A 56,504-nucleotide genomic window follows, 5' to 3' on the forward strand; every position below is an offset into this window, starting at 1 on the left:
CCCGGTAGCGCCGGTCACGCCGCTCCACGGCGCCGACCGCGACGAGCTGGTCGAGCAGCCGGTGCACGGTGCCCTTCGGCACCCCGCAGACCTCCGCCAGTTCGGTCACGCCGGCCCCGTCCCCGTACCGGCGCAGGGAGTCCAGCAGGGCGAAGGCCCCTTCCAGCACCCCACGCCCCCGGCCCGTCGCCGCCTCGCCCGGCGCGACTCCGGTCCCCGCCGCCCCGCCACCGCGGGCGCCGGCTCTCGCGGCGCCCGCGGTCCCGGCGTCGCCGGCGCGCGCCTCGGCTCTTCGCGCGTCCCTGCGGCGCGGTTCCAGCCGTCTCGCGTCGACGCGCCGTGCGTCCCGGTGTGTCACATCCCTGTGTGTGGGATGCACATAGGTCGTGTCCCCGTGTGTCGCGTCCATACGTCCCCCCGGACTCCGTACCCCGGCCGGTCCCCCGATGGCGCGGCCGCGGGCACAGGGGACACCATGCGACAGACCGGACGTGTCGACAAAGCCTTTCGCCGTCCCGAGTTCGGCGCGTCGGCCCCGCGCACCGTCACCGGGTCCGGACGGGGAGCACTTCGGCGCGTCGGCCCGAGTACCGAGTACCGGTCGGGGCGCGCGGGTTCATCGGCCGGCCACGCGCGCCGCCGACGGACGCCGGACGGAGGCCGACCCCGACCACCACGTCACCGCCCGACCACCGCCCGCCGCCGCCCACGTGGTCGGGTGGCGCGGTCAGAGGCGGACGACGACGAGCGCGATGTCGTCGCGCACGCCGGCGGCGGCCCCCAGCTCTGCGAGCAGGGCGTCCGCCAGGCGCTCGGGACCCAGCGTGGTCAGCCCGGCCAGAGCGCCGGTGAGACGGGCCAGGCCCTCGTCGATGTCCTCGTCACGACGCTCGATCAGGCCGTCGGTGTACAGCACCAGGGTGTCGCCGGTGCGGAAGGCCGTGCCGGACTGCGGGCGCGGCACGTGGTCGGGCCGTGCCCCCAGGGGAGGGTCGGTGGCCTGGTCGAGCAGCTCGGCGGAGCCGTCGGCGTGCAGGAGCACGGGCGGCGGATGCCCGGCACTGGAGTAGACGATCAGCTTCGAACGGCTGTCGACCAGGACGTTGACGGCCGTGGCCGCGAGCGCGCCCTCGACGGAGCGGGCGTACATGCCCAGGATCTCCAGGGCCTGGGCGGGCCCGGCGACCGCGCGGCTCGCCGCCGACAGGGCGCTGCGCAGCATCCCCATCACGGTGGCGGCCTCCAGGCCGTGTCCGACGACGTCGCCCACCGCGAGGGTGAAGCGGCCGTCGGGCAGGTCGACGGTGTCGTACCAGTCGCCGCACACGTTGAGCGAGCCGATCGCCGGCAGGTAGCGGACGGCGACGTCCGGGTGGTGCGCCAGGTCCGGCGAGCGGAGCATCGCCTCCTGGAGGGTCACGGCGACCTCCCGCTCCCGGGCGTGCGCGGCGCGCAGTTCCTCGTTCAGGCGCTGGAGTTCCCGGGCCCGGGCGTACAGCTCGGCCTCCATGCCCTCCTCGCGTTCGGTCCACTGCCCGCCCTGGCGCCGGAAGCGGCGGGCCTGCACGAAGGCCGTGACGTCCTCGACCCGGTGGATGATCCAGGCGACGCGCCCGTCACCGTCGAGCACGGGCGTGTTCACCGGCGACCACCAGCGTTCCTCGAACGCTCCGGGCCGGTCGACGACCGGGATGTCGTACTTCTGCACGGCCATCGTGTCCGTGCGACCCGTGGCCAGGACGCGCCCGAGCGAGGCACCGAGGTTGCGCACCCCGTCCGCGTCGGGGTCGGCCGGATTGTCGGGGAAGGCGTCGAAGAGGTACATGCCGAGCAGCTCGTCCCGGCTCCGGTTGGTGGCCCGGAGATAGGCGTGGTTGACGTCGACGATCACCAGGTCCGGCGCCAGCACCAGATACGGGCTCGGCGTCGCGGCGAACAGCGCCCTGTAGTCGATCTCCAGCGTCACGGGCTCACCGGCTCCTCACGTCCGGCCGGGGGACGGCCTCGGGGCTGTCCGGAACGTCCCGCCCGGCCGGCGGCTCCTGCCCGAACAGGTCCTGACGCCAACGTACGCACCCCCCGCGCGGTCCGCTCGTCGTGCGGTCGCGGAGCGTGGGGCCCTCGTCGCCGGCGGGCACGGGTCGGCGGGGAGGGGTGGTACGGGGTGCGCGCCCGGTCAGCCGCCGCCGCGCGCGGCCTCTCCCGCCTCGGCCTCGGCGGCCTCCACGGCACGCGCGGCCTCCTCCGCGGCGCGGCGGGCCGTGTCCGCCGACCGTTCCGCCTCCCGCGCGGCCTTGTCGGCGCTCGTGGCCGCGGTCCGGGCGGTCCGCTGCTCCCGGCGCGCCGCGCGCAGTTCCTCCTCCGCCTCGCTGACCCGCCCCGACGCCTCGTCCGCGGCGCTCCGCGCGTCGTCGCGCGCCCGCCGCGCCGTGTCGAGGGCCGCCGCCCGCTCCCGGGCGGCGGTGTCGGCCTCACGTGCCGCCTTCCGGGCCCGGCGCAGCCGCGCGTCGTCCGGCTGCCCGGTCTTCCCGCGCGGGCCGGTGGCCTTCTTGCGGGGTGACGGGGCCTTGCTCGTCGGGCGCCGCGCGACGGCCTCCGCATCGGCGGCGACGGCGCCGAAGCCGACGACCGGTTCCGGCGCCCGGACGAGCCGGCCCGCCACCCACCGCTCGCCGGCCTCGGGATCCGCGAGCACGGCGTGCAGGATCTCCGTCACCTCGCGCAGGACGGCCTCGCTCACGGGCTGCCCGGCGTCCCGCGCGAGCGCGGCGGCCTCCCGTGCCAGGGCGGCGGTGACCTGGTGCTGCCGGCGCCCCGCCTCCCGCAGCTGCGGGGCGTCGAGGGTGCGGTGGGCCTCCCGCAGGGTGCGGCCCAGGGTCAGCAGCGCTTCGGCCTCCTCCGGCCGCTCCCGTGCGAGGTGGTTCGCGACCCAGGCCGCCAGGGTCGGGCGGCGCAGGCCGGCGATCGCCTTCGCCGCCTTCGTGTCCTTCGCCTCGCGCGCCTCCGCGACGTACGCGTCCCGCGCGGCGACGAACCGCTCCGGCGCGAGGCCGTACAGCTCGGTGGTGATCCGCTCGACGTCCACGCCCCCACTCTGGTCCACCGCGCGGGCCCCCGGCGAGCCGGGCGGGACCCCGGCGACAGGACACCCCTACGCGCAGGAGGGGCAGAGTCCGCGGTACGTGACCTCGACCTCCGAGACGCTGAAGCCGAACCGCTCCCCCGCCGCCAGACCGGCCAGCAGGTCGCCGGTGGGGTGGACGTCACGGATCAGACCGCAGCCGGAGCAGACCAGGTGCTGATGCGGGCTGCGGGCGTTGGGGTCGTACCGCTTCGCCCGGCCGTGGGTGGACACCTCCAGGACCTCGCCGAGCAGAACCAGCTCGCCCAGCGTGTTGTACACGGTCGCCCGGGAGATCTCGGGCAGCCGCGCCGCCGCGCGGGCGTGCACCTCGTCGGCCGTGAGGTGCACGTGGTCGCCGTCGAGTACCTCGGCGACGACGCGGCGCTGCGAGGTCATGCGCCAGCCGCGCCCGCGCAACCGCTCCAGCAAGTCGCTCATATCGGCTCACCCATTCAGGTTCGGCGGAGTTCCCGGCGGACTGGACGTGCGTCCGGACTCCTATCGGGTAGGGCTTTGGCGTGCATCTTGACTTGGATTGAGTCCATCGTAGGATCGGTTCTGTTGAGAGCCAAGGGGACGGAACAATTCCAGTACGGCAGGAGACAGCGACGTGAGGGCCACCGCCGGAACACCGCGCGGCGCCGGCGTGCCGGTGCGGCCCGGCCGCGTCCCGGCGCCCGGCGCCCGCCGCCGTCGACGCCCGCCGCTCGATCCGCGGGACGCCCTGCCCGGCACCGTCCGAGGCCCGGGACTTCTCGGCCCGCGAGGCCGAGGCCGCTCGCCGGGGCTCACGCCCCGAAGGTTCCACCACCACCAGCAGTGCCCGAGCACCGTGAACCGCCTGGTCCGGAGGGATTTACATGTCTGAGAACCACGACGCGATCGTCGCCGACGCGAAGAACGAGGGCGGCGGTGGCTGCCCCGTCGCGCACGGGCGCGCCCCGCACCCCACCCAGAGCGGCGGGAACAGCCAGTGGTGGCCGGAGCGTCTCAACCTGAAGATCCTGGCCAAGAACCCGGCTGTCGCCAATCCCCTGGGCGAGGAGTTCGACTACGGCAAGGCGTTCGAGTCGCTCGACCTCGCCGCGGTGAAGCGCGACATCGCCGAGGTGCTGACCACCTCGCAGGACTGGTGGCCGGCCGACTTCGGCAACTACGGCCCCCTCATGGTCCGGATGGCCTGGCACAGCGCGGGCACCTACCGGATCAGTGACGGCCGCGGCGGCGCCGGTGCCGGGCAGCAGCGTTTCGCTCCGCTCAACAGCTGGCCGGACAACGGCAACCTCGACAAGGCCCGCCGCCTGCTGTGGCCGGTCAAGAAGAAGTACGGCCAGAGCCTGTCCTGGGCCGACCTCATGATCCTCACCGGCAACGTCGCCCTGGAGTCGATGGGCTTCGAGACCTTCGGCTTCGCCGGCGGCCGCGCGGACGTCTGGGAGCCCGACGAGGACGTCTACTGGGGCCCGGAGACGACCTGGCTCGGCGACGAGCGCTACACCGGCGACCGGGAGCTGGAGAACCCGCTCGGCGCCGTCCAGATGGGCCTCATCTACGTCAACCCGGAAGGGCCCAACGGACACCCGGACCCGATCGCCGCGGCCCGCGACATCCGTGAGACCTTCCGCCGGATGGCGATGAACGACGAGGAGACGGTCGCCCTGATCGCCGGCGGCCACACCTTCGGCAAGACCCACGGCGCGGGCCCGGCGGACGCGGTCGGCGCCGACCCCGAGGCCGCCCCGATCGAGCAGCAGGGCCTGGGCTGGAAGAACTCCCACGGCACGGGCAAGGGCGGCGACACGATCACCAGCGGCCTGGAGGGCATCTGGACCGACACGCCGACGCAGTGGGACAACAGCTTCTTCGACATCCTCTTCGGTTACGAGTGGGAGCTGTTCAAGAGCCCGGCGGGCGCCCACCAGTGGCGGCCGAAGGAGGGCGCCGGGTCGGACACCGTGCCGGACGCGCACGACCCGTCGAAGCGGCACGCCCCGACGATGCTGACCACGGACCTGTCGCTGCGCTTCGACCCGGTCTACGAGCCGATCTCGCGCCGCTTCCACGAGGACCCCGCCGCGTTCGCGGACGCCTTCGCCCGCGCCTGGTACAAACTGACGCACCGTGACATGGGCCCGGTCGCGCGCTACCTCGGGCCCGAGGTCCCGTCCGAGGTGCTGCTCTGGCAGGACCCGCTGCCCGAGGCGACGTACGAGCCGCTCGCCGCCGACGACGTGGCCGCGCTCAAGGAGCTGGTCCTCGGCTCCGGCCTGACGGTCTCCCAGCTGGTGTCGACCGCGTGGGCGTCGGCCTCCTCCTTCCGCGGCAGCGACAAGCGCGGCGGTGCCAACGGCGCCCGGATCCGCCTCGAACCGCAGCGGGGCTGGCAGGTCAACGAGCCCGACGAGCTGGCGTCCGTCCTCCGTGTCCTGGAGGGGGTCCGGGAGTCCTTCAACTCCGCCCGGTCCGGCGGTCAGGGCGTCTCGCTGGCCGACCTCATCGTGCTCGCCGGCTCGGCGGCCGTGGAGAAGGCCGCCGAGGCCGCGGGCGTCGCGGTCGAGGTGCCGTTCACCCCGGGCCGCGTGGACGCCGCCCAGGACCAGACGGACGTGGAGTCGTTCGCCGCGCTGGAGCCGTCGGCCGACGGGTTCCGCAACTACCTCGGCAAGGGCAACCGCCTTCCCGCCGAGTACCTGCTGCTCGACCGGGCGAACCTGCTGACGCTCAGCGCCCCGGAACTGACGGTCCTGGTCGGCGGCCTGCGCGTGCTCGGCGCCAACCACCAGCAGTCCTCGCTGGGCGTCTTCACGACGTCCCCCGGGTCGCTGACGAACGACTTCTTCGTCAACCTGCTCGACCTGGGCACCGAGTGGACGGCGACCTCCTCGGACGCGAACACGTTCGAGGGCCGCGACATCGCCACGGGCGAGGTCCGGTGGACCGGCAGCCGGGCCGACCTCGTCTTCGGCTCGAACTCCGAACTGCGCGCGCTGGCCGAGGTCTACGCGAGCGACGACGCGAAGGAGAAGTTCGTGCGGGACTTCGTCGCCGCCTGGAGCAAGGTGATGGACCTGGACCGGTTCGACGTCGCCTGATCCGGTGAGGGGCGTCCCGTCGGCCCGGCCCGGTCCGGTTCGACGGGACACCCACCTTGTCCGGGCGGCCGACGCCCGTAGGGTCCGGGCCGGCCGGCGACGGCGGGCCCGGACTTTCCCGCACCGGAAGCCGTGGGTGCCGCCCCGGGAGCGATCCGTGCCGTTCCGCGACCGGTACGTGCCGGCCGCGGCCCGCCGTCAGCCGGTTGCGGCCGGATCCGGCGGAGCGGGGACGGGGACGGGGTCCGACGGCGCCGCCGCGTGCTCGGGCGGCACGGTGGCCCGGAAGACGGTGCCCTCCCCCGCCACCTCGGCCCGCTCTCCCGCGGGTACGTAGACGGCACGGCCGGGCCCGATCCGCGCCGTGGCCGCCGCGGACGTCAGCAGGGCCTCCCCCTCGGTGCACAGGACGATCTGGGGCGCGTCCCCGCCCAGGGACCGCGGGGCGCCGTCGGCCCTCAGCGTGATCCGGGAGAGCCGGAAGTCGTCGACCGGGGCCGGGTAGACGTACTCGCCCGCGGGCCCCTCCGGCCCCGGTCCGAGGACGCGGGGCGGCGGAGCGGCGAACCGGACGACCCCGAGGAGTTCGTCGGTGTCCACGTGCTTGGTCGTCAGCCCGCACCGCAGGACGTTGTCGGACCCGGCCATGACCTCCACCCCGAGCCCGGACAGGTACGCGTGCGGCACACCCGCCCCGAGGTGGAGCGCCTCGCCCGGGGCGAGCCGCACATGACGCAGCATCAGCGCGGGCAGGAGCCCGGCGTCGCCCGGATGCGCCCGCGCGATCGCCCGGTACGCGGCGAAGTCCACCCGCCGTGCCCCATCCCGCCCGGCCGCGCGCGCGACGGCCTCGGTGACGGCGTCCAGCAGGCCGGGCCCGGGGGCGAGGAACGCGGTGAACACGGCCCTCAGCGCGGACTCCTCCGGAGCCGTCCGCAACGTCACGGCGTACGGACGCAGTGCGGGAACCCCCAGATCGTCGAACAGGTCCGCGCACTGCGCGGGCGACCTGAAGCCGCACAGCCCGTCGAAGGGGGTCAGGGCGACGATCATCTCCGGCTTGTGCTGACCGTCCCGGTAGTTGCGGTGCGGGGCGTCCGGCGGGACGCCCCGCGCGTTCTCCGCCGCGAAGCCCGCGGCCGCCTGCTCCGCGTCCGGGTGGACCTGGAGGGAGAGCGGGGCGTCCGCGGCGAGCAGCTTCAGCAGGAACGGCAGCCGGGGACCGAAGCGGCGCAGCACGGACGCTCCCAGCTCCCTGGCGGGGTCGGCCGTGATGACGCGGTCGAGGGTGATCGTGACACCGCCGCGTTCGACCCGCGACGGCGCCGCCGGGTGGGCGCCCATCCACAGTTCGGCCTGGGGTTCGCCGGTCGGCGGGAGACCCATGAGCCGGGGCAGAGCGGTGGCGGAACCCCACGCGTAGGGCTGAACGATGGTGGAGAGGAGGTCCATGGCGTCTGTTTCCTGGGCGGAGGAGGCGTGCGGGCGAACACGGTTCCGGCGGGAGGCGACCGGTGGGAGAACACCCGTCGGAGCGGGGGGCGATTCCGAGGCTTCGGGGTCACTTTCGGTCGTTCCGGGCAGGCGGAGCCGGCGGTACCGCGGCGGTTCCCGCCCATGGCGTCCCGACGCGTCCCGCTCGTGCGTTCCGCACACTCTGCCTCGCTCTGACAACGTTGTCTAGTGCCGCGCGCACGCCCTGACCACCCCTGGGTCCACCTCCGAGCGATTTGCCCGCCCTGCCGAAGAATGGGGTAATTGATGCGGTACGCGCACTCTCCGCCCGCACGACGGGAGCCAGGCATGACCGACGGACCCGAGCCGCTCAGCGCTGTCGCCCGCGAAGCCCTGGAGCGGGAACTCACCGACCTCCGCGGCGAACGCGCCACGGTCGCCGGCACGCTCGAGGACGAGGACTACGAGGGCGACCGGGCGGACCAGGCCGACGAGTTGCAGCGCGCCACGGAACTCGACCGTCTGGACCGGCGGATCTCCGAGATCCAGGGTCGGCTGAGCGGGGGAGCCGCCGCGGGCCCGCCCCGCACCGACGTGATCGCGGTGGGCAGCACGGCGACCGTACGGTTCGAGGACGGCACGGAGTCCACGGTCCGGATCGGCGAGGTGGCCGAGGCGCTGGACCCGACGCTGGTCACCGCCGACAGCCCTCTGGGCCGCGCGCTGCAGGGCCACCGCGCCGGTGACACCGTCGCCTACCGGACTCCGGAGGGGTCGGGTTCGGTGGTCGTGGTGTCCCTCGGCGACGCGTCGGCGTAGGACCCGTCGTCACGTCCCGCCCGGCCCCTGGCGCTCGGCCCCGGAGCGCGACGCCGTCGCCCCGGCCGGTCAGCCGGTCACGATTCCGGTGACGAGGTTGATCGTGGTGGCGAGAATGCTGGCCCCGAAGACGTAGGACAGCAGACAGTGCCGCAGGGCCACCGCCCGGATCCTCGAACTGGAGACGTCGGTGTCCGAGACCTGGTAGGTCATGCCGAGGTTGTAGCTGAAGTAGAGGAAGTCGCTGTAGGCCGGCGGGCTCTGGGTGTTGAAGTCGATGCCTCCGTCGGACGTCAGGTAGTACAGGTGCGCGTAACGGGTGGCGTACATCAGGTGCAGGGCCGCCCAGGCCATGAAGACGCCGCCGAGCGCGGTCGCCGCGGCGGTGTGGCTGTCGCGGGAGTCGCCGACCAGGAGCAGCATCACGATGCCGGCCAGACCGCACACGGCGGCCGCGACGACGGCGAGCTCCTCGACGAGCGGTCTGAAGTCCTCGCGCCGCGCGTTGCGATGGGTCTCGGCGGCGTCCATGGGCCAGAGCACGATCCAGCCCGTCACGACGAAGAAGGTCTCGGCGGCGAAGATCCCGGCCAGGATCCCGAGGGGTGTCTCGCGCCCCAGACCCACGAGGACGCCGACGACCAGCCCGAAGAGCGACGCGTTCACGAGCCGGGGAACAGCGGAGCGCGGAAGCCAGAGTTGCACGGGCCCTCACAGTGGCGACGGAAGCGGTCCCGCCGCGGAGACGGCGGGACGGACAGGACGACGGGGCGGCGGGGCGGGCGGGACGGGCCGGTGCCTCTCACCGTGAGCCCGGAGGAGGCACCGGTACGGGGCTCACGGTCGTGCAGCGGCGTGCGTGCCCCCGCTGTGCTCGCCCCGCCGGAGCGGCCCGTCAGGCGGCGGGATCGATGGTGACCTTGACGTGCTTCATGATCGGCTGGTCGCTCTGGGTGCTGTAGTCGCCGAGGGCGCACAGGACGTTCATCTCGGGCATGTATCCGGCCGCGCAGCCGCGGGGGATGTCGTAGGGGACGGCGAGGTAGCCGTCGAGGTGACGCCGGCTGCCGTCCTTGGCGGTGCTCGTGATGTCGACCCGGCCGAGTTCGGTGATGCCTCGCTCGCGCATGTCGTCACGGTTCATGAAGACGAGCGTGCGCAGGTTCTTGATGCCGCGGTAGCGGTCGTTGTCGGAGTAGATGGTGGTGTTCCACTGGTCGTGGGACCGCATGGTGCCCAGCGCCAGGGTCCCGGGGGCGGGGACGACGTCGGGCAGGGCGGCGGTGGAGAACTCGGCGCGCCCGGACGGGGTGAGGAAGACCAGTTCCCGGGCCGGCTGCTTGATGCGGAACCCGAGGGGCAGGCGGACGCGGCGGTTGAAGTCCTCGAACCCGTCGAGCGCGCGCGCCATCGTGTCGCGGATGCGGTCGTAGTCCTCGATGTACCACTCCCAGGGGGTCTCGCTGGCAGGCAGCGCGGCGCGCGCCATGCCGGCGACGATGGCCGGCTCGGACAGCAGGTGCGGGGAGGCGGGACGCTTCATGCCGACGGACAGGTGCACCATGCTCATCGAGTCCTCGACGGACGTGCTCTGGACGCCCTTGCGCTGGTGGTCCTTCTCCGTGCGGCCCAGGCAGGGCAGGATCAGCGCCTGCCGTCCGTGCACGACGTGGCTGCGGTTGAGCTTGGTGCTCACCTGGACGGTGAGGTCGCAGGTGCGCAACGCCTCGTAGGTGTACGGGGTGTCGGGGGCCGCGAGGGCGAAGTTGCCGCCCATGCCGACGAACACCTTCACCTCGCCCGCGTGCATGGCCCGGATGGTGCGGACGGTGTCCAGACCGTGCTCGCGCGGCGGGTCGATCTTGCAGACCTCGGCCAGCCGGTCCAGGAACGCGTCGGTGGGCCGGTGGTCGATCCCGCAGGTGCGGTTGCCCTGGACGTTGCTGTGGCCGCGGACGGGCGACGGCCCCGCCCCCTCACGCCCCAGGTTGCCGCGCAGCAGCAGGAGGTTGACGATCTCGCGCACCGTGTCGACGCCGTGCTCGTGCTGGGTGAGGCCCAGGCACCAGCTGACGATGCTGCGGTCCGCTTCCCGGTAGACCCGGGCGGCCTTCAGGATGTCGGCACGGGTGACGCCGGACTGGTGCTCGATCTCGTCCCACGGCGTGGCCTCGCACACGGCGCGGTACGCGTCGAAGCCGGTGGTGTGGCGCTCGACGAATTCCCGGTCCAGCGCCTTGGGGTCGGTCGCGGACTGCTCCAGGATCGCCTTGGCCATGCCGCGCAGCAGCGCCATGTCGCCGCCGATGCGCGGCTGCAGGTTGAGGGTGCTGGTCGGGGTCGTCTTGAACAGCGCCATGTCCGTGAAGTCGTGCGGGACGATGGTGCGGGTGGCGGCCGCCTCGACCAGCGGGTTGACGTGCACGATGTGGGCGCCGCGGTCGTGCGCCTCGGCGAGGGCGGTGAGCATCCGGGGCGCGTTGGAGGCGGCGTTGACGCCCAGGATGAAGAGCGCGTCGGTGACCTCCCAGTCCTTGAGGTCGACGGTGCCCTTGCCGGTGCCGAGGGACGCCTGCAGGGCGCGGCCGCTGGCCTCGTGGCACATGTTCGAGCAGTCCGGCAGGTTGTTGGTGCCCAGCTCGCGGGCCATCAGCTGGTACAGGAAGGTGGCTTCGTTCCCGAGGCGTCCGGACGTGTAGAACGCCGCCTGGTGCGGGGAGTCCAGCTCGCGCAGGGCCCGGCCGACGACCTCGAAGGCGTCCTTCCAGCTGATGGGGACGTAGTGGTCCGTGTCGGGGTCGTAGACCATCGGCCCGGTCAGCCGACCCTGGTTCTCCAGCTCGTAGTCGCTCCACCCCGACAGCTCGGTCACGGAGTGGGCGGCGAAGAACTCCCGCCCTACGCGCTTGCGCGTCATCTCCCAGGTGACGTGCTTGATCCCGTTCTCGCAGATGTCGAGGTGCAGGCCCTTGAGGTCGTCCGGCCAGGCGCAGCCCGGACAGTCGAAGCCCGTGTTCTCGTGGTTCATCCGCATGATGGCCCGGGGGCCGTCCACCAGCGCGCCCTCGCGCACCAGGAAGGTCGTCACGCTCTTGGCGGCCCCCCAGCCGGCGGCGGGATGGTGGTAGGGACGGAACTCCGGGTCCCCCGTGGGCTCGGGCCCCACACCGTGCTCGACCTGTCGCTGTTCCTCGTCGGACGCGCTCAAGACTCTCACCCTTCCGCAGCGCGGATCTGGGCCGGAATGCGGCACTCCTGCCCAGGCTAGGTCGGTGGTCAGGCCGCCGCCATGCGACCGTGCCACCGCCGGCGCACCGGCTCACGTGCGTGGTTCCTGCGGCGGACCGACGGGACACCGGGTACGCCCGACCGGGGGACCCATCGGGATTCCAATGCCGGACATCGGATTCCCCATTGGATATCGATGACCGACCGGCCTACCGTCGAAGACGTCGCCACGCCGACGATCCGTGCACGGAACGTCGGCACGCGGCGGCGCGGACGACGCCACCTCGGGCCGACCGAGCCCCTGGCGAGCACCCGTCCCGCCCTCGCCCCCCGTCCCCTTCCCCTCTTCCTTCCGGAGTGAGCTCAGCATGTCGAAGATCCTTTTCGTGATGACCGGCGCCGACCACTGGACCCTCGCCGACGGCACCAAGCACCCGACCGGCTTCTGGGCCGAGGAGGCCGTCGCCCCGTACGAGGCGTTCACGGCCGCGGGGCACGAGGTCGTCGTGGCCACCCCGGGCGGCGTCGAGCCCACCGTCGACCAGGGCAGCCTGGCCCCCGAGTTCAACGGCGGACCCGAGGGCGCCGAGAAGGTCGCCTCGGCGCTCGCGTCCCTCACCGCCCTGCGGCACCCGGTGCGGCTGGAGGACGTACGGGTCGACGACTACGACGCCGTCTTCTACCCCGGCGGCCACGGCCCCATGGAGGACCTCGCCGTGAACGCCGACTCGGGCCGGCTGCTCGTCGCGGCGCTGAAGTCGGGCAAGCCCCTGGCCGTCGTCTGCCACGGCCCGGCGGCCCTGCTCGCCGCCGTCGACGAGGGCGGCACGAACGCCTTCGCGGGCTACCGGGTCGCCGCCTTCAGCAACGCGGAGGAGACCCAGGCCGGCCTCGCCGAGAAGGCGAAGTGGCTGCTGGAGACCCGCCTGACCGAGGCGGGTGTCGACGTCCGGGTGAGCGAGCCGTGGGCACCGCACGTGGTCGTCGACCGCAACCTCGTCACCGGGCAGAACCCCGCCTCCTCCGCGCCCCTCGCGGCGGAGGTCCTGAAGAAGCTCGCCTGACCGAGGGGTGAGGGCCGGGCTTCACGCCGCCTGCCGGTACGGGGCCCGGCTCACGCGCCCGCCGCCTCCCGGGCGATCCGGTCGAACTGGGCGCCCATCGCCTCCGACAGCGCCTTGGCCGCGGACAGCGGGCGCACCATGACGGTGAAGTCGTCGATCCGGCCCGCCTCGTCGAAGTGGAGGAAGTCGCAGCCCTGGATCTCCCGGCCGTCGACGGTGGCGGTGAAGACGAGGGCGTGGTCGCGGCCGTCCGGGTTCGCGATCTCGCGCACGTAGGTGAAGTCCTCGAAGACCCGCATGACACCGCGGAGGATCGCGGCGGTGATGGCCTTGCCCTCGTACGGCTTGAAGGCGACGGGGCTGGTGAAGACGACGTCCGGCGCGAGCAGCGCCTCCAGGGCTTCGGTGTCCCGGTTCTCGACGGCCTTGCGGAACGGATGCATCGAACCCCACTTACTCAAGTAATTGACTAGGTGCGAGTGAGGCTATTCCGATGGCGCGCCCCTGTCCAGGGCGGCCCCGTACCCCACCCACGGCGCCCCGCACCTGGCGGGGCGCCGGTCGAGCTCTGGCCGCCTTCGGCGCGGAGGGAGCCACCCCGGCGCAGGCTGTTCGGGCCGGCCCCACCGGCCCGAACAGCGCAGACGGTGAGGTCACGTCACGCGACGGCGGTTCCCTCGAGTTCGACCAGCTGGCCGGGGAGCGCCAGTCGCGTCACCCCGAGCATCGTGGTGGTCGGCGCCACCCCGGCGGCGCCCAACCTCGCCGCCAGCAAGCCGTAGTGCCGGAAGAGCAGATCCACGTCGGTCGTGTAGACGTTGAGCCGGACGAGGTCGGCGGGCGACATGCCGGCCTCGCCGAGCACGGCCTCGAGATTGTCGATGCTCAGCGTCAACTGCGCCGCCATGTCACCGTCGTGCTGGGGTTCGCCGTCCTCGCTCATCGCCGTCTGCCCCGAGATGTAGAGGGTCCGGGTGTGCCCGGAGACGACCTCACCCTGGTTGAATCCCCTCTCCACCGACCAGGACACCGGGTTGATCGCGGTTCGTTCCATGGACACGTGAGTTCCCTTCGCTTCATGCGGGATGCGCGCGTCGGACGGCTCCACAGCCGTCTGCTCGACGTCGCGTGAACGAGCCTCGCAACAAATCACGACACCCTTGGTCATGTATGCCGATAGGTTTCCCGCATGCGTGCCGACCGCTTGGTCTCGCTGGTGCTTCTGCTGCGGCAGCGCGGCCGGCTGACCGCCGACACCCTGGCCCGCGAGCTCGACGTCTCCACCCGCACCGTGCTGCGCGATATCGAGGCGCTGTCCGCGGCGGGTGTCCCGGTCTACGCCGAACGCGGCCGGCACGGCGGTTTCGCGTTGCTGCCCGGTTTCCGGACCGAGCTCACCGGACTGAACCACGACGAGGCCCTTGCCCTGCTGGCCGCCGGATCGGGGCGTGGCGAGCAGGTGCTGGGCCTCCGCTCGGCCCTCGCGTCGGCCAGGCGGAAGGTGGTCGACGCGCTGCCCGAGGGTCACCGGGCCGCCGCGAGCGACGCGGCCCAGCGCTTTCTCGTCGACCCCGAGGCCGACCTGCTCTCACGCAAGCCGGTCGCCGAGGAGGTGACCGACAGCACGATGATCGAGATCCGGCGCGCGGTGCTCGCCGGGCACAGGCTCCGCATCCACTACGCCGCCACGGGCCAGGCACCGCGATGGCGCACGGTGGACCCGATCGGTCTGGTGACCGTACGCGACCGGGGCTACCTGCTGGCCACGAGATCGGGCGAGGACCGCACCTACCGGCTGGCGCGGGTGTCCGCCGCCGAGGAACTCCCCGAAGCGGCACAACGACCGGACCGGATCGATCTGGACCTGATCTGGCGGGAGCGCTCCGCGCGGTTCCTCTCCGGCGGCGACCACGTCACCGTGCGGGTGCGGGTCGACCCGGCGCGACGGGAGGAGCTGCTGGACACCGCGCTGGCCGTCCGCGCGGAGGAGCCGGACGCGGACGGCCGGCTGCTCCTGGAGGTGACCTTCCAGGATTCACGACACGCCGAATGGGCGCTGTGGCAGCTCGGCATGGACGCGGAGGCCCTCACCCCGCCCGCGCTGCGCACCGCCCTGCGCGACCGCGCCGCCGCGCTCGCCGCCCGCTACACGGACGCGACCTGAAAGCTTCCCGGTCGGCCACCTGGTGAGGCGGCCGAGGCGGGCTCCAGGTCCTGTCCGGGCGATCTTCGAGGATCGGCCGGCGGCGCCCGGACAGGCCCTAGCCGGCCGGGCGGGTGGCGGCCAGTACGCCGATCTTGTCGATGCGGTGCTCGGGGTTGCCCTGCGCGTCGCGCCAGTAGTTCCCCGCCGCGTTGTCCTCGGGCGTCGCGCAGGTGGAGAGGGTGATCATGGCCTTGGTGGCCTTCTCGCCGGGCTTCCCCGGCACCGCGGCCCGCTGCTCGGCGAGGGAGCGGGCGGAGCGGAAGGACGTGGTCCGGGTCTCGGTGATCCGGTATTCGTACACGGTGTCACCCTGGGTGACGAAGACCGGGTCCCCCACGCGGACCGAGGGCAGCTCCCGCAGCGGTCCACCCGCGGAGAGGCGGTGGGCGGTCACCAGGTAGTTCCCGACCTCGCCGGGTCCGACCCCGCCGCGTTTCCCGTACGGGCTTGCGGCCACGCCACGGTCCTGGATGCGGGTACCGGCGGCGTCGTCGGTCGTTCCCTCGTAGGGAACGACACGCAGGCCGGTGAGGCCGATCGCGGGAATCGCCAGCTCGGCCGTCCGGGTCCGCGCGACCGGCTCGGGATCGGGGGCCGGCGCCGCCACGGGGATCCGCGTCGCGGACGGCACGGGGGCGGAAGACGACGACGCGGGGGCGGCGGCCGGCGCGGGTCCGCTCGTGGCCACGGCGGAAGGGGCCGCGTCACGCGGGCTCGGCGAGGCACCGGCCGCGGCGCCCGCACCCGTCTGGGCGGAGCAGCCGACGAGCAGGCCGGCGGTCATCGCGGCTATGACGGGGAGAACGACTCGGGGACTCGGCATGGCATTCCGGAGGGGTTCGTCACTCTCGGTCGCTGTCGGGTCATCACACGGCGCCCGCAAAGACCGCTTCAACCAGGACAACGACCGGAATCGCCCGCACATTCCCCTGGATGCACGTACGGACCGTAGCGAGCGCCGCACACCTCAGAAAGACCACCGGTCACTCGCGTATCGACTTCGGCGATTCGGCCATCTCCGCTCCACCCCGCGCTCCGGGCGGCACAAGGGTCCGTGGCCTCTGCATGCCGCGGCGGACGCGCCACCCCACGGATCCGTCCTCGGCTCACATACGTGTGCTCGACTCCCCCGCACCCGTCGTTGGTCCCGGTACTCACCGCTCCCCCAACGACCGCCCAGGAGAAGAGCAGTTGACCGCTGATCCCACCCCGCAGACCGCTGCCGTCCCGCCCCCGTCGACCACCGCTGCCGTCCCGCCCCCGTCCGCACCCGCCGGCACGCCGCCGCCCCCTCCGCCCGCCGAGATCACGTACGCGGGCGAGTTCGCCGTGAACCCGCTCGGAGAGGCGTCCTTCCGCGCCCTGTGCGCCCGGCTCCCCCGCGTCCTGCTGCGCATCGGACGGATGTCCTGGCGCGTCGACCGCCGTGCCGTCCTGCTGCTCCTCGGATGCCAGCTGGTCACGGGAGTGGCGGCGGCCGTCCTGCTGACCGCCACCGCCCGGGCCCTGCGGGCCGTCCTCGGTGCCGGGGCGATCGCCGACCGCCTGGACCAGGCGCTGCCGGCCCTCGTGGTCGTGGGCATCGCCGCCGGTCTCACGCGTACCGCCGAAGCCCTGGCCGGCTACGCCGAGCGGCGGCTCACGCCCGGACTCACGACCGGGACCGACACCGCGCTCGTCGAGGCGGTCTGCCGGGTCGAGGCGGCGGCCTACGCGGTGGACGGCTTCGCCGACCGCCAGGAGGCGGCGGAGATGGGGGTGATCCGGGCCCAGGTGATGGTGACCGACGCGCAGCGCTTCCTGTCGGCGCTCGTCCGCATGGTCACGGCCGCCGGAGCGCTCGCGGTGCTCAACCCGCTGGTGGTTCCCCTGCTCCTCCTCGCCGTGCTGCCGGCGGGTGCCGGGGCGGTGCTGACCGCCCGGGTGGACTACGAGGTGCACTACGCGAACATCGCCGACCGCAACGTGCGCGGCATGATGCGCTGGTGGGCGACGACCACCAAGTACGGCGACGAGGTCCGCGCCAACGGGATGACCGACTACCTGCTCTTCTGGTTCCGCTCGCTGTCCGAGCGCTGCGACCGGCGCACGCTCGCCGCGGCCCCGCGCACGCTGCGCATCGCGCTCGCCTCGTCCCTGGTCGCCGGTGTGTTCCTGGTCGCGTCATGGGCGGCGCTCGCCTGGCTGGCCACGACCGGCCGGATCGCCCTCGCGCTCGCCGCGACCGCCGTCGTCGCCGTCCAGACGACACTCGGCGCCCTGTCGCAGCTGGTCCTCAACGGCGCCGCGCTCTTCCACACGAGTCTCTACCTCGGCGACATGGAGTCCTTCCTCGACGACGCGTCCGCACGCGCACCCCGACGCGGCTCCGCCACCGTGAGCGCCCCGGTCGAGGAGATCCGGCTCGATGAGGTCGTCTACCGCTACCCGGGCAAGGACAGGCCCGCCGTCGACGGCGTGTCCCTGACCCTGCGCCGTGGGGAGATCCTCGCGATCGTCGGCGTGAACGGCTCCGGCAAGTCGACCCTCACCCGCCTGCTCACCGGCGTCTACCTGCCCGACGAGGGACGGGTGACCTGGAACGGAACCGATCTCGGCGACGTCGACCCGGCAGCCGTGTGGAGCTGCACCGGGCTGGTCCCGCAGATCTTCGCCCAGTGGCCGCTGCGGGTACGGGAGAACATCACCCTCGGACAGCCGCGCACGTCCCACGACGGTCCGGTCTGGGACGCCGTCGACGCGGTCGGGATGCGCGAGGCGATCGAGGACCTGCCGGCCGGCCTGGACACGCTCCTGGCGCGGGAGCTCTTCGGCGGCGCGGAGCTGTCCGGCGGCCAGTGGCAGCGGCTTGCCTGCTCACGGGCCCTGTACCGCCGCCCGCCGCTGCTCATCCTGGACGAACCCACGTCGCAGATGGACCCGCGCGGCGAACACCGCGTCTTCGAGCGGATCAGGTCGATCGCCGGCGACCGCATCACGATCGTGGTCACCCACCGTCTGGAGAACACCCGGATCGCCGACCACATCGTGGTGATGGAACACGGCCGCATCACCGAACAGGGCCGATACGACGACCTGGTCCGCGCGGGCGGCACCTTCGCGGAGCTCCTCGCCCTCTCCCTCGACCGCTGACGCCGAACCCGGCCGGCCGAGAGGCCCTGCGCCTGCCGCCCCAACCCGGCGGTGGCCCGCACCCCGCCCCTCGCCGGGGTGCGGGGCCGGGCCGCGCGGGTGGTCGTCAGTCGCCCTCCGGGATGGCGGGGCGGCGGCGGTGGAAGCCGTCGGCCTCCGGGTTCAGGTCGAGTATGTCGAGGAGGGCCGCCAGGTCCCCGGCGTCGGTGGCGTGCTTCGCGACGGTCAGGCGGGCCGCGCGCCGCTGCGCGAGGGCCGGCTCGCTTCCTTCTGCTCGCTCCATGACCACGATGCGACCACGCCGGGTGCGTCGGCGCAGCCCGGGTGCGGGCCGTTCAGGCGCGCCCCGCGGCCTTCTGGGTCTTGCGGGAGAGGGAGTCGACGACCACCGCGGCCAGCAGGACCGCACCGGTGATCATGAACTGGACGGCGTTGCTGACGCCCATGATGTTCATCCCGGACTGGATGGATCCGATGACCAGCGCGCCGAGCAGGGCGGACCAGACCGAGCCGCGTCCGCCGAACAGGCTGGTGCCGCCGATGACGGCCGCGGCGATGACGTTCATCAGCAGGTTGCCGCCGCCGGAGGTCTGGCTGGCGGACTGGATCTGCCCGGCCAGGAAGAGGCCGCCGACCGCGGCCATGGTGCCGGCGATCGAGAAGACGCTCATGCGGACGAAGGGCACGCTGATGCCCGCGCGGCGGGCACCCTCGATGTTGCCGCCGACCGCGAAGACGCGTCGGCCGTACGTGGTGCGGCGCAGGACGAAGTCGAGGACCACCAGCAGGATCAGGAAGATCAGGAGCGCCAGCGGCAGGCCCTGGTACTGGTTCAGGATGTAGGCGGTGACGAAGGCGATCGCCGCGAGGACCACGGTGCGCAGCACGATCTCGGCGACCGGCCGGGACGGAACCCGGGCCGACCTGCGTCGTTTGGCGTCCAGGAGCGAGGCGGCCAGGAAGAGTCCGACACCGACGGCCGCGGCCACGTACGCGGCGGCGGGGCTGTGGAAGATGGTCGAGTAGAGCTCGGAGACGATGCTGTCGCTCGGGATGTTGACCGTGCCGCTGCTGCCGAGCACCTGGAGCATGAGGCCGTTCCAGGCGAGATTGCCCGCCAGGGTGACGACGAAGGCCGGCACACCGACCTTGGCGAAGAAGAACCCCTGGATGAGCCCGACGGCCGCGCCGCCCGCGATGGCGACCAGGAGCGCCAGCCACTGGTTCATGCCGTTGATGACGTTCAGTACGGCGAAGATCGCCGCGCACAGGCCGCTGACCGAGCCGACCGACAGGTCGATCTCGCCGAGCAGCAGGACGAAGACGATGCCGACCGCGATCATGCCGGTGCCGACGATCTGCTGGCTGAGGTCGGAGAGGTTCTGGGCCGACAGGAACGTGCTGTTCAGGCTGCCGAAGACGGTCCAGATGATGATCACGGCGAGGACGACGGGAAGGGAGCCCAGCTCGCCGCTGCGCAGCTTGCGCCGGAACTCCCCCAGATATCCCTTGATGCCCTCCTCGCGGACGAGGAGACGGCTGTCCACCGCGGGCATGGCGCCGCGGGCCGGTTCCTGGCCGGAGGTGTCGTCGGTGCCTCGGTCGCGGCTCATGACTCCTCCCCCAGCTTGCGGGCCTGGCGGCGGGTGACGGCGCTGTCGGTGGCGCCGGTGATGGCGGAGATGATCTCCTCGGTGGTGGTGGAGCGCCTGTCGAAGAAGCCGTTGTTGCGGCCGAGGCGCATCACCGCGATCCGGTCGGCGACCGCCATCACGTCGACCATGTTGTGGCTGATCAGGATGGTTCCCAGGCCCTGTTCGCGGAGGCGCTCGACGAGGTCGAGGACCTCGGCGGTCTGCTCGACGCCCAGCGCCGCGGTCGGCTCGTCCAGGATGACTACCTTGGGTTCGCCGATCAGCGAGCGGGCGATGGCGACCGTCTGGCGCTGGCCGCCGGACAGCGAGGCGACGGGGATGCGGACGCTGGGGATGCGGATGGAGAGCGTCTGGAGCAGCTCCCGAGCCCGCTGGTCCATGCGGACCTCGTCGAGGACGCCGAACTTCCGTAGTTCGCGGCCGAGGAAGAGGTTGCCGACCACGTCGAGGTTGTCGCACAGGGACAGGTCCTGGTAGACGGTGGCGATGCCGAGGTTCTGGGCGTCGTGCGGTCGGTTGATGGAGACCGGACGGCCCTGCCATTCGATGACGCCCTCGTCCGGCTGGTTCACCCCGGCGATCGTCTTGACGGCGGTCGACTTGCCGGCGCCGTTGTCGCCGACGAGGGCGACGACCTCTCCGGGGTGGACCTCCAGGTCGAACTCGGACAGCGCCTGGACGGCGCCGAACCGTTTGGAGATGCCCCGGAGTGTGAGCACAGGTGCTTCCGTCAACGGAACCGCCTCCTCCGCTCGCCCGCCGATGCGGGCCCGTCTCGCCCCCGCCGGGATGAAGTGCTCAAGCGGTCAGGTGAGTCCGGCCTCCTTGCAGGCTGCGGCGTAGGTCGGAGTGCAGATCTCCTGAACGGTGTACATGCCGTCCTTGACGACCGTGTCCTTGATGTTGTCCTTGTTGACGACGACCGGCGCCAGCAGGGTGGCCGGGACCTTGTCGCCGCTGCCGTTCGTGACGGTGACGGGTGTCAGGTCCTTGGGCAGCTCCTTGCCCTCGGCCAGGTTGACGGCCATGGTGGCGGCGATGTCGGCCTCGGGCTTGTACGGCTTCTGGACCGTGATGGTCTGGGTGCCGAGCAGGATGCGCTGGATGGCGTCGAGCTGGGCGTCCTGACCGGTCAACGGCACGTTGATGCCGGATGCCTTGAGGGCGGTGGCGATGCCCGCGGCCAGTCCGTCGTTGGCGGAGTACACGGCCTGGATGTTGTCCTTGCCCAGCGCGCTGATGGCACCGGACATCTGCTGGTTGGCGTTGTTCGGGTCCCAGTTGGGAGTGTCGTACTCCTTGCCGATCTTCACCTTGCCGTCGAGGACGGAGTGGGCGCCGGCCTTGAACTCGGCGGCGTTCGGGTCCGTCGGCGAACCGTTGTGCATGACGATCTGGCTGTCGGCGGCCTTCGAACCGAGCGCGTCCAGCAGCGCCTTGCCCTGCAACTCGCCGACCTTCCGGTTGTCGTACGAGACGTACGCGTCGACGGGGCCCTGCGCCAGGCGGTCGTAGGCGACGACCTTGACGCCCGCGGCGTTGGCCTTCTCCACGGAGGACTGGATCGACTTGGCGTCCACGGCGTCCAGGATGAGCACCTGGTCGCCCTTGGCGAGCGCGGTGTTGACCTGCTGCTGCTGGGTCGTCGCGCTCTCGGCGGCGTTGTAGTAGTCGATCTGCGCGTTGGGAGCGAGTTCCTTGATCTTCTGCTCGATGTACGGCCGGTCGAACTTCTCGTAGCGCGTGGTCTTGCTCTCCGGCAGCAGCAGACCGATCTTCACGTCGTCCTGCCGCGCCACGGAACTCACGCCCGGCCCTGCCGCGACGCTCGTCGCCACCACGCTCAGGGACAGGGCCGCGGCTCCGGCAAGGGCTATCGCGCCCCGCAATGTACGGGTCATCGGAGGCTCCTTTCGCGCTCCCGCCCCCCGGGCACCGAGGAGGGTGACAGGAGGGGAGTGCACCTTTGGCCTATATATCGACATTAACCGCAACCCGGGCTCCGGCAAGCGGGTGAATCCACCCCGGCGGCCCGGAAACCCCCTCCGACCTGGGCGAACCCCTTCTGATGCGCCGTTCGACGCCGGCGGCGCGGCCACGCAGAGCGGTGTCCGCCCACCCTGCGTGACACCCGCGGCCGCCCCGGACCCGGGCCGTGGACGGTCAGCCGCGGAGCCAGCCGCGCAGGATCCGGCTGACGGTGGGCATGGCCACGTAGGTCATCAGCACGCTGAAGAGCGCGGAGACGAGGGCGGTGTTCAGGAGCAGGGGGACGGCCTCGAGGTGCGGCAGCAGGAAGACGTTGCCGAGCAGCGAGATCGGATAGACGGCGAGGGTCGAGCCGACGACCATCTTCCAGCGCGGCGGGGCCGGCCGGGTGGACCCGGGCTTCGCGAACCAGGTCTCCATACCGCTCAGTTCACGCCGGGCTATCTCGCTGTGCCGGTGCCCCTCGCAGTGGTCGAACCAGGCTTCCCGCTCCGGGGACTCCTGCCAGGTGCGGCAGGCGGCCGCGTCGCGGAAGCGGTGCACGAGGAACCACGGGGCTCCCGGCGCGGACGGGCGGAAGAAGCCGTAGCCCAGGTGGCCCGGGAAGGCGGCCGCCGTGTCGAGGATGCCCTGCGCCCACTTCTCGAAGGCGTCCTCGAAGCCGGGTTCGACCTGACGGGCGATCAGCAGCGTGACCTCCCCGGTGTCGGCGGGGACGGTGGTGTGCTCCAGGCTTGTCGCGGTCACTCGTTCTCCTCGTACGTCCGTACGTCGCGCCGCGCTCACCTTAGGCGCTGTCCGGCCGGTCCTCGAAGATCGCCCGGACCAGGACCTGGAGGGTGCCCTCGAGAGCCCCACCGGGCCGCCAGGACAGGGGCTAAGGGGCGTCTTCCGCGGCGGCGGGGTGCCGGAGGTACAGGTAGAGGCCGGCGCCGGCGGCGAGGACGGTGACGCAGGCGGTGAACGTGAGGCCGGCCGTGTCCAGGCCCACCCACATCGTCAGCGCTCCCACGCCCACGACGGGCAGGGAGATCCCGGTGTAGGCGACGACGAAGAACGAGGAGATGGTCGCCGCCCGGTGCGCGGACGGCGCCGCGTCGCCGACGGCGCTCAGACCGGCGCGGAAGGCGAGCCCCTGGCCGAGCCCGCCGCACATCCCGCCCACCACCAGCAGCGGCAGGGTCTCCACCCACAGCGACGCCCCCACCAGCAGGAGGCCGACGACGAGCACCAGGCAGCCGAGCGGGAGGGCGGTGCGCACCGGCATCCGGCCCGTCAGCGACTGTCCCGCGGTCGAGGCGAGGAACACCGAGAAGACCACCAGCCCGGTCACGGCCAGATTGTGGATGTCGAGGGTCTGGGAGACGAAACTGGGCGCCACCGCGGTGAACAGGCCGAGCAGCGAGAAGCCGGCGAAGGCGGCGACGGCCGACGGGGTGAAGACGCCGCGGACCTGCGCCGGCACGTACAGCCCCTGCGGCCTGGGCCGCGCCCGCAGCCGCGGCTGACGGACCGTCTCCGGCAGCAGCAGGACGACGACACAGGCCACGGCGACCAGCCCGAGGTGCACCAGGAAGGGAAGGGTCAGCGGATCCGGGGCGTACTGCGCGAGGAAGCCGGCGAGGAGGGGGCCGCAGCCCAACCCGCCCATGTTCGCCGCGGTGGCGGCGAATCCCGCGCGGGACTTCTGCTCGGGCCGGGCGAGTTCCAGCACGGTGACCGTCCCCGCCCCGCTGAGCAGCCCGGCGGAGAAGCCCGAGAACAGCCGGCCGGCGAAGAGCAGGGGCAGGCCGCCCTCGTTCAGGAAGCACACCGCGCTCGCCGCCGCCATGGCCAGCGCGCACCACAGGACGGGGCGGCGCCCGACGACGTCCGAGTGGTTTCCGACCAGCAGCAGGGTGGCGATCACGCCGACCGCGTAGCTGGCGAAGATCACCGTCACCATCAGCTCGGAGAATCCCAGCTCCTGACGGTAGAGACCGTAGAGCGGGGTGGGCAGCGTCGTGCCCGCCATGCCGATCGCGAAGACGGCGGCCGCCGCCGGGTACCCCAGGCGCCTGCCGCGGGACGCTTCGAGCCGGGGTGGACGTGATCCGCTGGTCATGCCGAGCACCCTAAGCGCTGTCCCGTCCCACCCGGTGGGTCGGCGCACGGCGTCGGACGGCGTGCTTCGGGAGGCTGGGGGTCGTCGTCGTACCGGGACGTACTTCCGGGCGATCCGACGACCCGGCGCGGCGCCTGAGCCGTCGTCGCGGGCCCGAGAAGATCGCCCGGACAGGACCTACGCGGTGCTGACCCCGCTGCGGGCGAGCGCGAACACCCCGAAGACGATCAGGCCGACACCCATCACCTCCGGCACCAGCCACCACCCGCCGCGCACGTGCTCCTCGTACAGGAGCACGCCCAGCATGAGGCTCAGCATCGCGTCCCCGAGCGTGAGCGCCGGCTGGGAGGCCACGAGGGGACCGCCCTGCATCGCGTGTTCCAGCAGCAGGAGCGCCGCGATGCCGGTCGCGCAGAAGGCGTACGTCTGCCAGGTCGTCAGAAAGGCGCCCAGGCCGCCGTCGTCCAGGATGTGCATGGCGGCCTTCATGAGCGCCGCGGTGAGCGCGTAGCAGATCGCCGTGGCGGCGCCGAGGCAGGCGGCGCGTGCCCGGCCCGGCGGTCTGCGCAGTCCGGCGGCCGCCAGGGCGACCGCCGCGAGTCCGCAGGCCACCAGCGCCGGCACCCAGCGGTCCAGGGCCACGTGGGTCCGGTTCCCGTCGGGCGAGGCGGCCACCAGGGCGACGCCGAGCCCCGCCACGACCGCCGCGACCGCGAGCCACTGTGCCGAGGGCAGCCGCTCCCGGGCCAGCAGCGACGCGATCAGCAGCGCGAGCGGCAGTTCCAGCACGAACAGCGGCTGCACGAGCGACAGCGCCCCGGTCGCCAGCGCGGCGGCCTGCCCCACGCCGGCGGCGATCACGGCGACGATGCCGGCCAGCCAGAGCGGCCGCTTCAGCAGGTCGAGGATCAGGCCGGGCCGGAACGAGTCGGACTGGGGAACGGTCAGCGCGGCGCGGCGCTGCAGCACCGTGGCGAGCGCGTTGCTGAACGCGGCGAACAAGGAGAAGAGGACCGGCAGGACGACGCCCATCCCCCGATCCTCCCCGGCGCCGTCCGAGGGGCCCGTGCCGACACCGGCTCGGGTCCCCGGTTCACCCGGCATTCGCCCGTCCGGACCCCGGTCGGACGCATGTGGGTGACGGTCGGGCGAATGTACGGCCTCGGGCGTGGACGGCCGTCATGACGGTGGTACGTGGTTGGCCATGCAGCCAGGCTCACCACCCCCGGTGGTTCCGTTCCTTCGCACCGCCGCCGCCTACGCATGGCGCCTGCTCGTCGTCGGCGCCCTCGTGTACAGCCTGTTCGCCCTGCTCGGGCGGTTCCACGAGATCGGTGTGGCGGTGTTCCTCGGGCTGGTGGCCACGGCGCTGCTGCGGCCGGTCGCCGATCTGCTCGACCGGTGGCTCCCCCGTCCGCTGGCCGTCACCGTCACCGTGCTCGGCAGCATCGTGGTGGTGCTGGGCGTGCTCGCCCTGGTCGGCGAGGCCGTGGAAGGTGAGCGGACGACCCTGGTGAGGGAGTTCCGGACCGGCGTCGACCGGATCGAGGACTGGCTGGAGCGGCCGCCGTTCCGGCTGAACCCGGACGCGCTCACTGACGTCCAGTCCCGGATCGGGCGGTTCCTGTCGAGCCACCGCTCGACCCTGATGAGCGACGCGCTGAGCGGCGCGCACCGGCTGGTCGAGGTGCTGACGACGCTGGCCCTGGCGTTGTTCACCGCGGTGTTCTTCATCAACTCCGGCGACCGTCAGTGGGCCTGGCTGCAGGAGCAGTTGCCGACGTCCGTGCGGGGCCGGACGGAGATCGGCGGCCGCGCCGCCTGGCGCACCTTCACCGGCTACACGCACGGCATCGTGCTGGTGGCCGCGGTGAACGCGACCCTCGTCGGGCTCGCCCTGTGGCTCCTCGGGGTACCGCTCGCGATCCCGCTGGCCCTGCTGGAGTTCATGGCCGCGTTCGTCCCGCTGATCGGCTCGCCGGTCGCCCTCGCGGTGGCCGCGGTGGTCGCGCTGGCCGCGAAGGGGCCCTTGGTGGCGGGGATCGTGGTGGCTCTGATCGTGGTCATCGGGCAGATCGAGGGCCATCTGCTGCACCCGCTCGTGATGAGCTGGGCGGTCCGGCTGCACCCCCTGGTGGTGGCGATCTCGGTGATCGCGGGGTCGATCGCGGCCGGCATCGTGGGAGCCGTGGTGGCGGTGCCGCTGGTGTCGGTGATCTGGTCCGTCCGCACGGCACTCCGCGACGCCCGCGAACCGGCCGGGGCGCCGGAAAGCGGCAGGGCCGCGCCGAACGCCGACGGGGCCGGGTGAGCGGGGGATCGGGCGACGGCGTCCGCGGCGTCCCCGGTCCGCCAGGATGCCGCGGGAGGCCGGCGAGGCGGGCCCGTCCGAGGACGGGCCCGCCCGGAGACCGCCTCAGCCGATACCGGGGATCTGCCGTGCCGCGAACGCCGCGCGGACGGCGTCTGCCGCACCCGTGCCGTACATGCTCTGGGCCGTCGCGATCGTCCGGCGTGCCGCGTCCGTGAAGCTCGTGTCGGGCGCGAAGCCGAACTGGGCGTTGACGATGACGCGGTCCGCGACCCGGGCGCCGAGCGCTCCGCGGATGTCGAGCAGGGCCCGCGACCAGATCTCGCCGTCCGCGTGCACCTCGCCGACCCGGTCCGCGTACACCTTGGTGCCGTCGATGCGGCGCAGGCAGTGCGGGGCGGCGCTGTACTCGACGGCGTCCCAGTCGGCGACGCACGCCGGGTCCGCCTTCTGCGGCCAGCCGTGCCGCGCGGCGGCGTTGGTCCCGACCGCGACGGCCAGGTAGTCGCCGAACGCCTCGCCGATCGCACCGGCCTCGGGGCTGGTCCCGAAGCCGGGCACCTGCGCGTGGTGCACCGCGTGGCCGTACTCGTGGACGATCACCTCGGCGTCCTCGGCGTCGTCGACGCCGCCCTTGCCGAAGCGGATCTCCGCCTTCTTGTCGGTGAAGAACGAGTTGTCCGCGCCCCACTGGTTGATCCGGACGGGCTGCACGCGGTCGTTCGCGCCGGGCAGTTCGCTGCCGAACCCGAGGCCCTGGAGGTACTCCTGTGCCTCGTTGACCCAGAAGTAGGCCATGACCTGCTCGAACTGGTCGTCGTGACGGTCGTACGCGCCGACGTCGGCGACCTTCGCGGAGCCTCCTGTGTCGGACCTGACCGCGGCCCATCGACCGGAGAGCGAGCCGCTGCCGTCGAGGTTGCGCAGAGCGGCCGTGGCGTAGGCGCCGGCGGGGACGGCGGAGGCCGCGTCCTTGCCGTCGGTGAGCGACTGGTCGCCCGTGGACTGCACGGGGTTGACCATGAAGATCCGGGCCTGAGGTGCGGCGGCCGGGGCCGAGGCCGAGGCTGATGCCGGGGCGAGCAGGGCCGCGGTGGCGGTGGCCGAGGCGACGGCGATCAGTCCGCGGGGTATGCGGCGAGCCATGTACGTCCTCTCGTCGAGGGAATGGGGGGTGGCGTGGTGCGGGCGTGATCCTTGCGCACCCGCACCGGTTTTGACCAGGCCCGAGCGCACTCGTGTCGCCCCCACGAAGGTCTCCGGCGGCCCGGATCCGCCACGGACCCGGGTGTCCGGCGCGCCGGCGGGGGTTCAGCCCTGGCGCCTCGCGGCGTGCAGAGCGTGGAGGACGGGCAGGTACCTCTCCTCGTCCTCCGGCGACCGCCGTGCGGGATGGTGCGCGATGCTCAGGGCGTACTCCGTCGGCGCGGCACCACGGCCGAGCAGCACGATCTCGGCTTCGGGGCGCATCGCCGCCTGGAGCAGCGGTGTCAGCTCGTCGTACTCGCCGGTCGGCCGGCGCGGGTCCGCCCCCGCGGCAAGGAGGAGGCGGACGATCTCGACCTGCCCCGCGTCGACCGCGACCTCGAGCGCGGTGCGCCGGCGAGCGTCCGGGGCGTCCGCCTCGGCTCCCGCGCTCAACAGCCGTGCCACCGAGGCCACATCGCCGTCCTGCGCGGCCCGCGTCAGCTCATGTTCCGAGTCCACACCCGCAACATCCCCGTCGTCCGGTGGCCCCGGCCGGCGGGCCGGGCCTCGCTGACGGTGCCTCCGCGCAGGGGCCGGTCCCCGCCGCCGTCCGCGAGGCTCACGAGTCGTCACGGTGAGCGCGGTGCCCGGCCGGACCGGATCCGGCGGGGCACAGTCGCCGCGGTGACCGCCTCCGGGTGACCGGGCGGAAGCGGGCGCCGTCCGTCGCCCGGCGGCCTCACGGACCGCCGAGGGTGCCGTCCTCGTCGGTCACGCCGCCCGGGTGATCCAGCGCTGGAGGGCGTGGTGCGTGGTGTCGTCCAGGGCGCACAGCGCCTCGATCGCGTCGAGGTCGCCCGGCAGCGGGGCGATGCCGGCCGTGGTCAGTGCCGCGTGCAGGTCCAGGCGGCGGCGGTCGGCCGGGCGCAGCGGCAGGGGGATGCGGCTGTCCGGCGAGGGCGCGGGCAGCGGATACTCGACGGCCTCCATGAAGCCGTGCGCGGAGTGCGTCTCCTCGGGGAGGTCCTCGGTGAGGTCCTCGGTGAGGTCCTCGGTGAGGTCCTCGATGAAGAGGGCGGGGAAACGGTACGGGTCGAAGTCCAGCCGCGAGGTCGGGGCGGTGGTGAAGTCCTGGAGCCGCGTCATGGGTGCCTCCTCGGGTGTCGTGCAACTGAAACGGAGGAGTGCACGAGGGGTCCGGGCAGTTGCACCGGACGCGGTTTACCACCCGGATGCCGTCAATCCCATCTCGTCACAAGAAAGATGAACCCATCCGCGGAGGGGGGTCGCCCCTCGCGGGGGCGACGGCCGTGCGCGACCCGTCCCGGCCGAGAAGCCGGTCCTCCGGCCTCGGCCGGGACGGGGCCGCCGCGACGGCCCGGACCCCGGACGTGCTGTCCGGCGGCCGTGCCGCCCCGGCGGGCGCCGGCGGTCTCCGCGCGTCACGTGGGGACCGGCGCGGCACCGTCCTTCGTGATCTCGAACCGGTACGCGCGCTCGGCGAGGACGTGGTCCCCGCCGTCGACCAGGGCCACGCGCACCTCGTACACGCCCCGGGCCCGCGGTCCGATCGGGAGCCGTTCCGGGGGCAGCGACAGCTCGTACGGACCGCCGTGCCGGAAGTCCCCGAGCACCACCTCGCGCCCGCCGACGGCGACGCCGTCGCGCAGGCGGCGGTCCACGACGCGCAGGCCCGTGGCCTGCCGTCCGAGGACCTGGAACTCCACGACGGCCCGGCATTCGATCCCCTCCCGCAACGGGAAGGGGGCCGGTTCCTCGCCCGCCGGGGCGACCGGGACCGCGACCGGGGCGTCCGGCTCGGCGAAACGCAGACTCAGGCGGATCAGTTCCACGCCCGATCCGGCCCGCGCGGACGGAGGGCCGGGGGCGTCGGCAACGGAGATCATGACGTCCTCGCTACATGTCGTCGCCGTGCTTCTTCATCCGGCGCATCGCCTCGGCCGCCGTGACCTTCGCCTTGCCCGCCACCTGTTCAGCACGGCCCTCGGCCTGCATTCGGTGGTCACCGACGGTCTCGCCGATCTGTTCCTTGGCCTTGCCCTTGACCTCCTGGGCCTTGCCCTTGGCCTTGTCCTTCGACTCGCTCATGACGTCGCCTTCCGTGTGACTCCCCGGCGAGGGGGCTCGGCATGGACGTCCCGCGCCTACCCCTCCCGCGGACCCGCACACGTCGACCGTGATCCACCTGTCACAAACCATCAAAAAAGGGGCAAGAGACACATAGGACATCTGCGGCTACCCACGAGGAGGCGGGCAGCACATGGAGGCCCATGGCCGGACCGGAGACCGGAACACCGCGCGCTCGGAGAGGTTCCTCGTGGAGACGCGCCAGGCCGGGACACCCGGTGTGGTCGTCCTGGCACTGACCGGCGAGCTGGACCACGACACGGCGCAGCCCCTGCAGAGCGCGCTGGAGGAGCAGGACGGCACGACGAGGATCGTGATCGACTGCTCGGATCTGAGGTTCTGCGACTCCACGGGACTGAACGTCCTGCTCAGGACGCGACTGCGGCTGATGGAGAGCGGGGGGCGGGTGGACCTCGCCGGGCTGCACGCGCCGGTGGACCGGATGTTCGAGATCACCGGGGCCCGGAGGGTCTTCCGGGTGTACGACGGTCTCGCGGATGCACTGGCGGACAGCGGGCAGGGTGAATAACCACGCGGGACCCGCGGCTGCGGAGGGAGACATGGGCGACCAGGACGGCAAGATGGCACAGGTGCGACGGCTCGTACTGTCCGGCACCAAGGGCGTGGTCGGCCGGTGCCGGGACTTCACCACGGAGGCGTTGGCGGACTGGGGCTGGATCCCCGCCGAGAGCGAGGAGGCCGAGCAGCGGGTGGACGACGTCCTGCTGCTGGTCTCGGAAGTGGTGACGAACGCGTGCCTGCACGCCGGCGGGCCTGAGGAGCTGGTGCTGCGGCACGCGGACGGGTACCTGCGCTTCGAGGTCGCGGACGCGAACCCCGAGCACCCGCACGCCTACCCGGCGCGCTCACCGTCCCTGCCCGGCGGGCACGGACTGATGGTGCTGGACCGGCTGGCGGGCGACTGGGGCTCCGAGGTCCGGGGCGGGGGCGCGGCCGGCAAGGTGGTGTGGGTGGAGGTCAGACGTCCGTCCCGTCCGCCGTGGCACCGGGGTCGTCGAGAAGACCGTCCTTGAGTTCGTCGAGGATCCGGGCGAGCAGACGCGAGATGTGCATCTGGGAGAGCCCGAGGCGCTCGCCGATCTGCGCCTGCGTGAGTTCCTGACCGAACCGCAGCGAGAGGATCTCGCGGTCCCGGGCGTCGAGCCCGGCGATGAGCGGCTTCAGCGACTCCAGGCATTCGACCAGCTCGTACGAGGACTCCTCGGCGGCCAGGTGCCGGGTGCCCGTACCGGGGTCGGCGCGGTCCTCCCCGGCCGGCGCGTCGAGCGACCGGGCCACGTAGCCGTTCGAGGCCAGTTCGCCCTCGGCGACGCTCTCCACGTCGACGTGGAGGTGGTCGGCGAGTTCGGCGCGGCTGGGACGGTGCCCGAGCTGCTGCTCCAGGACATCGACGGCCTTCGCCACGTCGATGCGCAGTTCCTGGAGACGGCGGGGCACCCGGACGGCCCAGCTGGTGTCACGGAAGAAACGCTTCATCTCGCCGACCACGGTCGGCAGGGCGAACGCCGAGAAGTCGATGCCGCGCTCGGGGTCGAAGCGGTCGATCGCCTTGATCAGCCCGATCGTGCCGATCTGGATGATGTCCTCCATCGGCTCGGCCCGGTTCCTGAACCTGCGGGCGGCGAACTTGACCAGGCTGAGGTTGAGCTCGATGAGGGTGTTGCGGACGTACGCGTACCCGGGCGTGCCCTCCTCCAGTTCCGCCAGGCGCGTGAAGAGCGCGGCGGACAGGGTGCGGGCCTCGCCCGTGGGGACGGCCGCCGGCCTGGCTATCTCCGGCACCCCGCCCAGAGCCGCCCGACGCAGCGCGGCGTCGGTCTGCGGCCGTTCGATGGCGATCGGTGTGCCGGTGGTGCCCATGCGGATCCCTCCACGGAGGAGCGGGCCCTTCGCCGTGGCCCGAGGGGCGACGGCAGGGCCGTCGGACTGACGTCCTGCATGAAGAATGCCCTGTTTGAGTGGTTTGACACGGAATCGTCATGGAAAGCGGCACAGCATGGCCATCGGCAACGACCGGGCGACCTCCCGCACACGGCGGTACGAGCTGCGTGACGGGTCCGGCGTGGTGGGCGAATGCCGCGATCTGACCCGGCAGGCCCTCTCGGACTGGTTCGGCCCGGCGGGCGACGCGGGACTGCTCGCCCCCGGCGACGCCCTGCTCCTCGTCTCGGAGGTCGTCGCCAACGCGTGCGCCCACGGGGGCGTCCCGTACGAGCTGCGGCTCGACCGCACGGGCGGCCGGCTCTGGGTGCAGGTCAGCGACACGAGCCCGGTTCGTCCCCGGCCGCACGGCCCCCACCGGGCGGCGCGCGCCTCCGGTCACGGTCTGTATCTGCTGGAGCGGCTCTCGGCGGCCTGGGGCTGGGTACCGCGGGGACCGGGCAAGGCGGTGTGGTTCGAGGTGGAGGTGCTGGCCCCGGACGAGGGGTCTCCCTGATCCGACCGGGGCCGGCGGGACGCCCCCGAAGGGGTGTCCCCACCGGTCCTGCGGGGCTCCCGCCGTCCTGCTCGCCGATCCAGGCCTGATCGACGGGACACGCCCTAAAGTGGAGACGTGGTGCGGCAAGCGACCGTGCTCCGCGCCCGGGCCGTAACGATCGTCCTGTGCGAGGTCCTCATGGCAGAGCGCAGACCACCCGCCGGCGCGGACCTGACGCACGCGGAGTTCGGCGAGGACGGCCTCCGGCAACTGCTGGCCGGACTCACCGCGGTGCGGGACGGGGACCTGTCCGTCCGGCTGGCCGGGGCCGCGGGAGGCATCCACGGCGAGATCGCCGGGGTCTACAACGACATGGTCGCCCAGCTCACGCTCGTCACATCCGAGGTCACCCGGGTCGCCGGCGAGGTCGGCGGACAGGGACTGCTCGGCGGCCGGGTCCGCGAGCCGCGGGCGCGTGGCGTGTGGCAGGAACTGACTTCCGGGTTCAACCAGATGGCCGACAACCTGACGTCCCAGGTGCGGTCGATCGCCCAGGTGGCGACGGCCGTCGCCCGCGGGGACCTCACGCAGAAGATCCGGGTGGACGCGCGCGGCGAGATCCTGGAACTGAAGCAGACCATCAACACCATGGTCGACCAGCTGTCCTCCTTCGCCGAGGAGGTCACCCGGGTCGCCCGCGAGGTCGGCACGGAGGGCAAGCTCGGCGGCCAGGCCACCGTCCGCGGGGTCTCCGGCACCTGGAAGGACCTGACCGACAACGTCAACTCGATGGCGGACAACCTGACCAACCAGGTCCGCAACATCGCCCAGGTCACCACCGCCGTCGCCCAGGGCGACCTGACCAGCCGGATCGACGTCTCGGCGCGCGGCGAGATCCTGGAGCTGAAGACCACGATCAACACCATGGTCGACCAGCTGTCCTCCTTCGCCGCCGAGGTCACCCGGGTCGCCCGCGAGGTCGGCACGGAGGGCAAGCTCGGCGGCCAGGCCGAGGTCGAGGGCGTATCCGGCACGTGGAAGCGGCTCACCGAGAACGTCAACGAGCTCGCCGGCAACCTCACCCGGCAGGTCCGCGCCATCGCCGAGGTCACCAGCGCCGTCGCCGAGGGCGACCTGACCCGCTCCATCACCGTCGAGGCGCCCGGCGAGGTCGGGGAGCTGCGGGACAACATCAACTCGATGGTCGAGTCGCTGCGGGCCACCACCCGGGCCAACGAGGAGCAGGACTGGCTGCAGACCAACCTCGCCCGGATCACCGGGCTCCTCCAGGGCACCCGGAGCCTGCCCCAGATCGCCGAACTGAGCATGACCGAGGTGCCGCCCCTGGTCTCCGCCCAGTACGGGGCCTTCTTCCTCGCGCGGGACGACGAGCGCGGCACCGAGTTCGTCATGACCGCCTCCTACGGCTCCCCCGACGACCCGGACGAGCCGCAGCGCCGGTTCCGGTCGGGTCAGTCCCTGGTGGGGCAGGCCGCGCGCGACCGGCGCGCCCTCGTCGTCGAACAGGTGCCCGCCGGATACGCGACCATCGTCTCCGGGGCGGGCTCCGCCGAGCCGAGCACGCTGGTCGTACTGCCGATCGTGGTGGAGGAACAGGTCCTGGGAGTCGTCGAGTTCGCCGCGCTGCGTCCCTTCACCGTGTTGCAGCGCGACTTCCTCGACCGGTTCGTGGACAGCGCGGGAGCCGTCCTGAGCTCGCTGTTCGCGAACCTGCGCACCGACGAACTGCTCGGCCAGTCGCGGCGCCTGGCCGACGAGCTCCGCTCCAGCTCCGAGGAGCTGCGGATCCGGCAGGAGGAACTCCAGCGTTCCAACGCGGAGTTGAAGGAGAAGGCGACGCTGCTCGCGCAACGCAACAAGGACATCGAATCCAAGAACCTGGTCATCGAGCAGGCACGCCAGGAGCTGGAGGCGCGGGCCCAGCAGCTGTCGCGGACCTCGATGTACAAGTCGGAGTTCCTCGCCAACATGAGCCACGAGCTGCGCACCCCGCTCAACAGTCTCCTGATCCTGGCGCGGCTGCTCGCGCAGAACCCCCAGGGAAACCTCACGGACAAGCAGATCGACTACGCCGAGGTCATCCACTCCGCGGGCTCCGATCTGCTCCAGCTGATCAACGACATCCTCGACCTGTCGAAGGTCGAGGCGGGCAAGATGGAGATCCGGCACGAGCCGTTCGCCCTGCGCGAGCTCATCGAGTACCTGGAGGCGACCTTCGGGCCGGTGGCCGACGAACGCGCGCTGGAGTTCGCCGTCACGGTCGCGCCCGACGTGCCCGAGGAGCTCACCACCGACGAGGCGCGGCTGCGGCAGATCCTGCGCAACCTGCTCTCCAACGCGCTGAAGTTCACCGACGAGGGCAGGGTCGAGCTCTCGGTCGGCTGGGCGGATCCACGGGAGGCGCCGACCGCCGTGCGCGAGGGCCGGCCCGTCCTCGCGTTCCGGGTGACGGACACCGGCGTCGGCATCCCCGTCGAGCGACTGGAGAACATCTTCGAGGCGTTCCAGCAGGGCGACGGCACCACCGCGCGCCGGTACGGCGGCACGGGCCTGGGGCTCTCCATCAGCCGCGAGGTGGCCGGGCTCCTCGGGGGCACGATCGAGGTGGCGAGCACGCCGGGCCGGGGCAGCCGCTTCACGTTCTACCTCCCCGCCGCGCACCCGGCGGGCGGCGACGCGGCGGGCCCGGCCCCGGAGGCGGGCCGGGAAGCCGCCCAGGGGGTCGCCGTCTCCCCGGGGACCGCCGTCGGCGGCGCCCCGGCGCCGACGGCCGGCGGGACCACCGTGCTGGTCGTCGACGACGACGCCCGCAACGTCTTCGCCCTCACCGAGGTCCTCGAAGGCCAGGGCCTGCGCGTCCTCACGGCGGACGGCGGCCGAGCCGGGCTCGACCTGCTCGCCGCGCACGACGAGATCCGGCTCGTCCTGATGGACGTGATGATGGCCGGCATGGACGGCTACACGGCCATCAAGGAACTGCGGAGGCTGCCCGGCCGGACCGCGCTCCCCGTGATCGTGGTGACGGCGAAGGCGATGCCGGGCGACCGTGCGCGCGCCCTGGAGGCGGGCGCCGACGACTACGTGGCCAAGCCGGTGGACGAGGCGGAGCTGGCGGCCAAGATCCGCGCGTGGCTACGGGAGTGACGGGCTGACCGGACCGGCTCGCCCGGCTCCGGGGCGGCGGAGTTCCCGTCGGCCCCGACCCGGCCCGGTCCCGGCCTGGCCCGTCGCCTCAGTGCCCCTGGGCCCGCCCGCGGAGCTGTACCGCCACGATGCTCGTGTCGTCGTCCGTGTCGCCCGTGGCGGCGCTGAGCAGGTCGTCCACGAGCCGGTCCGGTGCCCGGCCCGCGAGGCGCTCCGCCTCGGCCACCAGCCGTTCGAGGCCCGCGCCGAGATCGTCGTGGCGGCGCTCGATCAGGCCGTCGGTGTAGAGCAGCAGCGTGTCGCCCGGGCGGAGCGGGGTGTGCTGTTCGCGGTACGTGATCGCGGGCGCGGCGCCGAGCAGGAGGTCGCGCGGCGGGTCGAGCAGGCGGGCCCGGCCGTCCCGGATCAGCAGCGGGGGCAGGTGCCCGGCGCTCGACCAGACCAGCCCGCGGTCCTCGGGGTCGTACAGCGCGCACACCGCGGTCGCGGTGATGCCGCCGCCGGTGCGCAGGGTGACCTCGTTGAGCCAGCCCATCAGGCGCCCGGGCGGGTGGCCGGTGAAGGCGAGCGCGCGCTGGGCGTTGCGGAGCGCGACCATCCCGGTGACGGAGTCGATCCCGTGGCCCGCGATGTCGCCGACGGTCATCAGGACCTGGCCGTCGGGCAGTTCCAGGACGTCGTACCAGTCGCCGCCGACCCGGTACTCCTCCGCGGCCGGCCGGTAGCGGACGGCCACCACCAGGTCGCCGGGGAGCTCCTGGACGCCCGGGACCTCGGGCACGATCGCCTGCTGGAGCTGGAGGGCGAGTTGGTGCCGCATCTCGGCCTGGTTGCGGACCTCGATGAGGTGGTCGAAGGTCGCGGTCAGCGCGACCTCGGTGCGCCGGCTGTCCGAGACGTCCTGGAACACCCCGGCGAAGCCGGTGAGCGTGTCTCCGGTGAGCAGCGGTTCGGCCGCCACGCGTACATGGCGCACCCTTCCGTCGGGGAGCACGATCCGGAGCACCGTCTGCGCGCCGCTCCGGCGCCGGGTGAGGGTGGTCAGCAGCTCGGTGAGGGCCTCGCCGTCGTCCCGGTGCACCCGCGCCCGCAGCCCGAGGAGGGGCACCGGCGGCTCGTCGCGCGCCATCCCGAACATGTCGAAAGCCTGCTCCGACCAGACCGTCCCGGCGTCGGCCAGGCTGTCCTGGAAGGTGGCCACGCTCTGCAGGCGCGCCACGGCCCGGCGCGTGGCGATGCCCACGTCACCGACCGTGTGCCAGAGCACCACGGCCCGCTCGGCGCCGGCCGGCAGGACGCGCACGTCGAGGAGCGGCGCCTGTCCGGGCCGGGCCGTGGCGGGGAGGCGGGCGGCCCGCTGGACGCGGGCGGTGTCGACCGCGCGGCGTGCCAGGTGGGCGAGGTCGCTGTGGACCAGCGGGAAGACGAGGGAGAGGGAGCGGTCGCCGGCAAAAGACGCGTCCCCGAGCGCCGCGACGCCCTCCTCGTTGACGTGCTCCACGGTCGGTGAACCGCCGTCCCCGTCCGCGCGCAGCAGCATGGCGGGGCGGGCGAGCGCGTCGAGCACGTCCACGAGTACCGGGGCGGCCGGCTCCTCGGCGTCGTCGGCGTCCAGGACCGTGCCCGCCACCTCCATCAGGCCGGTGACGGCTCGCCGCACGGTGGTGCCGAGGGCGGCGGGGCCGGGCCAGCCGACGAGGGCGAGACCGACCGTCGTGCCGCGCCGGCGCAGCGGCAGCACGGCGCGGGCGGCGTGCGCCGACGGGCCCGGGAGGAGCGTGTCACCCCGCGGTCCGTCGTCCAGCCAGACGGGGAGCGCGTCCTTCAGGACGGTACGGAAGGGGCCGGGCGCCGCCGGGGGGATCCACTGCCAGGCCACCGCCTCGGAGGCGCCCACGCCCGCGTGTCCGGCGAGCCGCAGGCAGCCCGAGTCGGCGCTCCGCCACAGCCACAGGCTCTCCGCGCCGTGCGGCGCGAGTCCCTCGGCGAGCAGGGTCCGGGCGGCCTCGCCGACGCTGTCGGCGGTCTCGGCCGCCGCGGCGGCGCGGCGGGCCAGGCGGGCGGGGCCCGGGTGGGGCGGGGGCGCGTCGTCCTCCTCGGCCGGGACGGTGAGCGGGGGCCCGGCGGCGTTGCCGACGGCGTTCACGATGTCCGCCGCGAGATCCTCGGCGGTGAGGCCGGTCGCGTCGGCGAGCGCGTTCAGGTGCTCGGCGGCCTCGGCCGGCGACAGGCGCAGCTGCGCGGCGAGGACGCCGGTCGCGAGGTCGAGGAGATGGCTGCGTGCGAGCCGTGCCCGCAGCCGCCGGATCTCTTCGGGGAATCCGGTGCGGCCGGCGCGGTCCGCGTGGTCGGGCGGGCCCGTCGGGCTCGGGGAGCCGAACAAAGGGACCTCCGTTCCGCCGCTTCGTGAACGTCCGGAGCAGGGAGTTTCCGCTCCGGATTCTACCCGCGGACGCGTCTCGGCCTCGCGGGCACGCGTACGAGATCTGCTCTCGGGAGGACCGGAGCGGCGCGGTGAGGCACGCTTGAACCGGGGGTCGGTACAAGAAGGCCGAGGCCGCCCGCCGGGGCGTCCCGCCGGACCGAAGGAGGTGTCGGCGATGGACGGACCACGGCTCTCCCCGCGCGAGCGGCGCATCCTGGCCGAACTGGAGGAGGATCTGCGCCGGGGCGATCTCGCCCCCGATCCGCACACCGGCCGCACCGGCCGCACCGGCCACCCGTCGGCGGGGCGTGCCCGGAGAGCGGGCAGACGGCCGTCGGGACGTGTCCTCGTGGTGCTCGGCGTGGTGTCCCTGGCGCTCCTGGTCCTCGGCATCGCCACCGAGAAGGCCGCTCTGATCTGGGCCTTCACGGCTGTGTGGGTGCTGACCCTGATCTGGCTCATGCGCCTGGTGATCCGCTGGACGCGGCGGCTCCAGAACCGCGGGAGCGACGACGGGAGATGACCGGGCACGCGCTCCCCGCACGGGGTCGGGTCCCGCGGATCCGCCCCCGTGCGGTGTGAGCGGCGGGGGCGTACGGCTGCGGCGCCGACGGGGGTCCGGTGCGGCCGTCCCGTGGAGCCTCCGGTCAGGCCCGCGCCGTCAGGCGGGCCTTCGCCACGTCGTACCGGGCGCGCAGCCCCACGTCCGGTGAGACCCGCAGCAGGACGCCCAGCGCCGCGACCGCCCCCTCGTCGAAGCCGGTCGACTCCGCGTCGAGGGCGGCGCGCTCCAGGCGACGGATGCCCTCGGCCTCGTCGCCCCGGCCCAGCAGGGCCTCCCCCGCCGCCGTGCACAGCAGCACGCGCGACGCCGACGGCGTCTCCCTCGGGTCCTCCAGGTCCAGGGCGGCGGTCGCCGCGTCGAACGCCTCCTGCCATTCCTCGGCGGCCAGCCGGTGCCGCGCCAGATGGTGCAGGGCGAGCCGCTCGGTGTGGCGGTCGCCCGTGGTGCGGGCCAGCCGGGCGGCGGCCGCGCAGCGCTCCGCCGCCTCGTCGAGGCCGCCCAGCTCCGCCTGGACCAGGGAGAGGTTGACCAGCGCGGTCGCCTCGCCGCGCGGGTCGCCGGCCCGGGCGGCCAGCGCGGGGGCGGCCTCCAGGCGGACCAGCGCCTCGCGCGTGCGGCCCTCCTCGGTCAGCACCCAGCCGAGCAGGGCGAGGACCCGTGCCTCGGCGCGGATGTCGCCGTCGGCCCGGGTCGCCGCGAGTGCCGTCTCCAGCAGCGGAGTCCAGCCGCCGCGGACCCGCCACACGATCTGCGGCCAGAGCGCCAGGACGATCCGCCAGGTCCGGCCGTGCAGTCCCGCGCCGTGCGCGGCTTCGGCCGCCAGGACCAGGTCGTCGCGTTCGGCCGCGTACCAGTCCATGGCCTGCGCGCGGTCCGCGAACTCCCGGATCGCCGGCGGGGCGTGGAAGTCCGCGGGCAGCGCGAAGCAGGATTCGGCCGCCGGTTCGGCCGCGCCGGCCGCCGCCAGCGCCGTGGCCACGGTGTGGTCGAGGACCCGGACGACCGTGTCGGCCCCGGCTTCCAGGCCGCGTGCGTAGAGCCGCACGAGGTCGTGGAGGGTCCAGAGCCCCGGCGCGGTCCGGGTGACGAGGTGGGCCGCGGCCAGCCGGTCTAGCGCGGCGTCGGCCTCGTCCGGTCCGGTGCCGGCCAGAGCGGCGGCCGTGTACCGGTCGACGTGGGTACCGGGGTGGCGGCCGAGATGCGCGAAGTGGTGGGCGGCGTCCTCGGGAAGCCGGCGCACGGTCAGCCGCAGCGCCGCCCGGACCCCGGTGTCCTCGACGTCGAGCAGGCTCAGTCGCCGCGACTCGTCGGAGAGTTCGTCGGCCATGGCGCTCAGGGACCACTCCGGCTGGTCCGCGAGGCGGGCCGCCGCCACCCGGAGCGCCAGGGGAAGACCGCCGCACAGCTCGGCGAGGCGCCGGGCGGCCACCGCCTCGGCCGTGACGCGCTCCGTTCCCAGGACGGCACGGAGCAGGGCCGTGCCGTCCTCCGGTTCGAGCACGTCGACGGGGACGGGGCGGGCGGCGTCCGAGGCGATGAGTCCGCGCAGCCGGTTCCGGCTGGTGACCACGGTGACGCAGCGGGCCCCGCCCGGCAGCAGGCCGCGGACCTGCCCGGAGCCACGCGCGTTGTCCAGCACCACGAGGAGCCGGCGGTCGGCGGCCAGCGAACGGAACAGGGCGGACGCGCCGTTCACCGACTCCGGGATCCGGCGGGGCGGGACGCCGAGGGCGGGCAGGAACTCCCGCAGCACCTCCAGCGGGGTCGGTTCGCCGGTGTCCCCGAAACCGCGCAGGTCCGCGTAGAGCAGACCGTCCGGGAAACCGGCCCGGTTGCGGTGGGCCCAGTGCACCACGAGCGCCGTCTTGCCCACGCCGGCGGGCCCGGTGACGAGGCAGACGGGCGCCTCGCCGGCGGCGGCGCGGGACAGTGCGGTGAGTTCGGCGGTGCGGCCGTGGAAGCCGCGGGGCATGCGCGGCAGCAGGTCGACCGGCGCCATGGGCTGCGGCGTCGACGGTTCGTACGCGGTGAGCGGGACGGCCGGCGGGCCGTGCGGCCGGACGGCGTCGCCGCCGCCGTCCTCCCCGCTCAGGGCCGACGCGTAGGCGTCCGCGAGTTCCCGGCCGGGGTCGACGCCCAGTTCCTCGGCGAGCAGCCTGCGGGTGCGGTGGAACCAGTCGAGCGCCTCGGAGCGGCGGCCCGCGCGCCGCAGGGCCGTCATCAGCGCGGCGGACAGGGATTCGCGCAGCGGATGCGCGTCGGCCTCGGCCCGCAGTACGGCCGCGGCCCGGGCGTGCTCCCCCAGGCACGCGTACCCGGCGGCCAGCGACTCGACGGTGGCCAGGCGCAGTTCCTCCAGTGCGTGGGCGGCGGCCTGGAGCGGCGGGCTCGGGTACGCGCCGGTGAGCGCGGGGCCCTGCCACAGCGCCAGCGCCTCCTCGTACCTCGCGACGCCTTCGGCGGGCGTGCGCTGCCCGCGGGCGAGGGCGACCAGCTCCTCGAACCGATGGGCGTCCAGGAGGGTTTCCGGCATCCGCAGGACGTACGCCGGTCCCTGCGTGGCCAGTTCGACGCCGTAGGTCTCCGCGTGCGCGTCGGCGAGCAGCGCCCGCAGGCGGGACACGTGCCCCTGGATGACGCTGCGCGCCCGGGGTGGCGGCTCGTGGTGCCAGAGGGCGGCCGTCAACTGCTCGACCGGGACGGGGCGGTTGGGCCGCAGCAGCAGGGCCGCCAGCAGGCTGCGGCGCTTGGCGGGGCCGAGGGCCGGTTCGCCGGCCCCGGTGACGACGGACACCGCTCCGAGCAGCCGGAACTCCACTGACACAACTCCTCGTGGGGGGAGGGGTCAGATTACCGGAGGGGGTGTCGCCCTCGCGGGGGCCGCGTGGGCTCCCGCGAGGCCGGGTACGGCGGTCGCCCGGCGCCGCGGCGCTGATCCGGGCGGGCGGTCTTCCCGGGGCGCGGGAGGATCCCCCGGACCGGACCTACCCTTGCGGTGCCAGTGCGATCTCGGCCCAGACCGTCTTGCTGTCGTCCGCGTAGCGCACGCCCCAGCCCTCGGCCACGGTCGCGCAGATGTGGAGGCCGCGTCCGCCCTCGTCGACGGCCTTGGCGTGGCGCAGGTGGGGGGCGGTCGGGGCGCCGTCGATGACCTCGCAGATCAGCGTGCGGTCGCTCCTGACGAGCCGCAGGGTGATCGGTGCGGCGCCGTAGCGGACGGCGTTGGTGACGAGTTCGCTGACGACGAGTTTCACGTCGAAGGAGTCGACGGGCACCTCCCATTCCGCGAGGAGGTCCGCCGCGTGGGCCCGCGCTTCGGCCACGGCCGAGCGGGCGAGCGGCACGTCCCACTCCCTGAGCTCGTCCGGGGTCAGGAGCCGGGTCCGGGCGACCAGCAGGACGCGGTCGGGCTCGAGGATGCGCTGCAGGTCGTCCGCCATCGGCTCGGGGCCCCGGTCCGGACGGCCGAGGGCGGCCACCAGTCGCCCTGTCGTCGGGTCGGCGGCCCCGTCGCGCACGTCGGAGGCGAGGCACACGGTGCTGCCCCCGGGGAGCAGGTGGACGGCGCTCGCGAAGGGCGGCCCGTCCGCGCCGAGGAAAGATCCTTCGCCCACCGGCTCGAGGTCCACCGAGCCGTCGGGCCGGACGACGGCGAAGAGCGAGCCGCCCGCCCGGGCGACGTCGAGCCGCCCGTCGACCGGGTCGTAGACCGCGAACGTGCAGCTCGCCGTCGGTTCGCCGAGCTGGGGGTCGGGGCCCTGCTCCCGGGCCAGGCGACGGGTGGTGGCGTGCAGCCGGGCGAGGAGTTCGTGGGGGTCCAGGTCGAGCGTGGTGAGGCTGTGGACGGCGGTCCGCAGCCGGCTCATGGTCGCCACGGCGCTGAGGCCGGCGTGCTGGACCTGCCCGACCACGAGGGCGACGCGGGCACCGGGCAGCGGGATGATGTCGAACCAGGATCCGCCGCCGCGGCCACCGGGGCGGTGGCGCTGGGCGACCTCGACGGCGCGCTGCGTCGTCTGCTCCTGCCGCAGCGACCAGCTCTGCAGGGCGGTCATGACGATGTGCTCGCGGGTGAAGCGCAGCGCGTTCTCCAGGCAGGTCGCCGTGCGGGCCACGATGCCGTCGGCGAGGGCGAGGTCGTCGGGGCCGAAGGGGTCGGAGGTGTCCCGGCGCTGGAAGGCGACGACGCCGAAGATCTGTCCCCGCACCGCGAGGGGGGCGACCAGCCGGATTCCCGCGGGACCGCCGCCCCCCGGTTCGCCGTACGGCTCCCCGGTGGGCAGCAGCGTCGGAGCCTTCGGGAGCTCGTCGCCGAAGAGTCCGGGCAGCAGGACGGTACCGACCTCCGTGACCGGGGCGAAACCGGCGGCTCCGCCGACGGCGGCACAGCGCAGGAGCGGTACGCCCTCCTCGGGGACCAGGTCCGGAGCCCTGCCCCGCAGGACCGCGTCCGTCAGGGCCACCAGGACCGAGTCGGCGAAGTGGGGCACGGTGACCTCGACGAGTTCCCGGGCGGTGCGCTCCACGTCCAGGCTGCTGCCGATCCGTTCGTGGACGTCGTGCAGCAGGCGCAGGCGGGCCTGCGCCCGTTCGCGGTCGGTGACGTCCACGGCCGTCACGACCACCCCGAGCGGCTGTCCGGAGCCGTCCTCCAGGCGGTGGACGGCCGTCGAGAAGACGTGCTCGTGCTGCGGGTCGAGGCGGGGGCGCAAGCGGACCAGCGCGTTCCGGACGGGCCTGCCGGTCTCCAGCACCTCCCGCAGCATGCCCTCGACGCCGGTCACGCCCTCCGTGGCGTACACCTCGAGGACGGGCCGACCGATGATCTCCTCTCGGGGGACGCCCCGCATGCCCACCGCCACGGGATTCACCCGAACCGCGCGCAGGTCGCGGTCGAGGACGTGCAGACCGACGGCGGACTGGGTGAAGACGGCGTCGAGCACGGCCTCGTCCAGGTCGCCCATGTCCTCCCCGGCCTGCCACACGCCCCATTCCGGCTCGCCGGAGCCGCCGGGCACGCGCCCGACGAGCCAGCGGCCGTCGGGGGGACCCGTGGCGAGGAGTTCGGGCACGCTCCGCCCGACGGCCTCCTCGTCCCGGCGGCCGAACAGGCGCTCGGCGCCCGGGCTCCAGCGCACCACCTGCCCCGTCCCGTCCAGGGTGAAGAGAGGCGCGTGGTTTCGCGGCATGGATCGACTCTCGCACCTCCACAGGCCCGGCGCATGTTCCGCGCCGGGCGCCGGACGCGCCGCCGGTGCGGCCGACCGTGGCCGGCGCCGTGCCCGCGGGTCAGTGGCGGACCAGGCAGAAGGGGTGCCCGGCGGGGTCGGCGTAGACGCGCCAGGAGCGCCCGCCGGCGCCCTCGTCCAGCACGGTGGCCCCGAGGGCGAGCACCTCGTCGTGGGCCCGGTCGAGGTCGGCCACTCCGAAGTCCGGGTGGAGCTGCTGGGGCGCCGCGGGGTCGCCCCGGCGCGGCGGACGGTGGTCGGCCGCCCGCTGGAAGGCGAGGACGAATCCGGACGGCGTGTGCAGGGTCGACCAGTCCTCGCCGACGGCCCACCGGCGGTCCGGCCGGTCGACGGCGCCGCCGAGGAGCGCCCGGTAGAACTCGGCGAGCTTCCGGGGTTCGGGACAGTCCAGCACCACGCACTGCAGGTCGGCGATCATGCGCTGGATCCTAGGTCCTGGGGGTTTCCCGGGTGACGGTGGTGTCCTGGTCCGTGGCGGCGGCTTCGGCGATGAGGAGGGCGACGTCGTCGTCACTGTCCGGGTCGGGCAGTGTGGCGAGCAGTTCGTCGCAGGTGGCTTCCAGGGGCAGCGGCGAACCGGAGAGGTGCCGCACGAGGGCGTCCATGCGGCTGTCGAGCGCGTGGTGGCGGCTCTCCAGGAGGCCGTCGGTGTACAGGAAGAGCCGGGCGCCGGGCGGCAGGTCGACCCGGGTGGTGGTGAACGGGATGTTCTCGGCGGCGCCGAGGGGCGCGCCGGGCGGCAGGTCGAGCAGGGTGGGCGGGTGGCCGGGCCGGGTCAGGGCGGGCGGCGGGTGGCCGGCCAGGGCGATGCGGCAGAGCCCGGCGGCCGGGTCGCACAGGGCGTAGACGCAGGTGGCGATGATCTCGTCGAGTTCACCGGTGAGGACGTCGAGGTGCCGCAGGACCTCGTCCGGTTCGAGACCGAGCCGGGTCAGCGTGCGGGTGGCGGTGCGCAGCTGGCCCATGGTGGCGGCGGCGTTGATGCCGGAGCCCATCACGTCGCCGACGACCAGGGCGGTGGTGCCGTCGGTGAGGGGGATGACGTCGAACCAGTCGCCGCCGACGTGTCCGGCGGTTCCGGCGGGCTGGTAGCGGCAGGCCACCCGCAGCCCCGGCGGATCGGGCGGGGTGCGCGACAGCAGGTGGCGCTGGAGCGTGGTGGCCGCCTGGAGCTGGGTCTGGTACCAGCGGGCGTTGTCGATGCACACGGCGGCGCGGGCGGCGAGCTCCTCGGCGAGCAGGATGTCGTCGGCGGTGAAGGGCAGCGGGTTGCGGGCCCGCTTGAGGTCGAGCGCGCCGAGGACCTCGCCGCGGGCGATGAGCGGTACGGCGAGGTAGGAGTGGATGCCGGCCTCGGCCAGGATCGTGGCGGCGGTCGCGTCCCGGGCGATGCGGGGGAGGTCTTCGGGGCGAACGTGGGCCAGATGGACGGTGCGGCCGGTGGCGGCGCAGCGGGTGACGAGGCGGTCGGCCTCGTACCGGGTGATCTCGCCGACGGGGTCCGCGGCCCGGGCGGCGCTGGTGGCGTAGGCGGTCTTGACGGCGAGGGCCCGGAAGGCGGTGGGGGCACTGGTCGGCCGGTGCAGGGTGCGCGGGTGGAGGGCGGCGTCCAGGACGTCGACGGCGGCGATGTCCGCGAGGTCGGGGACCACGGTGTCGGCGAGTTCGCGAGCGGTCTGCTCCAGGTTGAGCGTGGTGCCGATGCGCGTGGACGCCTGGGCGATCACCGCGAGGCGGCGACGGGCCTGGGAGCTCTGCAGGTCGGCGCGGTACTGCTCGGTGACGTCGAGCACGGTGGCGACGACACCGATCACCCGGCCGATGGAGTCCTCCAGCCGGTAGTACGAGACCCGCCACGCCCGGTTGCTGCCGTTGCCGCCGTGCTGGGGGCGCTCGGTGGCGAAGCGGTCGAGCCGGGGGGTGCCGGTGGCGAGCACCTGGCGCATGGTCTCCTCGACGTCCTCGCGTTCGCCGAACGGCAGGTTCTCGGCCGCCTCGTGGCCGAGGCAGCCCTGGGCGGACCGGCCGGTGATCCGCTCGAAGGACGGGTTGACCAGGACGAGGCGCAGGTCGGTGTCGGCGACGGCCACTCCGGTCGGCGACTGGGCCACCAGCTGCGCGGACAGTGCGAGGTTGCGTTCGATGCCGCGGACGACGGACTCGTCGGCGGCGATGCCGAGCGCGTACCGGCCACCCGCCTGGTCGGTGAGCCGCATGTTGCGGAACTCCACGGGACGGGAGGAGCCGTTCTTGTGCCGGATCGGGAAGACCCCCGCCCAGCTCCCGCCACCCGTCATGACCTGGGCGAACAGGTCGAGGACGAGGCCGGCGTCCTCTTCGGCGACCAGCAGGCGGGCCGCGTACCGGCCGAGCGCCTCCTCGGCGGTCCAGCCGAAGAGCTTCTCGGCCTGGGGGCTCCACAGGGTGATGCGTCCGCCGGCGTCGAGGACGATCGCGGCGACCCCCAGCATGTCGAGCAGGCCCCCGTGCTCGGGCGTGGCGAGGGAGCCGGCAGGGTGCACGCTGCGGTAGGCGTCGGCCGCGTCCATGGCGGGTCCTCCCTTACACGTGCCGGGCTGCCGGGGGCTGCGCGCGGGGCCCAACCGCTTCCATCGTCCTCCCGGTCGCCCTCCCGGGCAGCCCGGGCCGCGCCTCTCTCCACCCGTCCTTCACGTGGCAACCATTTTCATACGGCGTCCGAGAGCGCTCCCGACGGCCTTTCGGACATGGGGTGACCTGCCGGAACGCTCGGATTCCGCCCCGGATGCCGAACGGCGCGGGCCGCTGCGCCCGGAGGGCGGTCGTTCCGCCGTGCGTCCGGACGCACGGCGGTGGGCGGGGCCCAGCGGCCCCGCCCACCGTGAGTGCGTGCCCCGGGCCGGTGACCGGTGGTCACGAGGCCAGGGGGTCAGCAGGTCAGAAGGTCAGGTTCCAGGCGTCGATCTTGCCCGTGTCCTGGTTCGCGTTGTCGTTGACGCGGAGCTTCCAGACACCGTTCGCGACCTCCGACGAGGCGTTGACGGTGAAGGTCTGGACGATGTTGTCCGTGCCACTGCCGGTGCGGTTGTGCACCGTGTACACGGTGCCGTCCGGGGCCACCAGGTCGACCTTCAGGTCACCGATGTAGGTGTGCTTGATGTCCACACCCACCTTCAGGGTGGCGGGCGCGTTGCCCGTCACTCCGCTGACCGTGATCGCGCTCTCCACCGTGGCGTTGTCGGCGATCGCGACGTCGGTCAGGTTCTCGAAGTACTTGCCGGGAGGCGGGGTGCTGCCACCGACCGCCTTCAGGGCGTCGACCTGGCCGTCGCCGAAGAAGCCGTTCTTCGTCGTCGTTCCCGTGCAGCGGCTGTCCGACGGGCAGGCGGTGTCGTTGGCCTGCGAGTTCAGCCGGTCCCGGAGGTCGGCCGGGGTGAGCGTCGGGTTGACGCTGGCCAGCAGCGCCGCGACGCCCGCCACGTGCGGGGACGCCATCGAAGTGCCGCTCTTGGTGCCGTACTTGCCGCCGGGCAGCGTCGAGTACACGCCCGAGGCGCCGTCGCCGCCGGGGGCCGCGACGTCGATGACGCCGTTGCCGAAGTTGGAGTACGAGGCCTTCACGTTGCCGCTGCCCATGGCCGCGACCGTCACGACGCCCGGCAGCTCGGTGGGGATGTCGATGCAGGCGTTGGTGATGGTGCGGTTGACCGGTGTCGAGTCGTTCGGGCTCGCGTTGTCGGTCGTCTTGTTCGCCAGGTCGTAGTTCGAGTTGCCCGCCGCGGCGACCTGCAGCGAACCCTTGCTCTCGGCGTACGCCTGGGCGCGGCGCACGCCCTCGATGATGGCGGCCTGGTCGACGTTGTCCGGGCAGTTGAACTGCCACGGGTCGGTGTAGTAGCTGTTGTTGGTGACCTTGAAGCCGTGGTCACCGGCCCACATGAAGCCGCAGACGGTGTTCTCGGCGAAGAACAGGGTGCTCGTCGGCTCGGCGATGCGGACGGAGGAGATCTTCACGCCCGGCGCGACGCCGATGACGCCCTTGCCGTTCTTGGCCGCGGCGATGGTGCCGGCGACATGCGTGCCGTGGGTGTCGACGTCGCGCCAAGCGCCGGCGCGGGTGTCCGCCTTGCCGTAGGCGCAGGAGACGGAGTCGGCCGCGTTGAAGTTGGGCGCGATGTCCTGGTGCTGGTCGTCGACGCCGGTGTCGAGGACGCCGACCTTCACGGAGGACGAGCCGGTGGTGACGGCCCAGGCCTGGTCGGCCTTGATCTGGGTCATGTCCCAGCGGTTGGACTCGGTCAGCGTCGTGGCCGACTGCGCCGGGTTCGCCGGCAGGGCCGGGTTGTAGGCGTCGGCCGGTACGTCGGAGGTGCGGGTCGCGCCGACCTGCTGGATGCCGCTCACGGCGCGCATCGCGGAGGCGAAGGTCGCCGAGGTCGAGTGCGCCACGACGACGCCGATGGCGTCGTAGGAGGCGAAGACCGTGCCGCCGTTGTTGACGACGGCGGTTCGCGCGGCGGAGGTGTCACCGGCAGCGGTGATCACCAGGTACGCGCGGGTGCCGGCCGCCCAGGCCGCGGCGGTCTTCGCCGGTGCCGCCGGTGCCGCGGTCCGCGCCGAGGCGGACGAGGGCTCCGGGGTCGTGGTGGGCGCCGCGTGGGCGGCGGGGACGGCGAGGGCCATGGTCGCGCCGAGGGCGGCGACCGTGATGGCGGAGAGTCTCAGCCGGCTCGATATGTGGGAAAACAATGCGTCCTCCGATGACCCGGTGGTGCTGGTGGCACCGGCCGGGTCCTGTGATGTGTGGGGTGGACGCAAGATCCCAGACCGGGCGGTGCGGAAGGAAGCCTTCAGTCCGACAAGCCCCTTGGCGTTACCCAGTGTTGACCTGAGGTGTCGACGATCGGTGGGGGCTTCCACCGGGATGCCCCGCTTCGTGCCGCGAAGGGCTCGGCCGGGAGCTCGGCCGTGGTCGGGCGACGGTGCCGGGTATCCCGGCCGCATCACCCGGCCGGAACCGACGGACCGTCAGGTCACCCTTGGCGCGTACGGACTTCCCGCCATCGAGGGGGAGCCGGCTGTTCCCGTGAAGACCTGGCGTAGGTGAGGACGTGGCGTAGGTGAAGACCTGGCGTAGGTGAAGACATGGCCGAGGTGAAGTCGCGGCTGAGGTGAAGTCGCGGCTGAGGTCGATGCGCCTCAGGTGGGCGCGACTCGGGTCGGGCTGTCGAACGTGCCGAGGAAGGCGCCGGCCACCGCCGCGACGGCCCCGCCGGCGAAGAGGAGGCCGCTGTCGACGGTGAAGACAGAAAAGGACGGCGCCCCGGATCCGTCAAGGGCGGGCCCTTCGCCGCGGAGCGGCGCCGGAGAGCCCGGTGAACGTCCGCGGCACAGGGGGCCGCCGGCAGACGCCGTACAGGTCATCGACACGCGCGTATGTGATGAACCTCGGTTTCCGCAGGGGCCGCCGTCGAGACGGTGCTCACGAGCCGACGCGTGATCGTCGCGCGTCCGACGTGGTGTCTCCGCGCCTGCTCGTCAGTACAGGCGCGGGGACATGACATGGGGTTCGGAACCCGCCACCTCGAGGACGCAGCGCGGGATGCCCGGCCCCGGCAGGGCGCGGACGGTCGCGGGCGTCGGCGGATCGGTCGGCAACTCGATCGCCACGACCACCGGGCGGTCGCCGGTCGTCGTGGCGTGCCCGGTCTCCTTGCCGTCGACCAGGACCTCCACCACCGCGGTGTGCCCGGTCTGGAACGTGACGCTGACCGAGTGTCCCGCGTGATCGATATGGAAGTGGTGGCGTCGTCTCATGTGGTCGCTCCCGCCGGGCCCGGCCCTCCGCATTCCCGGATCCAGCCTAGCCACCCCGCGCATCGTCGGCCTGCGCAGCGCGCCCCCGCCCGCCTCCCGCCCGCGTCCCGGCTGCTCCGCGTCCGTCACCGCCGTCGCGGTGGCGTGCCGAGCCCACCCGGACGGCGTAGCGTCCGTGGTGGGGTGAGGCCCGGAGCAGTGGGGCGCCCGGGCCGCGTCCCGCCACCCGGGAGGTGCGCGTGACCCGCACGACTGGACCGGCCGGCGCAGACCACGAGGTGGGGGCCTCGCTCGTGGAGGCGGTGCGCCGGGCCGGCGCGTCCGTCGGCGCCCTCTACCTGCTGTCACCTGACGAACCCGTCCTGTGCCTGAGTCTGCTGTGCGGTGCCCCCGCCGAGTTCGCGGCCCCCTGGTCCAGGGTCCCGCTGGCTTCTCCCGCACCGGTGGCCGACGCGGTGCGCGAGGAGCGCCTGGTGTGGGCGGGGAGCCAGGAGGAGATGGCGCGCACGTACCCGCGCACCGCCATGGCGCTCCCGTACCCGTGCGCGCTCGCCGCCGCACCGGTCACGGGTGGGCGGCCGTGGGGGACGCTGCTGCTGATCTGGCCGCCGACGCACCCGCCGGCCCTGAGCGGACGGGAGCGGGGACGCATCGCGTCCGCCTGCCGTGCGCTCGCCCGGCTGCTGGCCGAGGCCGCCGCGTCCGGGGCTCCCCTGCCGGCGTGCGGGACGCCGCGAGAACTCCCGTTCGACCGCGAGGCCGGGGCCGCCGGCGCCACTCCCGACGCCGCCGCCGACTTCGCCGAACGCCTGCCGGGCGGCTCGTGCGCCCTCGACCTCACCGGGCGCGTCACCTTCGTCAGCTCGGGAGGCGCCACCCTCCTGGGCCGTGAGCCGGGCGAGCTGCTCGGCACGCTGCCGTGGGAGTCCCTGCCCTGGCTCGACGACCCGAGCTACGAGGATCGCTACCGCGCCGCGGTGATCAACCGTGAGCCCGTCTCCTTCACGGCGCTCCGGCCCCCGGACACCTGGCTGGACTTCCATCTCTACCCGGACCCGGGCGGTGTCAGCGTCCGGATCGTGCCGACCGGATCCCGTCCGCCTCCCGTCCCCGCACCCGCGTGGCCGCCGCGGGAGGCGGCGCCGGCCCGCGCCGGGCAGCTCTACCAGCTCATGTACCTGGCCGCCGGGCTGACCGAGGTGGTCGGCGTCCAGGACGTCGTCGATCTGATCGCCGACCAGATCATGCCCGCCTTCGGCGCCCAGGGTCTGGTGCTGGCCATGGCCGACGCGGGACGGCTGAGGATCACCGGGCACCGCGGATATCCCGCCGCGGTCGTCGAACGCCTCGACGGGCTGCCGATCGACACCGTCTTCACCCCCGCCGGCCGCGCCCTCGCGCGCGGGGTGCCGCTGTTCTTCGCCGATCCGCAGGAGATGGCGGCGCACTACAGGGAGGCGCGGGTGGTCAGCGGCAAGCATGCCTGGGCCTTCCTGCCGCTGATCATCTCCGGGCGTCCGGTCGGCGTCTGCGTGCTCTCCTACGACCACCCGCACCGCTTCCCGGCCGAGGAACGCGCGGTCATGACCTCGCTCGCGGGGCTGATCGCCCAGGCCCTCGACCGTGCCCGGCTGTACGACGCCACGCTCGGGATCGCCCACGGGCTGCAGCAGGCGCTGCTGCCGCACTCCCTGCCCGCCGTCGCCGGCCTGGACGTGGCGGCCCGCTACCTGCCGGCGACGCACGGCATGGACATCGGGGGCGACTTCTACGACCTCATCCCGCTGGGCGAGGACGTGGTCGCCGCCGTCATCGGGGACGTCCAGGGCCACAACGTCGCCGCCGCCGCCCTGATGGGACAGGTCCGCACGGCGGTGCACGCCCACGCCACCGTCGGGGTCCCCCCCGACGAGGTCCTCAGCCGCACCGACCGGTTGCTGACGGACCTCGACTCCGACCTGTTCACGAGCTGCCTCTACCTCCGGCTGGACTTCGCCCGGCGCCTCGTCCGCCTGTCCGACGCCGGCCACCCGCCGCCCCTGGTGCGGCTCCCCGGCCGAGCCGCCCGGCCGGTCGAGGTGGCACCGGGGCCACCGCTCGGCGTCGACCCCGATGCCGACCGTCCCGTCACCGAATTCCCGCTCGTGCCGGGGATGTTGATCGTGCTCTACACCGACGGGCTCGTCGAGACACCGGGCGAGGACCCGGACGAGTCGGTCCAGCGGCTCGCCCGGCTGCTCACCGAGGCGGACGACTCCGACCTGGAACTCCTCATCGACTCCGTGCTGGAGCAACTGCGGCCCGCGGCCAAGCGCCTGGACGACATCGCGCTCCTCGTCCTGCGCTGCGATACCGATCCGGACGGGACGGACCGGGTGGCCGGTACGGACGGCGAACACCGCGTCCGGGGCCGGTGACTGACGGGCCGTCCGCACCCGTGTCCCGGTGCGCCGGGACGCCCCGCCGCACCGCCGTCCCGGGACGGGCTCCGGCCCCGCCCAGCCGCCCGGAAGCGGGCGTCCTCGTCTCCCGGCAACCGCCCTCTCCTCCCCCTCCGGCCGGACGATCCGGCATCTGTGCAGGTCACAGCCGGTGCGACCACAGCCCCGTCACCCGATCAGCCGCTCCCGGGCGTACATCCGGGCCGGTCTCCGGTGCACTGGAGAGACACAGGCCCGCCGAGCATGGAGACGGATCATGTACGAAATGCACGTCGGCATCGCCCTCCCCGAAGGGGACTTCGTCTGGCACGTCGCCGCCATCGGCACCGCGACAGCCCTGTGCGGGCAGTCGCTCCACGCGGAACCTCTCGAAGAGCGCGACCGGACCGACCGCCACTGCACCCCCTGCATGAGCTCCTTCCAGCAGCTCATGAACGACCGGCGCTGACGCCGTCGGGGACGGCGCGGCCCACACCGTGGTGGCCGGGCGCTCGCCGAGGACAGTGGGACGGCCCGCACTGGCGATCTTGCCGGGGGTACGGTGGGATGGACAGCGGTGACGCGTCCACGACGGATGGATGAAGGTTGTGTCGACCTCGAGTCATGCGGTGTTCGGCGCTCCCTGCTGGGTCAGTCTGATGACCCGCGACCTACGAGCCGCGGAGACCTTCTACGGTGCCGTGTTCGGCTGGACGTTCCGGCCGACGCGGCTCGGCAAGGAGTTCTCCGTCGCTCTCCGGGACGGGGCGCCGGTCGCCGGCATCGGGGCGCTGGCTCCGCGGCTGGCGGTGGCGGTCGCCTGGACCCCGTACTTCGCGGTGGACGACGCCGATCTGACCGCCTCCCGGATCCGCGAGCGCAGTGCCACCGTGGCCGTCGGCCCGCTGCGCTTCGGAACGGGCCGCGCGGCCCTGGCCTCCGACCGCGAGGGGGCCGTCTTCGGCATCTGGGAGGGCGAGATCATCCCCGACTGGAGCGTGGGACGCGGCGGCGCGCCGGCCTGGCTGGAGCTGCGCACCAGGAACGCCTTCGACGCGGCGATCTTCTACGCCGAGGTCCTGGACTGGGCGGGCGAGAAGCCCGGTTGCTGCCAGGTCGCGTACGAGGACGACAGCGTGGTCCTGAGCCACCGGGAGACCATCGTCGCGCGCCTCGTCGGCGGCGCCGTGGAGGCGGCCCCGGATCCCCAGGTCCGCCCCCGGTGGCACGTGCTGTTCCGCGTCCCGGACGTCGAGGCCACCATGGCCGCGGTCGGCCGCCTCGGTGGCGCCACCGCCTCCGAGGTGAGCGCGTCGGGCGGCGGGCGCAGGGTGACCCTGCGCGATCCGGACGGCGGTCTGTTCACGGTGGCGGACGGGCCGTGAGCCCGGACGGCCGCGCTGTCCGGGGCTCCGCCCGGCGGGCCCGACCCGTGCCGCACGTCCGTCGGCGGGCAGGGGGCCTCACCCGTCCGTCCGGCCGCTCCCGGGCGCATACTGGCCGCATGGGATGGCTCCCTCCGACCGTTGACGAGCTGCGGGCACGGCTCGGAAGCACGCTGTTCCTGCGCGTGGCGGGCCCGTCGGGCGAGGCGAACCGCGCCCGCATCCACGGCACCCCCGGCCCGCGCTGGTTCGGCCCCGACAGCCCGATCCGGACCGTCCACGGCGACGCCTCCATGTTCGCCGGGGGCCTGGCGGCCCTGCTCGTCCAGTCGCTGCACCCGCTCGCCATGGCCGCCGTGTCGGCGCATTCGGGATTCCGGGGCGACCCCTGGGGGCGCCTGCAGCGCACCAGTACCTTCCTCGCGGTCACGACCTTCGGCACGGCCGAGGACGCCCGGCAGGCGGTGGAGCGGGTGCGGGCCGTGCACGAGCGGGTCCGGGGGCGGACGCCGGACGGACGGGCGTACCACGCGGCGGACCCGCATCTGCTGGGCTGGGTGCACGTCGCGGAGGTCGACTGCTTCCTGCGGGCCCACCGCCGCTACGGGGCGCACCCGCTGGACCGCGCCGGCTACGACGGGTACGTGGCGGACGCGGCGCGGATCGCGGAGGAGCTCGGGGTGGAACGGCCGCCGCGCAGCGTCGAGGAGCTGGCGGAGCGCGTGGAGGCGTACCGGACGGAGCTCCGGTCGACACCCGCGTGCCGGGAGACCGCCCGGTTCCTGCTGCTGCGTCCCCCGATCCCCTGGCAGGCGCGGGCCCCGTACGCGCTGCTCGCGGCCGGCGCCGTGGCGCTGCTGCCACCCTGGGCGTACGGGCCGCTGGGGCTCCCCGCCTTCCCGGGGCCGGTGAGTGCGGGCGCCCGGGCGGGAGGCCGGCTGGCGACGGGGGCGATCCGCTGGGCCATGGCCCCGCCGCCGCCCGTGCGGACGACGGCGGTCCAGGGCCTGCCGTCGGCGTAGCCCCGGAGTTCGCGGTGCCCGGTGCCGCGCTTCGCGAGGGGGAGGCCCCGCGCCCGAGGGCGAGGGCCGTCACTGGCCCGCGTGCGCCGCGCGGCGGATCGTCGCGTCGACGAGGGCCAGGGCCTCCTGCGCCGTGCGGCCGGGGGCGCGGTTCCATGGTCCGATGAGGCCGGTCCAGCCCTGCGCGCGCAGTTCGGTGACGATCCAGGCGGCGGAGCGGTTCATGGTGTCGGCGCTGCCGTAGCCGAGCCGGTGCGCGGTGAGCAGGGCCCCGCACAGGCAGCGGGCACCCCGCGCGTCGCGAAGCCGGTACGGCCGGTTCTGCCAGCCCCATTCCACGAGGACGCGGCGGGCGTGGGCGAGGTGGACGGAGGGGCGCAGGTCGGGTTGCCCGATCCGGCGCCAGCCGTGCAGCCGGTCGGGCAGGACGGCGCCGAGTCGCCCGGGGAGGGGCCGCTCGGTCGGCGGGGTGGCGGGGAGGGACTCCAGCGCGGTGGCGACGAGCTGCTCGACCGGGACCGAGAGGAGGCCGCGCCACTCCTCGGCGGCGGGCGGGCGGGCGACGCCGGCCGTCGGTCCCGTGCCCGGCGGGTCGGGGGTGGGGGGCGGCGCGGGAAGGCCGGGCGCCGGGGGAAGCGCGGCCGCGGGCGCCGGGGTCCAGTGGCGCACGATCTCCTGCCATGCGGCGGTGTCGTGGAGCCGCGCGGCGGCGAGGTCGACGGCCTCGGGTGTGGTGGTGACGGGGCCGGGGGTCCTGGTGTCGGCCGTCTCGGGGGCGGTGGTCGGCATGGGCGGGCACGCTCCTGGGTCGGTGGATCCCCCGGTCGCCCTTAATGTCGGCTTTGCGGCTTTTCAACTTGAGGTCCGACCGCTCACAAGGTGCCCGATCCACCCATAAGTTACCAATCGGTATGCCGTGACTTCCCATGCCGGCGGCAGTAGAACTCGTTCCCATTCCCCCTCACGAGTGAGGAACTTCACGTGGTCTCACGTAGAAAATTCATCATGGGAACAGGTTCTCTTCTGGGCGCGCTCGCGCTGCCGGCCCCCTCGGTGTCGGCCGCCCCGCTCCCCCCGGGAACCCGCCTCCCCGTCCTCGTCATCGGCACCGGTTACGGCGGCTCCGTCGCCGCCCTCCGGCTCGCCCAGGCAGGCGTCAACGTGCACATGGTCGAGATGGGCATGTCCTGGGACACCCCGGGCCCCGACGGCAAGGTCTTCGCCAACACGACCAAGCCCGACCACCGCTCGTACTGGCTCCGCACCCGTACGAAGCAGCCGCTGAGCAACTTCCTCGGGTTCCCGCTCGACAAGGACGTCCCCCGCTACACCGGCATCCTCGACGCGGAGGAGTTCAGCGGCATCACCGTCTACCAGGGCCGGGGCGTCGGCGGCGGCTCCCTCGTCAACGGCGGCATGGCGGTCACGCCCCGGCGCGAGAACTTCGGCGCCGTGCTGCCGTCCGTGAACGCCGCCGAGATGTACGACGTCTACTACCCGCGGGCGAACGCCGGGCTCGGCGTCAACCAGGTCGACCCCGCCTGGTGGGAGAGCGCGGCCTGCTACCAGTACGCGCGCGTCGGCCGCAAGCACGCCCAGCGCTCCGGCTTCCCGTTCGTCTTCGTGCCCAACGTCTACGACTGGGACTACATGAAGCAGGAGGCGGCCGGCGCCGTCCCCAGGTCGGCGCTGGAGGGCGAGGTCCTCTACGGCAACAACCACGGCAAGAAGACCCTGCGCAAGACCTATCTCGCGCAGGCCGAGGCGACCGGCAGGGTCTCGATCTCACCGTTGCACAAGGTCACTTCGGTGGCTCCCGCGGCGGGCGGCGGCTACGCCGTGCTGATCGACGAGATCAACACCTCCGGGGAGACCACGGCCACCAAGTCCGTCACGGCCGACCGGGTGTTCTTCGCCGCCGGCAGCGTCGGCACCAGCAAGCTGCTCACCCGGCTCAAGGCCACCGGCGCCCTGCCCGGCCTCAACAACGAGATCGGCAAGGGCTGGGGCGACAACGGCAACGTCATGTGCGGCCGGGCCAACCACATGTGGGACGCCACCGGCAAGCTCCAGGCGTCGATGCCCACCGCCGGGATCGACAACTGGGACGCGGGCGGCGCGTTCGCCGAGGTGGCCCCGCTGCCCACCGGGATCGAGACCTACGCCTCGTTCTACCTGTCCATCACCAAGAACCCGCACCGTGCCGAGTTCTCGTGGAACGCCGCCGCGGGGAGGGTCGACCTCAACTGGCAGACCGCCTGGAAGCAGCCCTCGATCGACATGGCCAAGAGCATCTTCGACAAGATCAACGCGAAGGAGGGGACCATCTACCGCACGGACCTCTTCGGCACGTACAAGATCTGGGGCGACCACCTCACGTACCACCCGCTCGGCGGCGCGGTGCTCGACAGGGCCACCGACAACTACGGGCGCCTGCACGGGCATCCCGGGCTGTACGTCATCGACGGCGCGCTCATCCCCGGCAACGCGAGCGTCAACCCGTTCGTCACCATCACGGCGCT

At 73.4% G+C, this 56,504-nt stretch carries 47 protein-coding genes (2 of these 47 cut by a window edge); 16 read left to right on the plus strand and 31 right to left on the minus strand.

The features are described 5' to 3' along the window. From ACE1OA_RS03735 to ACE1OA_RS03750, 4 genes are all read right to left on the minus strand, one after another. Nucleotides 1-358, minus strand: the beginning of a protein-coding gene (locus tag ACE1OA_RS03735; protein WP_432752259.1) for an IclR family transcriptional regulator. It extends 515 nt beyond the left edge of the window; 358 of the gene's 873 nt are visible here — the first part of the coding sequence; it begins with the start codon at nucleotides 356-358; its stop codon lies off the left edge, out of view. A gap of 369 nt (nucleotides 359-727) precedes the next feature. Beyond that, entirely contained in the window at nucleotides 728-1,966 is a 1,239-nt protein-coding gene (locus ACE1OA_RS03740; RefSeq protein WP_356601918.1) for a PP2C family protein-serine/threonine phosphatase, read from the minus strand. A gap of 210 nt (nucleotides 1,967-2,176) precedes the next feature. Further along, nucleotides 2,177-3,085 carry a hypothetical protein gene (locus tag ACE1OA_RS03745; RefSeq protein WP_356601916.1) on the minus strand — a complete coding sequence of 303 codons (909 nt, stop codon included), beginning with the start codon at nucleotides 3,083-3,085 and terminating at the stop codon, nucleotides 2,177-2,179. 66 nt (nucleotides 3,086-3,151) lie between these two features. Then, complete coding sequence (locus tag ACE1OA_RS03750) at nucleotides 3,152-3,562, minus strand: Fur family transcriptional regulator (protein WP_356601914.1); 411 nt, start codon at nucleotides 3,560-3,562, stop codon at nucleotides 3,152-3,154. A gap of 422 nt (nucleotides 3,563-3,984) precedes the next feature. Between ACE1OA_RS03750 and katG the strand changes: the two genes are divergently transcribed. After that, complete coding sequence (gene katG / locus ACE1OA_RS03755) at nucleotides 3,985-6,216, plus strand: catalase/peroxidase HPI (protein WP_432752260.1); 2,232 nt, start codon at nucleotides 3,985-3,987, stop codon at nucleotides 6,214-6,216. Nucleotides 6,217-6,414: 198 nt separating this feature from the next. On the opposite strand, the gene manA is transcribed toward katG, so the two are convergent. Next, the gene (manA, locus tag ACE1OA_RS03760; RefSeq protein WP_356601910.1) at nucleotides 6,415-7,668 is read right to left on the minus strand and encodes a mannose-6-phosphate isomerase, class I; all 1,254 of its coding nucleotides are present in this window, start codon (nucleotides 7,666-7,668) and stop codon (nucleotides 6,415-6,417) included. A gap of 351 nt (nucleotides 7,669-8,019) precedes the next feature. On the opposite strand from manA, the gene ACE1OA_RS03765 reads away from it, so the two are divergent. Further along, nucleotides 8,020-8,490 (plus strand): GreA/GreB family elongation factor, encoded by a 471-nt coding sequence (locus tag ACE1OA_RS03765; protein ID WP_432752261.1) that lies wholly within the window; start codon nucleotides 8,020-8,022, stop codon nucleotides 8,488-8,490. 69 nt (nucleotides 8,491-8,559) lie between these two features. Here the strand turns inward: ACE1OA_RS03765 and ACE1OA_RS03770 are convergent, their stop codons facing one another. Both ACE1OA_RS03770 and ACE1OA_RS03775 read right to left on the minus strand, forming a co-directional pair. Beyond that, the gene (locus tag ACE1OA_RS03770; RefSeq protein WP_356601906.1) at nucleotides 8,560-9,195 is read right to left on the minus strand and encodes a DUF1345 domain-containing protein; all 636 of its coding nucleotides are present in this window, start codon (nucleotides 9,193-9,195) and stop codon (nucleotides 8,560-8,562) included. Between the two features lie 190 nt (nucleotides 9,196-9,385). After that, nucleotides 9,386-11,698 carry an FdhF/YdeP family oxidoreductase gene (locus ACE1OA_RS03775; protein WP_432752262.1) on the minus strand — a complete coding sequence of 771 codons (2,313 nt, stop codon included), beginning with the start codon at nucleotides 11,696-11,698 and terminating at the stop codon, nucleotides 9,386-9,388. Nucleotides 11,699-12,086: 388 nt separating this feature from the next. On the opposite strand from ACE1OA_RS03775, the gene ACE1OA_RS03780 reads away from it, so the two are divergent. Beyond that, a complete protein-coding gene (locus tag ACE1OA_RS03780; protein WP_356601902.1) occupies nucleotides 12,087-12,782 on the plus strand; it encodes a type 1 glutamine amidotransferase domain-containing protein in 696 nt (231 codons plus the stop codon). A 50-nt stretch (nucleotides 12,783-12,832) separates the two neighbouring features. Here the strand turns inward: ACE1OA_RS03780 and ACE1OA_RS03785 are convergent, their stop codons facing one another. Both ACE1OA_RS03785 and ACE1OA_RS03790 read right to left on the minus strand, forming a co-directional pair. After that, entirely contained in the window at nucleotides 12,833-13,225 is a 393-nt protein-coding gene (locus tag ACE1OA_RS03785) for a nuclear transport factor 2 family protein (RefSeq protein WP_356601900.1), read from the minus strand. Nucleotides 13,226-13,440: 215 nt separating this feature from the next. After that, a complete protein-coding gene (locus ACE1OA_RS03790; RefSeq protein ID WP_356601898.1) occupies nucleotides 13,441-13,836 on the minus strand; it encodes a RidA family protein in 396 nt (131 codons plus the stop codon). A 135-nt stretch (nucleotides 13,837-13,971) separates the two neighbouring features. Here ACE1OA_RS03790 and ACE1OA_RS03795 point away from each other — a divergent pair, with 135 nt between their 5' ends. Beyond that, nucleotides 13,972-14,946 (plus strand): helix-turn-helix transcriptional regulator, encoded by a 975-nt coding sequence (locus tag ACE1OA_RS03795; RefSeq protein WP_356601896.1) that lies wholly within the window; start codon nucleotides 13,972-13,974, stop codon nucleotides 14,944-14,946. Nucleotides 14,947-15,043: 97 nt separating this feature from the next. Here ACE1OA_RS03795 and ACE1OA_RS03800 read toward each other — a convergent pair whose 3' ends face one another. Further along, on the minus strand, nucleotides 15,044-15,811 hold the full coding sequence (locus tag ACE1OA_RS03800; protein ID WP_384868139.1) for a class E sortase: 768 nt from the start codon (nucleotides 15,809-15,811) through the stop codon (nucleotides 15,044-15,046). A gap of 581 nt (nucleotides 15,812-16,392) precedes the next feature. Between ACE1OA_RS03800 and ACE1OA_RS03805 the strand changes: the two genes are divergently transcribed. Then, entirely contained in the window at nucleotides 16,393-18,120 is a 1,728-nt protein-coding gene (locus ACE1OA_RS03805) for an ATP-binding cassette domain-containing protein (RefSeq protein ID WP_432754031.1), read from the plus strand. A 106-nt stretch (nucleotides 18,121-18,226) separates the two neighbouring features. Here the strand turns inward: ACE1OA_RS03805 and ACE1OA_RS03810 are convergent, their stop codons facing one another. From ACE1OA_RS03810 to ACE1OA_RS03840, 7 genes are all read right to left on the minus strand, one after another. Beyond that, nucleotides 18,227-18,403, minus strand: coding sequence for a hypothetical protein (locus ACE1OA_RS03810; RefSeq protein ID WP_432752263.1), 177 nt, complete (start codon nucleotides 18,401-18,403; stop codon nucleotides 18,227-18,229). A gap of 52 nt (nucleotides 18,404-18,455) precedes the next feature. Beyond that, nucleotides 18,456-19,733: a sugar ABC transporter permease gene (locus ACE1OA_RS03815; protein ID WP_356601890.1), complete on the minus strand. Its 1,278-nt coding sequence runs from the start codon at nucleotides 19,731-19,733 to the stop codon at nucleotides 18,456-18,458. After that, entirely contained in the window at nucleotides 19,730-20,509 is a 780-nt protein-coding gene (locus tag ACE1OA_RS03820) for an ATP-binding cassette domain-containing protein (RefSeq protein ID WP_384868142.1), read from the minus strand. Before ACE1OA_RS03820 ends, ACE1OA_RS03815 begins: the two co-directional genes overlap by 4 nt. Nucleotides 20,510-20,581: 72 nt before the next feature. Then, a complete protein-coding gene (locus ACE1OA_RS03825) occupies nucleotides 20,582-21,676 on the minus strand; it encodes a substrate-binding domain-containing protein (RefSeq protein WP_432752264.1) in 1,095 nt (364 codons plus the stop codon). Nucleotides 21,677-21,938: 262 nt separating this feature from the next. Beyond that, the gene (locus tag ACE1OA_RS03830) at nucleotides 21,939-22,511 is read right to left on the minus strand and encodes an antibiotic biosynthesis monooxygenase (RefSeq protein ID WP_432752265.1); all 573 of its coding nucleotides are present in this window, start codon (nucleotides 22,509-22,511) and stop codon (nucleotides 21,939-21,941) included. Nucleotides 22,512-22,641: 130 nt separating this feature from the next. Beyond that, nucleotides 22,642-23,868 (minus strand): MFS transporter, encoded by a 1,227-nt coding sequence (locus ACE1OA_RS03835; RefSeq protein WP_356774281.1) that lies wholly within the window; start codon nucleotides 23,866-23,868, stop codon nucleotides 22,642-22,644. A 177-nt stretch (nucleotides 23,869-24,045) separates the two neighbouring features. After that, nucleotides 24,046-24,900: a DMT family transporter gene (locus ACE1OA_RS03840; protein WP_356601880.1), complete on the minus strand. Its 855-nt coding sequence runs from the start codon at nucleotides 24,898-24,900 to the stop codon at nucleotides 24,046-24,048. A 172-nt stretch (nucleotides 24,901-25,072) separates the two neighbouring features. Here ACE1OA_RS03840 and ACE1OA_RS03845 point away from each other — a divergent pair, with 172 nt between their 5' ends. Next, a complete protein-coding gene (locus ACE1OA_RS03845; protein ID WP_356602122.1) occupies nucleotides 25,073-26,179 on the plus strand; it encodes an AI-2E family transporter in 1,107 nt (368 codons plus the stop codon). Between the two features lie 105 nt (nucleotides 26,180-26,284). Here ACE1OA_RS03845 and ACE1OA_RS03850 read toward each other — a convergent pair whose 3' ends face one another. The 5 genes from ACE1OA_RS03850 to ACE1OA_RS03870 all read right to left on the minus strand — a co-directional run bounded on the left by ACE1OA_RS03850 (nucleotide 26,285) and on the right by ACE1OA_RS03870 (nucleotide 29,476). Next, a complete protein-coding gene (locus tag ACE1OA_RS03850; protein ID WP_356601878.1) occupies nucleotides 26,285-27,325 on the minus strand; it encodes a M4 family metallopeptidase in 1,041 nt (346 codons plus the stop codon). A gap of 165 nt (nucleotides 27,326-27,490) precedes the next feature. Then, nucleotides 27,491-27,886: an ankyrin repeat domain-containing protein gene (locus tag ACE1OA_RS03855; protein WP_432752266.1), complete on the minus strand. Its 396-nt coding sequence runs from the start codon at nucleotides 27,884-27,886 to the stop codon at nucleotides 27,491-27,493. A gap of 252 nt (nucleotides 27,887-28,138) precedes the next feature. Further along, a complete protein-coding gene (locus tag ACE1OA_RS03860; RefSeq protein WP_432752267.1) occupies nucleotides 28,139-28,513 on the minus strand; it encodes a hypothetical protein in 375 nt (124 codons plus the stop codon). Nucleotides 28,514-28,809: 296 nt separating this feature from the next. Further along, the gene (locus ACE1OA_RS03865) at nucleotides 28,810-29,274 is read right to left on the minus strand and encodes a hypothetical protein (RefSeq protein ID WP_356601874.1); all 465 of its coding nucleotides are present in this window, start codon (nucleotides 29,272-29,274) and stop codon (nucleotides 28,810-28,812) included. A gap of 10 nt (nucleotides 29,275-29,284) precedes the next feature. Continuing rightward, on the minus strand, nucleotides 29,285-29,476 hold the full coding sequence (locus ACE1OA_RS03870; RefSeq protein WP_384868153.1) for a CsbD family protein: 192 nt from the start codon (nucleotides 29,474-29,476) through the stop codon (nucleotides 29,285-29,287). A 172-nt stretch (nucleotides 29,477-29,648) separates the two neighbouring features. Between ACE1OA_RS03870 and ACE1OA_RS03875 the strand changes: the two genes are divergently transcribed. Both ACE1OA_RS03875 and ACE1OA_RS03880 read left to right on the plus strand, forming a co-directional pair. Further along, on the plus strand, nucleotides 29,649-30,044 hold the full coding sequence (locus ACE1OA_RS03875; protein WP_432752268.1) for an STAS domain-containing protein: 396 nt from the start codon (nucleotides 29,649-29,651) through the stop codon (nucleotides 30,042-30,044). 31 nt (nucleotides 30,045-30,075) lie between these two features. Beyond that, nucleotides 30,076-30,549, plus strand: coding sequence for an ATP-binding protein (locus ACE1OA_RS03880; protein WP_356601868.1), 474 nt, complete (start codon nucleotides 30,076-30,078; stop codon nucleotides 30,547-30,549). Here the strand turns inward: ACE1OA_RS03880 and ACE1OA_RS03885 are convergent. Next, nucleotides 30,494-31,396, minus strand: a complete 903-nt coding sequence (locus ACE1OA_RS03885) for a SigB/SigF/SigG family RNA polymerase sigma factor (protein ID WP_356601866.1) — start codon at nucleotides 31,394-31,396, stop codon at nucleotides 30,494-30,496. The genes ACE1OA_RS03880 and ACE1OA_RS03885 overlap by 56 nt on opposite strands. 136 nt (nucleotides 31,397-31,532) lie before the next feature. Here ACE1OA_RS03885 and ACE1OA_RS03890 point away from each other — a divergent pair, with 136 nt between their 5' ends. Beyond that, nucleotides 31,533-31,973 carry an ATP-binding protein gene (locus tag ACE1OA_RS03890; protein ID WP_356601864.1) on the plus strand — a complete coding sequence of 147 codons (441 nt, stop codon included), beginning with the start codon at nucleotides 31,533-31,535 and terminating at the stop codon, nucleotides 31,971-31,973. A 180-nt stretch (nucleotides 31,974-32,153) separates the two neighbouring features. Further along, nucleotides 32,154-35,120 (plus strand): hybrid sensor histidine kinase/response regulator, encoded by a 2,967-nt coding sequence (locus tag ACE1OA_RS03895; protein WP_384868192.1) that lies wholly within the window; start codon nucleotides 32,154-32,156, stop codon nucleotides 35,118-35,120. Between the two features lie 88 nt (nucleotides 35,121-35,208). Here the strand turns inward: ACE1OA_RS03895 and ACE1OA_RS03900 are convergent, their stop codons facing one another. Then, the gene (locus tag ACE1OA_RS03900; RefSeq protein ID WP_384868156.1) at nucleotides 35,209-37,503 is read right to left on the minus strand and encodes a SpoIIE family protein phosphatase; all 2,295 of its coding nucleotides are present in this window, start codon (nucleotides 37,501-37,503) and stop codon (nucleotides 35,209-35,211) included. Nucleotides 37,504-37,720: 217 nt separating this feature from the next. On the opposite strand from ACE1OA_RS03900, the gene ACE1OA_RS03905 reads away from it, so the two are divergent. Beyond that, on the plus strand, nucleotides 37,721-38,068 hold the full coding sequence (locus tag ACE1OA_RS03905; protein WP_384868158.1) for a DUF3040 domain-containing protein: 348 nt from the start codon (nucleotides 37,721-37,723) through the stop codon (nucleotides 38,066-38,068). A gap of 124 nt (nucleotides 38,069-38,192) precedes the next feature. On the opposite strand, the gene ACE1OA_RS03910 is transcribed toward ACE1OA_RS03905, so the two are convergent. From ACE1OA_RS03910 to ACE1OA_RS03935, 6 genes are all read right to left on the minus strand, one after another. Further along, nucleotides 38,193-40,928 (minus strand): BTAD domain-containing putative transcriptional regulator, encoded by a 2,736-nt coding sequence (locus ACE1OA_RS03910; RefSeq protein WP_432752269.1) that lies wholly within the window; start codon nucleotides 40,926-40,928, stop codon nucleotides 38,193-38,195. Between the two features lie 166 nt (nucleotides 40,929-41,094). Further along, the gene (locus tag ACE1OA_RS03915) at nucleotides 41,095-43,299 is read right to left on the minus strand and encodes a PAS domain-containing protein (RefSeq protein WP_432752270.1); all 2,205 of its coding nucleotides are present in this window, start codon (nucleotides 43,297-43,299) and stop codon (nucleotides 41,095-41,097) included. A gap of 100 nt (nucleotides 43,300-43,399) precedes the next feature. Further along, a complete protein-coding gene (locus ACE1OA_RS03920) occupies nucleotides 43,400-43,777 on the minus strand; it encodes a VOC family protein (RefSeq protein WP_432752271.1) in 378 nt (125 codons plus the stop codon). A gap of 10 nt (nucleotides 43,778-43,787) precedes the next feature. Further along, nucleotides 43,788-45,908 carry a SpoIIE family protein phosphatase gene (locus ACE1OA_RS03925; protein ID WP_356601852.1) on the minus strand — a complete coding sequence of 707 codons (2,121 nt, stop codon included), beginning with the start codon at nucleotides 45,906-45,908 and terminating at the stop codon, nucleotides 43,788-43,790. A gap of 367 nt (nucleotides 45,909-46,275) precedes the next feature. Continuing rightward, nucleotides 46,276-48,087 (minus strand): S8 family peptidase, encoded by a 1,812-nt coding sequence (locus ACE1OA_RS03930; protein ID WP_432752272.1) that lies wholly within the window; start codon nucleotides 48,085-48,087, stop codon nucleotides 46,276-46,278. Nucleotides 48,088-48,876: 789 nt separating this feature from the next. Then, nucleotides 48,877-49,155 (minus strand): hypothetical protein, encoded by a 279-nt coding sequence (locus ACE1OA_RS03935; RefSeq protein WP_356601850.1) that lies wholly within the window; start codon nucleotides 49,153-49,155, stop codon nucleotides 48,877-48,879. A gap of 239 nt (nucleotides 49,156-49,394) precedes the next feature. On the opposite strand from ACE1OA_RS03935, the gene ACE1OA_RS03940 reads away from it, so the two are divergent. The 4 genes from ACE1OA_RS03940 (at nucleotide 49,395) to ACE1OA_RS03955 (ending at nucleotide 53,982) form a co-directional block, all read left to right on the plus strand. Beyond that, nucleotides 49,395-51,572: a SpoIIE family protein phosphatase gene (locus tag ACE1OA_RS03940; protein WP_432752273.1), complete on the plus strand. Its 2,178-nt coding sequence runs from the start codon at nucleotides 49,395-49,397 to the stop codon at nucleotides 51,570-51,572. 280 nt (nucleotides 51,573-51,852) lie between these two features. Next, nucleotides 51,853-52,044: a hypothetical protein gene (locus tag ACE1OA_RS03945; RefSeq protein ID WP_356601846.1), complete on the plus strand. Its 192-nt coding sequence runs from the start codon at nucleotides 51,853-51,855 to the stop codon at nucleotides 52,042-52,044. A gap of 190 nt (nucleotides 52,045-52,234) precedes the next feature. Next, on the plus strand, nucleotides 52,235-52,960 hold the full coding sequence (locus ACE1OA_RS03950) for a VOC family protein (RefSeq protein ID WP_356601844.1): 726 nt from the start codon (nucleotides 52,235-52,237) through the stop codon (nucleotides 52,958-52,960). Nucleotides 52,961-53,079: 119 nt separating this feature from the next. Further along, entirely contained in the window at nucleotides 53,080-53,982 is a 903-nt protein-coding gene (locus tag ACE1OA_RS03955; protein ID WP_432752274.1) for an oxygenase MpaB family protein, read from the plus strand. A 69-nt stretch (nucleotides 53,983-54,051) separates the two neighbouring features. Here ACE1OA_RS03955 and ACE1OA_RS03960 read toward each other — a convergent pair whose 3' ends face one another. Beyond that, nucleotides 54,052-54,771, minus strand: a complete 720-nt coding sequence (locus ACE1OA_RS03960; protein WP_432752275.1) for a DUF6197 family protein — start codon at nucleotides 54,769-54,771, stop codon at nucleotides 54,052-54,054. Between the two features lie 216 nt (nucleotides 54,772-54,987). Between ACE1OA_RS03960 and ACE1OA_RS03965 the strand changes: the two genes are divergently transcribed. Then, nucleotides 54,988-56,504, plus strand: the 5' portion of a protein-coding gene (locus tag ACE1OA_RS03965) for a GMC oxidoreductase (RefSeq protein ID WP_384868170.1). Its footprint extends 43 nt past the window's final position; only the first 1,517 of its 1,560 coding nucleotides appear in the window; it begins with the start codon at nucleotides 54,988-54,990; its stop codon lies beyond the right edge, outside the window.

The organism is Streptomyces sp. JL2001, from assembly GCF_050917515.1.
Lineage (GTDB): Bacteria > Actinomycetota > Actinomycetes > Streptomycetales > Streptomycetaceae > Streptomyces.

Excerpts from the sequence above, each read along its gene's own strand:
- ACE1OA_RS03750 (WP_356601914.1), bottom strand. The coding sequence starts at position 3,562 with ATGAGCGACTTGCTGGAGCGGTTGCGCGGGCGCGGCTGGCGCATGACC.
- katG (WP_432752260.1), top strand. The coding sequence starts at position 3,985 with ATGTCTGAGAACCACGACGCGATCGTCGCCGACGCGAAGAACGAGGGC.
- manA (WP_356601910.1), bottom strand. The coding sequence starts at position 7,668 with ATGGACCTCCTCTCCACCATCGTTCAGCCCTACGCGTGGGGTTCCGCC.
- ACE1OA_RS03765 (WP_432752261.1), top strand. The coding sequence starts at position 8,020 with ATGACCGACGGACCCGAGCCGCTCAGCGCTGTCGCCCGCGAAGCCCTG.
- ACE1OA_RS03780 (WP_356601902.1), top strand. The coding sequence starts at position 12,087 with ATGTCGAAGATCCTTTTCGTGATGACCGGCGCCGACCACTGGACCCTC.
- ACE1OA_RS03785 (WP_356601900.1), bottom strand. The coding sequence starts at position 13,225 with ATGCATCCGTTCCGCAAGGCCGTCGAGAACCGGGACACCGAAGCCCTG.
- ACE1OA_RS03790 (WP_356601898.1), bottom strand. The coding sequence starts at position 13,836 with ATGGAACGAACCGCGATCAACCCGGTGTCCTGGTCGGTGGAGAGGGGA.
- ACE1OA_RS03795 (WP_356601896.1), top strand. The coding sequence starts at position 13,972 with ATGCGTGCCGACCGCTTGGTCTCGCTGGTGCTTCTGCTGCGGCAGCGC.
- ACE1OA_RS03800 (WP_384868139.1), bottom strand. The coding sequence starts at position 15,811 with ATGCCGAGTCCCCGAGTCGTTCTCCCCGTCATAGCCGCGATGACCGCC.
- ACE1OA_RS03805 (WP_432754031.1), top strand. The coding sequence starts at position 16,393 with ATGTCCTGGCGCGTCGACCGCCGTGCCGTCCTGCTGCTCCTCGGATGC.
- ACE1OA_RS03810 (WP_432752263.1), bottom strand. The coding sequence starts at position 18,403 with ATGGAGCGAGCAGAAGGAAGCGAGCCGGCCCTCGCGCAGCGGCGCGCG.
- ACE1OA_RS03815 (WP_356601890.1), bottom strand. The coding sequence starts at position 19,733 with ATGAGCCGCGACCGAGGCACCGACGACACCTCCGGCCAGGAACCGGCC.
- ACE1OA_RS03825 (WP_432752264.1), bottom strand. The coding sequence starts at position 21,676 with ATGACCCGTACATTGCGGGGCGCGATAGCCCTTGCCGGAGCCGCGGCC.
- ACE1OA_RS03835 (WP_356774281.1), bottom strand. The coding sequence starts at position 23,868 with ATGACCAGCGGATCACGTCCACCCCGGCTCGAAGCGTCCCGCGGCAGG.
- ACE1OA_RS03840 (WP_356601880.1), bottom strand. The coding sequence starts at position 24,900 with ATGGGCGTCGTCCTGCCGGTCCTCTTCTCCTTGTTCGCCGCGTTCAGC.
- ACE1OA_RS03845 (WP_356602122.1), top strand. The coding sequence starts at position 25,073 with ATGCAGCCAGGCTCACCACCCCCGGTGGTTCCGTTCCTTCGCACCGCC.
- ACE1OA_RS03850 (WP_356601878.1), bottom strand. The coding sequence starts at position 27,325 with ATGGCTCGCCGCATACCCCGCGGACTGATCGCCGTCGCCTCGGCCACC.
- ACE1OA_RS03860 (WP_432752267.1), bottom strand. The coding sequence starts at position 28,513 with ATGACGCGGCTCCAGGACTTCACCACCGCCCCGACCTCGCGGCTGGAC.
- ACE1OA_RS03865 (WP_356601874.1), bottom strand. The coding sequence starts at position 29,274 with ATGATCTCCGTTGCCGACGCCCCCGGCCCTCCGTCCGCGCGGGCCGGA.
- ACE1OA_RS03870 (WP_384868153.1), bottom strand. The coding sequence starts at position 29,476 with ATGAGCGAGTCGAAGGACAAGGCCAAGGGCAAGGCCCAGGAGGTCAAG.
- ACE1OA_RS03875 (WP_432752268.1), top strand. The coding sequence starts at position 29,649 with ATGGAGGCCCATGGCCGGACCGGAGACCGGAACACCGCGCGCTCGGAG.
- ACE1OA_RS03880 (WP_356601868.1), top strand. The coding sequence starts at position 30,076 with ATGGGCGACCAGGACGGCAAGATGGCACAGGTGCGACGGCTCGTACTG.
- ACE1OA_RS03885 (WP_356601866.1), bottom strand. The coding sequence starts at position 31,396 with ATGGGCACCACCGGCACACCGATCGCCATCGAACGGCCGCAGACCGAC.
- ACE1OA_RS03890 (WP_356601864.1), top strand. The coding sequence starts at position 31,533 with ATGGCCATCGGCAACGACCGGGCGACCTCCCGCACACGGCGGTACGAG.
- ACE1OA_RS03895 (WP_384868192.1), top strand. The coding sequence starts at position 32,154 with ATGGCAGAGCGCAGACCACCCGCCGGCGCGGACCTGACGCACGCGGAG.
- ACE1OA_RS03905 (WP_384868158.1), top strand. The coding sequence starts at position 37,721 with ATGGACGGACCACGGCTCTCCCCGCGCGAGCGGCGCATCCTGGCCGAA.
- ACE1OA_RS03915 (WP_432752270.1), bottom strand. The coding sequence starts at position 43,299 with ATGCCGCGAAACCACGCGCCTCTCTTCACCCTGGACGGGACGGGGCAG.
- ACE1OA_RS03920 (WP_432752271.1), bottom strand. The coding sequence starts at position 43,777 with ATGATCGCCGACCTGCAGTGCGTGGTGCTGGACTGTCCCGAACCCCGG.
- ACE1OA_RS03925 (WP_356601852.1), bottom strand. The coding sequence starts at position 45,908 with ATGGACGCGGCCGACGCCTACCGCAGCGTGCACCCTGCCGGCTCCCTC.
- ACE1OA_RS03935 (WP_356601850.1), bottom strand. The coding sequence starts at position 49,155 with ATGAGACGACGCCACCACTTCCATATCGATCACGCGGGACACTCGGTC.
- ACE1OA_RS03945 (WP_356601846.1), top strand. The coding sequence starts at position 51,853 with ATGTACGAAATGCACGTCGGCATCGCCCTCCCCGAAGGGGACTTCGTC.
- ACE1OA_RS03950 (WP_356601844.1), top strand. The coding sequence starts at position 52,235 with ATGACCCGCGACCTACGAGCCGCGGAGACCTTCTACGGTGCCGTGTTC.
- ACE1OA_RS03955 (WP_432752274.1), top strand. The coding sequence starts at position 53,080 with ATGGGATGGCTCCCTCCGACCGTTGACGAGCTGCGGGCACGGCTCGGA.
- ACE1OA_RS03960 (WP_432752275.1), bottom strand. The coding sequence starts at position 54,771 with ATGCCGACCACCGCCCCCGAGACGGCCGACACCAGGACCCCCGGCCCC.